Raw genomic sequence first — 52,999 nt, 5'->3', positions numbered from 1 at the left:
GTCACTCTCTTCGAGCCGATTGCGCAGCGCCGCGGAGCAACGGAAAGTCTCCATGTGGTGACTGGCGGCAAGACACGCCAGCAATCCGTGCTGGCCGGTCTCGAAGCGCTGGAAGCTGAAGGCGTGACGCATGTCATGATCCATGATGCCGTGCGCCCCTTCATCAACGCCGATTTACTCGACCGGGTAGCTGCAAAACTATCCGAAGGTGCAGAGGCGGTACTGCCCGCAATGCCTGTTACGGATACGTTGAAGCGCGGCGAGGCCGGGCTGGTTCGTGAGACGGTTCCGCGCGATGGCCTGTTTTCGGCCCAAACGCCGCAATCATTTGCTTTCAGCGCAATTCTGTCCGCTCATCGCGCCGCTGCCGCATCCGGCAAAAGCGATTTTACCGACGATGCGTCCATAGCCGAATGGGCGGGCCTTGCCGTTACCCTCGTTGAGGGTTCGGTCGATAACGTGAAACTGACATTGAAGCGGGATATTGCCATGGCTGACGAAAAACTCTTAGCGGCGCTGCCGGATGTTCGCACCGGAAATGGTTACGACGTCCACCAATTGGAGCCCGGCGATGGCGTAACGCTTTGCGGCATCTTCATTCCGCATGATCAAAAGCTCAAAGGCCATTCCGATGCGGATGTCGCTCTCCATGCCCTCACCGACGCGCTCCTCGCCACCTGCGGCGCTGGCGATATTGGCGACCATTTCCCGCCTTCCGATCCGCAATGGAAGGGCGCCCCTTCACGAATTTTTCTGGAGCATGCGGCCAAGGTCGTTCGGGAAAATGGCGGCACCATCATGAATGCCGATGTCTCGCTGATTGCAGAGGCTCCCCGCGTCGGCCCTCACCGGCAGGCCATGCGCGAAAATCTGTCGGATATTCTTGGCATCTCGCTTGACCGCTGTTCCGTCAAAGCCACGACCAATGAGATGATCGGCTTTGTTGGCCGCCGCGAAGGCATCGCCGCCATTGCCACGGCAACCGTCGTCTACCAACGGAGGCCGCTGTGAGCATTTTCCCCGGCGATATCGAAGAACAGGCCCGCCAGATCATCGCGGAGTTCTCGGCTAAAAACATCATGGTTTCAACCGCCGAAAGTTGCACGGGCGGGCTGATTGCCGGGGCTTTGACAGAAATCGCGGGGTCATCTGCGGTCGTGGATCGCGGTTTCGTAACCTATACGAACCAGGCCAAGATGGAGATGCTTGGTGTCAGCGAAGCGACGCTTGCAGCCTATGGTGCCGTTTCAAAGGAAACCGCGTTGCAGATGGCGCATGGCGCGCTGTTTCGCTCTCGGGCCAAAATCTCTGTCGCGGTGACGGGAATTGCAGGTCCCGGCGGCGGGTCGGATCATAAGCCGGTCGGCCTTGTGCATCTTGCAGCCAAAAGCCGGGACGGTGGATTGATCCATCGCGAAATGCGCTATGGCGATATTGGACGCGATCAGGTCCGCTTGGCGACTGTCAGAACCGCGCTTGAGATGGTGCTGGAACTGTCTCAGTCCGTATAAATCCGGTCGGCGCGCGCCTCGAAGGCTTCGGCAAACATGCGAAATGCCCTGTCGAACATGGATCCCATGACGGCGCCGAGCAACCGGCTCTTGAACTCGTAATCGATGAAGAAGTAAACCGAGCAGCCGCCATCCGGCGCAGGTTCGAAACGCCAGCGATTGTCGAGATATTTGAACGGACCGTCGAGATACTTCACATCGATGGCATGCTCTTCCGGCTTCAGAAGAACCTGTGTCGTGAAGGTTTCGCGAATGGCCTTGTAGCCCACCGTCATATCCGCCACGAGCAGCGATTTTCCATCCCGCTCCTTCCTGGAGCGAACGGTCAACCCTTCGCAGAGCGGCAGGAATTCAGGGTATTTCTCCACATCGGCGACGAGGGCGTACATCCGGTCAGGAGAGTGTTTGACAAGGCGGCGTGTTTCGAAGTGCGGCATGAGCCGGAATTAATGCGCAGCACCCAGAAGATCAAGGAGGCGACCGGCTTCCTCTCGCGATTTTACCTGAAATATCGGAACCTCCGGACCATAGAGATCGAAGTTCCGAATGAAAATCGGTGTTTGACGCTGCTCGAATGTCCAGACGTAGGTCAGGAACTCCATATTGGGAAAGGGCTCGCGGCAACCATCCGCCATATCGGCGCGCACCCTGCCGTAGTTCCGCGCAACCCGGCGGGCGATACCCGTCAGACACGTCCACCGTGGCAGGCGCATCCAGATAACGATATCCGTTCGCGGCAAACGCACATTAAAGGTGGAAGGATTGCTGCCATCCAGCACCCAGCGGTCGCCCACGATAATATCGTTTATGATGCGGTGCTGCTCTTCCTTTTCCCGCTGGTTCCAATTGGGCAACCAACGCACATCCCGGTCTATGGAGAAATAGTCCGCGCCCAGATGCGTGGCAATCCTCCGCGAGATGGTCGTCTTCCCCGCCCCGGAGGAGCCGACGACCATTACGCGAGATGCTTTATCAATCAGTTGCGCCGCCTCTGCGGCATCCTCAATGAAATTCGGCATGCCTTGCCCCCTGCTCTATCGCTCGGTCCGCCCCGCTGTGATGGACTCAAGATGTGCCACGAATCGATCCGTATCCCTGTAGCTTCTCAGAATGATGACCGGCATGTCTTCTCTTGCGGCTTCCAGATGCATTTGAATTTCGGGTGATTCCCGCGTTTCGAAGTGCCAGATGTAGGAAAGAAATTTGGCATCGATCTTTTCCGGGCATCCTTCCGCCATTTCCGGACGCACCTGGCCGCGATAGCGCAGCCATCTTTTCAGCACGCTCCAAAGCGAGACCCAGCGCGGAAATCGCAGCCAGATTACGGCATCCGTTCGCGGCAACCGCACGGGCAACGTGCCGGGGCTGTTGCCGTCGATGATCCAGCAATCCTGATCCACAAAGGCAGTCATCCGGTCGATGACTTCCTCTCGTGGCCGCAACTTCCAGCCGGGCAGCCAGAAGATATCCCGATCGCAGGAAATATGCGGCATTCCAAGTCGGCGGGAGATGATGTCGCTTAGCGTGCTCTTGCCGTTACCAGCGCAGCCAATCACAACAATGCGGGAAGCCTGTCGAATAATCGTTGCAGCATGTTGCGTCTCTTTAACAATGATCATCCTCTACACCCTTGCATAGCTGTTCCTAGAAAATCGCTATTGCAACCCTACTGGGCTGATTGCTATTTATTTGGCATAATGATTGCAGCCATGAGATGCAACCGAGCCGATTCCCACCCTTCGGCGCGGTTTCGTGTCTGGCGCGTTTCCCACAAAACAGGGCCGTGAGAGCCCAACCGAGAGCCACGATGGACGACTTTGCCAACATCATCAACCTGCTCGAATCCGCCAAGCAGCTCGCATCCATGAACAGCATGCCGGTGCTTGCATACCTCATAGATGTCGCCAAGTGCGAGGCGCGCGAGAACAAGCCGGTGCTTCGCAAGCGCAAGCGCGGCGAATCGACCATCAAGCAGGATGCGGAAGCTTGAAGCAACCGCCTGTTTCCGCAGCCGGACTTCCATGTTAGAAAGTGGCCCTCGCGGCCACTTTTGCTTTTGGAGGAGGGAAAACATGCGCCTGGCATCCGCCGACCTTCGCTCCTACTCTGCCGAGAAGCCGCCGGAGCGGCACGGCTTCGTACAGATCGTGTTGCCGCTTTCCGGGCATCTCGAAATCGATGTTCGTGGCTTGCAGGAAAATCTCTCCCCCGCCAAAGGCGTGCTGATCCAAGGCAATACCCCACATAGCCAGCGGGCTTCAGGCAACAATCATTCGCTTATCGTTGATCTGGACGAGGAACTCGTGCCAGAGCGAACGCTTGAGACATTCGCCTCCTCGCCCTACATCGACCTTTCCCGGCATTCCATTTCTCTTGCCCACCACATGCGGTTCTCTTTGACGAATGGTGACGGCGATCCTGAGACAGTGCGCCTCTGGGCGGAGCTTCTGGTCGGCAGTTTCACTGACAAAAAGCCGGATATGGCATCTCGCCTTCTTACACTGAAGCGAATGATCGAGATCGATCCATTTCAGCCATGGACGGTGGAGCATATGGCTCAACAAACGGAAATCAGCACGAGCCGCCTTCACGCACTGTTTCGTGATTACTTCGACGCCACCCCACACTTCTGGCTGGCCGATGCGCGGATGAAGAAGATTTGCGCTTTGCTGTCGGATTCCGCCTTGCCGATTGCGGAAATCGCCCAACGCGCCGGTTTCTCCGACCAGACGGCCCTCACCCGCGCCATGAAAAAGTCACTCGGCACCACCCCTGCCGCCTATCGCCGCAACCGATTTTCCTGACGGACGAGAGTTTATGTCAAGACAGCCCTGATCCGCCGTGGCAAACCCGGTCACGAAGCGAGGGCATGACATGAACAAGACGGGTTTGGGCGTATTTTACGGAATGCTGGCGGGTGCGCTGTGGGGCGGCATCTTTCTGGCACCGAAGCTTATCCCGGCTGGCTTCACGCCGCTGCAACTCTCATCCGCGCGCTATCTGACCTATGGCGTGATAGCGCTGATCCTGATTGGCCCTAAAATGCGGCGCATATCCGCGCATTTCGGCAGAGCGGAATGGGGTGCCCTGATCTGGCTGAGCCTCATCGGCAACCTGATCTACTACGTCTTCATTTCGACGGCGGTACAAATGAGCGGCGTCGCCTTTACCTCCATCATCATCGGGTTCCTGCCGGTGGCAGTAACGATCATCGGAAGCCGCGACCATGGCGCGGTTTCCCTGAAGCGCCTATGGCCCTCATTGCTTTTCGGCGCCATCGGCATTGTCGGCATTTCGTGGCAATCCCTGACAGAAAGCGGCGCTTCGCTTGATACCTCGAAACTGATCGGGCTTGCCGCAGCCATCGGTGCGCTGGCTTCATGGACGGCCTTCGCGGTTGGCAATGCACGGTGGCTCACAAAACTGCACCATGTCAGCGCCGACGAATGGAACCTCATGACCGGCGTCGTCACCGGCGGCCTCGCGCTCATCCTCGCCATCCCCGCTTTCGCTTTGGGCGGCAGCTCCCACGCACAGTCCGACTGGCTCCAGTTCACACTGGTCGCCATGGCCCTCGGCTTCTCAGCCTCCATCCTCGGCAACGCCTTCTGGAACCGCATGAGCAGGCTTCTGCCACTGACGATGGTCGGACAGATGATCCTGTTCGAAACGCTTTTCGCCCTGCTCTATGGGTTCTTGTGGGAACAACGCGGTCCAACGGTGATCGAGAGCGTGGCGATCGTTTCCGTGGTCGTGAGCGTGCTTCTGTGCATGCAGGCGCATCGGCCTGAGAAAGTGCATGGTTGATACGCTTGCCACAAAGCGGTGCAGCAAATTTGTATCGCCGGGCGTCAATTTTGATTGACACATACCCTCTCAAAATAGAGGGGTCTTGATCTCATTTTCTTTCGTCGGCTTGAATATCGCCGGGAGATCGCAAGCCACTCCGAGCGGAATAAAATGTTTCATATTGGCCGTGATTACGGTCAGGTCATAAGCCTTCGCTGTAGCAGCAATGATCACATCCCCTAAGCCGGGATGTCGACCCTTTGCAATAGCAGCATCTTCCAGCGCTCCCGCGATCCGGGCCACAATTGGATCAACATCCAATATGCGATCATCAAAGGACTCCACGATGAAATCAAGCCACGCGTTCAGGCGCTTCGCTCGTTCGGTCCCTCCGCGACGGTGAAGGCTTCGCGTGCCCTTTTCAATTTCGGCAATGGTCATAGTTGAAAGGTAAAGTTTATCACCTTCTCCCTGTTCATGGAACCAAGCTTTCACATCGTCCGACGGCTTTTCCTTTTGGTCTGGCGAGAACAAGGAAATAATATTGGTGTCGATCAGCAGACCATTACTCAAAATCGATTTCTCTCATTTTCGAGGGGTTTCGATCAAGGTCCGCCGGGCCGGGATACGACATTAGAAAATCGCCAAAGTTCGGCCTAGGTTTCTTTAAAGCTCTTTTCGCAGCCTCTCCGGCCTCGATGCTGACGAGCATCGCTGCCGGCTTTCCATGACGGGTAATTGTAACGAATCCGCCATTGGCCGCTTCATCGACCAGACTGGCAAAACCCGATTTTGCATCTGCGACGCTCATCGTTGACATGTTTACCTCCACTCAAATATGATCACATATGGACATTCTAGAGATTGAAGGGGAGGAAATCAAGAACAGGCTACGCCGATCAATTTTTACTTCGCTTACTCCGCAGCAGCCAGCAGCTTCTTCTCGCGGTTGGCGCGCAGGCGTTCGAAGTCATCGCCAGCGTGATGGGACGAGCGGGTTAGCGGGCTGGAGGAGACCATGAGGAAGCCCTTGGTGTAGGCGATGGTCTCGTAGGACTTGAACTCTTCCGGCGTGACAAATGCTTCGACCTTGTGGTGCTTGCGGGTCGGCTGGAGGTATTGGCCGATGGTCAGGAAGTCCACGTCGGCGCTGCGCAGGTCGTCCATCAGCTGCAGCACTTCGTTGCGCTCTTCACCGAGGCCGACCATGATGCCGGACTTGGTGAACATGGTGGGGTCCAGTTCTTTCACGCGCTGAAGCAGGCGGACGGAGTGGAAGTAACGCGCGCCCGGACGGACGGTGAGGTAATTGCCGGGGACGGTTTCCATGTTGTGGTTGAAGACGTCGGGCTTGGCCGCCACAACGCGTTCCAGCGCGCCGGGCTTCTTGAGGAAGTCGGGCGTCAGGATTTCGATGGTCGTGTTGGGCGATGCTGCGCGGATGGCCCATATCACCTTTTCGAAATGCTCGGCCCCGCCATCTTCCAGATCGTCACGGTCCACGGACGTAATGACGACGTGGCTGAGGCCCATCTGCTTGACAGCCTTGGCGACGTTTTCAGGCTCGGCCATATCCAGAGGATTTGGCTTGCCGGTGGAGACGTTGCAGAAGGCACAGGCGCGGGTGCAGATTTCGCCCATGATCATGAAGGTCGCGTGCTTCTTTTCCCAGCACTCGCCGATATTCGGACAGCCAGCCTCTTCGCACACTGTCACCAGCTTGTGACTGCGCACCAGTTCACGCGTCTCGTGGTACCCCTTGGAGGTGGGCGCCTTTACGCGGATCCATTCCGGCTTGCGCGCAACTTCCGTATCCGGCTTGTGAGCCTTCTCCGGGTGGCGGATGCGCTTTTCATCCGGTTGGGACATCCTGTCGAGAATAGTGACCATAAGAGACCTGCTTCTACCGCTTTTGCGCGGCTTTAACGCCTGACGAGCTTGGCGAGGAATAACAGAAGGCTCGCGCCCAAGAAAGATGTGACGAAGTAGCCGAGGCGGCTATCTTCCACGAAAACATGGAAGGACTTCAAAACAGCAATCGCCACGACCGACCCGACAATGCCGAGAATGATGTTCATGAAAATGCCGAAGCGCATATCCATGAGCTTGCCCGCAAGCCAACCGGCCAAGCCGCCGATGATGATTGCGGCTATCCAGCCTACACTTTCCATCCTTAAACCCTTCCGTCAACCCGGCTTTTCAGGCGATCAGCCTTGCAATAAGCGTTACGATGATGGCACCCACCGTGGCATGAATGATCTGTACCACCAGCGCATTTTCGATACCGGGCGAGATGCCGAATGCGTTGAAAAGATAACCACCGACAAATGCGCCGATCACGCCGCTCAACAGGCACCCGATCAAGCCACCGCCGCCAACGACGAGGCTGGCGAGAAAACCGGCGACGAGGCCGATCAGAAGAAAAACTACCCAGGCTTCCGTTGCAATCGACATGGCTTAACTCCTTGGAATGTCGCTCCCTTAGAGCGTTTCCTTGTTAAATGGCAACAGTTCTGTTGGTTCAAACGGGTCACCTGCTTGTGCGGGCGGCGCGTGCCGTAGCCATAGCCATAGCATACGGCCAAGCCGTCCGTGCAAGCAGGTGGCCCGTTTCAACCAACCCGTAGGGCCGGGCATCTTTCCGCCAGGCTCAAAGGCGATTGGCTCGTCCGTACCTATGGGTATGCCCTTCGCCAATCGCCTTTGCCCTGTCGAAAACCTGCTCCGGCAGAACGTTTCCATTTAACAAGGAAACGCTCTAAAGATAGGGAGCGACCAAGGCATTTATCAAGCGTTGAGCGCGCGACCGTAAGCGTCGAGCACGCTTTCCTTCATCATTTCAGACAGTGTCGGATGCGGGAAGATGGTGTGCATCAATTCTTCTTCCGTGGTCTCGAGGTTCATCGCTACGACGAAACCCTGGATCAGTTCAGTGACTTCCGCACCCACCATGTGAGCACCGATCAATTCGCCCGTCTTCTTGTCGAAGATGGTCTTGACCATGCCCTGATCTTCACCCAGCGCAATCGCCTTGCCGTTGGCCGCGAAGGAGTAACGGCCAACGCGGATTTCGCGGCCCTGCTCCTTTGCCTTGGCTTCCGTCAGACCGACGGAGGCGACCTGCGGGTTGCAATAGGTGCAGCCCGGAATCTTGTTCTTGTCCATCGGGTGAACACCCGGAACACCGGCGATCTTTTCGATGCAGATAACGCCTTCATGCTCGGCCTTGTGGGCCAGCATTGGCGGGCCGGCAACGTCGCCGATGGCGTAAACGCCCGGCACGTTCGTCTTGCCGTGACCGTCAATGACGACGCAGCCGCGATCCGTCTTCACGCCCAGCGCTTCCAGACCGAGGTTTTCGATGTTGCCCTGCACGCCGACAGCCGAGATCAGACGATCCGCGGTGATCTGCTGAACCTTGCCATCCTTGGTCTCGACATGGGCGGTGATGGAATTCGCACCCTTGCCCACCTTCGAAACCTTGGCTTCGGTGATGATCTTCAGGCCGCGCTTTTCAAGCTGTTTGCGGGCGAATGCGGAAATCTCGGCATCTTCCACCGGCATGACATTCGCCATCAGTTCGACCACGGTCACATCGACGCCCATGGAGCGATAGAAGGAGGCAAACTCGATGCCGATGGCACCGGAACCCATGACGACGATGGACTTCGGCATGAAATCCGGCTTCATGGCTTCGAAATAAGTCCAGATCAACTTGCCATCCGGCTCAATGCCGGGCAGCGCGCGTGGACGTGCGCCAGTGGCAACGATGATGTGCTTGGCCGTGTAAGTACCCTCACCCAGCACGCCCTTCGGAACCGGGTTCTGCGGCTGTACGATGGGCTTGGACGTCTTGCCGACGACGATTTCGTTCGGCTTGGTGAGCTTGGCTTCGCCCCAGATCACATCGATCTTGTTTTTCTTCATCAGGAAGCCGACGCCGCCATTGAGGCGGGCGGAAACGCCACGCGAACGGGCCACGACTTCCTTCACATCGGCGCTGATAGTGCCTTCCAGCTTCAGGCCGTAATTCTTGGAATGGTTGGCATTATCGAGAACTTCAGCCGAGCGCAGCAGCGCCTTGGTGGGAATGCAGCCCCAGTTGAGGCAGATGCCGCCCAGATGCTCGCGCTCCACGATGGCCGTCTTCAGACCCAGCTGTGCTGCGCGGATTGCCGTAACGTAGCCGCCCGGACCCGAGCCGATGATGATGACGTCATAAGATTGAGCCATTCTATTTCCTGCCTTTATCTTTTTGACGGCGACTTCGCGCCGCTCCGTCAATCGAATCTAAAATTCAAATTCCAAGCAGCATGCGCACCACGGGCTCCAGCCCGCGACCAATTGCACGCGTATTTTCTGCATCCAGATGAATGCCGTCCAGCGGGGAGGCCTTGGCCACCGATCCCGCATCGAAAAAGCCGCACTCCATCTCATCGGCAAGATCACGGTAAACGGATGCCAGCATCGCGGATTCATCTATGGCACCGCGAAAAACGGCTGCTGCAACCGGGTTCGCCGTCTCACATAACATTGGCGGCGCTACGATCAGAATATCCGGCGCGTCCCAATCCTGAACCTGCCAGATGTGATATCGGATCAGCTTTACCAGGCGCTCGATCCCGCGCATTGCCATGACCGCAGAACCGTGAATAGACGGCTTCATGTCGTTTGTACCGAGCATGATGATGACGAGATCAAGCGGCGCATGGCTGTGTAGAATTGTCGGCAAAAGCCGCGCACCATTACGGTCGCAGTCTCCGGTATGATCGTCATACGCCGTGGTACGACCGCCGAGGCCTTCATGAATAATGTGAACTTCGGAGCCGAGCGCCTTTTGCAAGACGCTCGGCCATAAGTCCTCATGGCGATGCCGGCCGCCATTTTCCACGTCAGAACCCCATGTCAGGGAATCTCCAAAGCAGAGAACCGACTTCACCATGTTATACTCCGATCAAACCAGCATGCTCATCGGGCTTTCGATGTAGCGCTTGAAGGCGGAAGCGAGTTCCGCACCGAGCGCGCCATCGATGACGCGGTGGTCGAAGGCGAAGGTGGCGGTCATGACCGTACCGACTTCGATCTTGCCGCCGCGAACGACCGGCTTTTCGACGCCAGCGCCAATCGAAACGATGGACGCCTGCGGCAGGTTGACGATGGACGTGAAGGAGGAGACGCCGAACATGCCGAGGTTGGACACGGATGTCGTGCCGCCCTGGTACTCTTCCGGCTTCAGCTTCTTGTCACGCGCACGCTTGGCGAGATCCTTGACCTCGTTGGAGATGGCCGAGAGAGACTTCTCTTCCGCCTTGCGCACGATGGGCGTGATGAGGCCATCCGGGATGGAAACCGCAACGCCGACATCTGCATGCTTGTGCAGAACGCGGGCCGTGGATGTCCAGGAGGCATTCGCCATCGGAACGTCGCGCAGTGCAAGCGCCATCGCCTTGATGATGAAGTCGTTGACGGACAGCTTGAAGGCCGGAACCTCGCCCTTCTCCGTCTTCTTCACCGGCGCAGACGCATTGATCTCGGCGCGCAGCTTCAGCATCGCATCCAGTTCGCATTCCATCGAAACCGTGTAGGACGGAACGGTCTGCGTGGACTCGGTCAGGCGCGAAGCAATCGTCTTGCGCATGCCGTCATGCGGCAGAAGCTCGTAGGAGCCTTCCGCAAACAGCTTGAGCACGTTCTCGTCGGACGGACCCTTGGCAGCAGCCGGAGCCGAAGCGCCGGAGGATGCGGGAGCAGGTGCCGCAGCGGACTTTGCGCCACCGGAGCTGACAGCCTTTTCCACGTCGGACTTGACGATGCGACCATGCGGACCGGAGCCCGAAACAGCCGAAAGATCGAGACCGGCATCCTTCGCCAGACGACGTGCCAGCGGAGATGCGAAAAGACGCTCGCCGGACTTCGACACCGGAGCAGGCGTGGAAGGTGCGGCAGCCTGATCTGCAACCGGCTTCTCAGCCTTTGCAGGGGCAGCTTCAGACTTCTGTTCCTTCGGAGCTTCAGCCTTGGCTTCCTGCTTCGGCGCTTCGGCCTTAGCTGGAGCAGCGTCGCCGCCCTTGGCAGCCTCCGCAACGTCTTCGCCTTCACCGGCGAGGATTGCGATCAGGGCGTTGACCTTGACCGCTTCGGTGCCAGCAGGAACGACCAGCTTGGCAACGATACCCTCGTCAACGGCTTCCACTTCCATGGTCGCCTTGTCGGTTTCGATCTCGGCAATCACGTCGCCGGGACCAACCTTGTCGCCTTCCTTGACCAGCCACTTGGCCAGATTGCCCTCTTCCATCGTCGGAGAAAGGGCAGGCATAGTGATGTTGATAGGCATCGAAACGCCCTCCCCTTACTTGTAGCAGACGGCTTTGACAGCCTGGATGACTTCGTCGACGTTCGGCAGAGCCAGCTTTTCCAGGTTTGCAGCGTAAGGCATTGGAACATCCTTACCGGCAATCGTCAGGATCGGTGCATCGAGGTAATCGAATGCAGCGCGCTGAACCTGGTTGGAGATGAAGTCACCGACCGATGACTGCGGGAAGCCTTCTTCGACAGTGACCAGACGACCGGTCTTCTTGACGGATTCGATAACCGTTGGAAGGTCCATCGGACGGATGGTGCGCAGGTCGATCAGCTCGACATCGATACCTTCCTTTTCCAGTTCGGCAACTGCCTTGATGGCGTAGGTCATGCCAATGCCGAAGGAAACGATGGTCGCATCCTTGCCCTTGCGGTGAATGCGTGCCTTGCCGATTGGCAGCACGAAATCATCCAGCTTCGGAACTTCGAAGCTCTGACCGTACAGGATTTCGTTTTCGAGGAAGATGACCGGGTTCGGATCGCGAATGGCCGCCTTCAGAAGACCCTTGGCGTCCGCAGCCGAGTACGGCATGACGACCTTGAGGCCCGGAATATGGCTGTACCATGCGGCGTAGCACTGGGAGTGCTGCGCAGCAACGCGGGCAGCAGCGCCCGACGGACCACGGAACACCATCGGTGCACCCATCTGACCGCCAGACATGTAAAGCGTCTTGGCAGCGGAGTTGACGATCTGGTCGATGGCCTGCATGGCGAAGTTGAACGTCATGAACTCGACGATCGGCTTCAGACCCGTCATCGCAGCGCCGACGCCGATACCGGCAAAGCCGTGTTCGGTGATAGGCGTATCGATAACGCGCTTGGCGCCGAATTCCTGCAACAGGCCCTGCGTAATCTTGTACGCGCCCTGATATTCGGCAACTTCTTCGCCCATGACGAAGACGTTTTCGTCTGAGCGCATTTCTTCAGCCATGGCATCGCGAAGTGCTTCGCGAACGGTCTGGCTTACGAATTCGGTGCCTTCTGGAATATCGGGATCGGCAGCAACTTCGATCTTCGGTGCGGCTGGAACCTTTGCAGCTTCCTTGGCAGCGGAAGGCTCTTCGCTTGCTTCGCGGGTCTTGCCACCAGCAGCGTCGGAACCGGAATTGGAAGCTTCGGCCTTCGGCTCTTCTTTCTTTGCAGAAGAAGAGATGGCGTCGGCGCTTTCACCTTCCTGAAGCAGCACGGCAATGGCCGTGTTGACCTTCACGTTTTCGGTGCCGGCTTCGATCAGCAGTTTGCCGATGACGCCCTCGTCCACGGCTTCGACTTCCATCGTTGCCTTGTCCGTTTCGATTTCAGCGATCACGTCACCGGAGGTGACCGTGTCACCCTCTTTTTTCAGCCACTTGGAAAGCGTGCCTTCCTCCATGGTTGGGGAAAGGGCGGGCATAAGAATTTCTATAGGCATGGTTTCTCCCTTCCCGGATCAGAGCAGGATATCGGTGTAGAGCTCGGAAACATCCGGCTCCGGGTCGTTCTGGGCGAAATCGGCGCTATCGGCAACGACGTCACGAACGTCCTTATCGATTGCCTTCAACTCGTCCTCGCTCGCCCAACCCTGTTCGAGAAGGCGTGCCTTGACCTGTTCGATCGGATCCTGCTCGGAGCGCATCTTCTGCACTTCTTCCTTGGAACGATACTTTGCCGGGTCGGACATGGAGTGACCGCGATAACGATAGGTCAGCATTTCCAGAATGATCGGGCCCTTGCCGGAACGGCAATGTTCCAGAGCCTCATCCGCAGCAGCCTTGACCGCGCGAACATCCATGCCGTCTACCTGAACGCCGGGAATGCCGAAGCCGGAACCGCGCAGCGAATAGTTGGACTGCGCCGTTGCACGGCCGGTGGATGTGCCCATGGCGTAACGGTTGTTCTCAACGATGTAGATGATCGGCAGTTTCCAGAGAGCAGCCATGTTGAAGCTCTCGTAAACCTGGCCCTGGTTGGCCGCGCCATCACCGAAATAGGTGACGGATACATTGTCGTTGCCGCGATACTTGTTCGCGAAGGCAAGACCGGTTCCGAGCGAAACCTGCGCACCGACGATGCCGTGGCCGCCGTAGAAATGCTTTTCCTTGGAGAACATGTGCATCGAGCCGCCCTTCCCCTTGGAAAGACCACCGCGACGACCGGTCAACTCGGCCATGACGCCGCGTGCGCTCATGCCAGCAGCCAGCATGTGGCCGTGGTCACGGTAAGCGGTGATGACCTGATCGCCCTCTTTCTGCGACATCTGCATGCCGACGACGACAGCTTCCTGGCCGATATAGAGGTGACAGAAACCGCCGATGAAGCCCATGCCGTAAAGCTGACCGGCTTTTTCCTCGAAGCGACGGATGAGCAGCATCTCGCGATAGGCGTGAAGCTCTTCTTCCTTGCCGAATTCCAGCGAATTCTTGCCGGTGAATTCCTTGGCAGGCGTCTTTGCCGTTGTCTTGCGGCCGGATACGGTCGCGTTTTTGCGCGGCGCCATTCATCCCTCCCTGAGTTGAATTTGAATGGTTGGAGTGGCGCGTAACATATGCAAGAAAATGCGAAGCAGCAATGCCATAAACGCATGGCACATATTCACGCTAAATAGCTGTGAATAAATCATAAATGCCAATTAACCGAAATTCGGTTAATCACATATATCCATTCATGATGACGATTTCGTCGGGCTTGGACATATTCAGCTGGTAACGGGAAATCTCATCGATCATATCCCGCTCCAGCGAGCCGTCACTCATCAATTCCACCTGCCGTTCAAGCGCGACGCGAGCCTTGACGAGCTTATCCCGCTCCGCCGTTCTCGCAATACGCTGGCGCTCCAGCCGTTCCGTGGCCTCAAGCCCGAAATCGCCATGGACGGAATGGTAACCGAAATAAGAGAGAAACGCGACCGTAATCGCAGGAACAACGAGACGGCCAAACCGCCTATTCTTATGATGCTTCGTCCACATACTCTCGAACAGCCTTCAAACGCGCTACTGAGAATCACAATAGTGCCATTTGCTTAACCATCCGTTGACCTTGTTTTGGTGGTTCGAAGAGATGCTGGTTGCTGGCGAGCGAACACAGGCTCACCCTACTGACCCACGGGCGCACCTGACGCTCCATCCAGCACAGGACGGGGAGAAGCAATCGACACTTGCGACGATTTAAATGTTTCGGGAGCCACTCTCACCGGCAGAGGATCAGAAGGTAAGCATCTTAGCGCCTCGTCGCTTGACCAATGGCTAGGTCGACTTACCGCCTCGCCTTCAGCAGCCGCTTCCATATCGTGCCGCCGAAAAATTTATTGAAGACGACAAAATAACCGACGATCAACGCGAAACACAAAAGCGCAGGAAGACCATTCAGTTCGAAGCCGCTTTCGGTGCGTCCTCCGAAGAGCGCGGCAACGAGAAAGCCGAAGACCCAGAATGCGGTGAAAAAATCGAGAATGGCTGCCAGCACGATGCGCCATGTGGCGGGTTGCTTGGGCTGCGTTACCTGATCCGTCATATTCTGTCCTCGCAATATCTGAAATCAAAATGAGGGCGGCAGCCTGGCCGCCCTTTGACTGTCAATATTCAATACCGGACATGGAAGCGCTCTATTCGATCCAGCAATTCTGGAGAGGCTTCCTGCCGTCCGATCAGAACGGAATGTCGTCGTCCAGATCATTGGAAAAGTTGCCGGAAGACTGGCCGCCGCGAGAAGAGGAGCCGCCGCGCGAGGACTGCTGGTCGTAGCCGCCGCCGTAGTTTCCACCACCGCTGCCACCACCATATCCGCCGCCGCTGCCATAATCGCCGCCGCCCATGTCTCCGCCACGGCTTCCGCCGCCGCCCTCACCGCGACCATCGAGCATGGTCAGCGTCGAGTTGAAGCCCTGAAGAACGACTTCCGTCGAATAACGGTCATTGCCGTTTTGGTCCTGCCACTTGCGGGTCTGAAGCGCGCCTTCGATATAGAGCTTGGCGCCCTTCTTGACGTATTGTTCCACGACCTTGCAGAGGCCTTCGTTGAAAACGACGACCGTATGCCACTCGGTCTTTTCCTTGCGCTCGCCGGAATTGCGGTCGCGCCAGCTTTCGGAGGTCGCAATACGCAGGTTCGCAATCGGGCGTCCATCCTGCGTGCGGCGAATTTCCGGATCAGCGCCTACGTTTCCGATTAGAATAACCTTGTTTACGCTGCCAGCCATATTTATCTTCCTGTCTGCCGAACGTCATGAACGGCATTTTTCCTGTTCAAAAGTCCCGCGCACCATAGACCATCGTCTGCCGCAATGGGCAGCGAATGGAACGACAATCCACAAGGAATGTTCTTGCCCACGTACACGGTTGCATTATGTTCCTTTTTTGTTCTATTAAGGCATAGCCAGTGAGTCAAGTAGATCGAAAAGCAGCATTGAAATGCAATTCGCCTCGACACGCCGTTCGTGGTGATTACATAAGAACCGACGCTTCCCAACACGCAAAGTCCCGAGCCTTGTCATGAGTGAATTGAAGACGATTTCCATCCGTGGTGCCCGTGAGCACAATCTCAAGGGCATCGACCTTGATTTGCCACGCAACAAGCTGATCGTCATGACCGGGCTTTCTGGCTCCGGAAAATCCTCGCTCGCCTTCGATACGATCTATGCGGAAGGCCAGCGGCGTTATGTCGAAAGTCTTTCGGCCTATGCCCGCCAGTTTCTGGAAATGATGCAGAAACCGGATGTGGACCAGATCGAGGGCCTGTCGCCCGCCATTTCCATCGAGCAAAAGACCACGTCCAAGAACCCACGTTCCACCGTGGGCACCGTGACGGAAATCTATGACTATATGCGCCTGCTCTTTGCGCGCGTCGGCGTTCCCTATTCGCCCGCCACGGGCCTTCCGATCGAAAGCCAGACGGTCAGCCAGATGGTGGATCGCATCCTCGCTATCGAGGAAGGCACGCGTCTTTATATTCTGGCGCCCATGGTTCGCGGGCGCAAAGGCGAGTACAAAAAGGAACTCGCCGAACTGATGAAGAAAGGCTTCCAGCGTGTGAAGGTGGATGGGCAGTTTTACGAAATTGCCGACGTTCCCGCGCTCGACAAGAAGTACAAACACGATATCGACGTGGTGGTGGACCGCGCCGTCGTGCGCCCGGATATGGCCGCGCGTCTGGCAGACAGTCTCGAGACCTGCCTGAAACTGGCGGATGGTCTGGCGGTTGCCGAATTTGCCGACAAGCCGCTTCCGGCGGAAGAAACCGCAGCGGGCGGTTCTGCCAACAAATCTTTAAACGAAACGCATGAGCGCGTGCTGTTTTCGGAAAAATTCGCCTGCCCCGTCTCCGGCTTCACCATTCCGGAAATCGAGCCACGGCTGTTTTCCTTCAACAATCCCTTCGGTGCCTGCCCCACCTGTGATGGTCTTGGCTCGCAGCAAAAAGTGGATGAGGCGCTGATCGTGCCGGAGCCCGCGCGCACGTTGCGCGATGGCGCAATCGCGCCTTGGGCCAAATCCTCGTCGCCCTATTACAATCAGACGCTGGAAGCGCTGGGGAAAGCCTTCGGTTTCAAGCTTTCCAGCCGTTGGAATGAACTGACCGAAGCCGCCAAAAAGGCGATTTTGAAGGGCACGGACGAGAAGATCGAATTCCAGTATCAGGACGGTGCACGCTCCTACAAGACGGTCAAGAATTTCGAGGGTATCGTTCCCAATCTCGAGCGCCGCTGGAAGGAAACGGATAGCGCATGGGCGCGCGAAGAGATCGAACGCTATATGTCGGCTGCCCCCTGCCCGGCCTGCGCCGGTTTTCGCCTGAAGCCGGAAGCACTGGCAGTCAAGATCAATAAACTGCATATCGGCGAAGTCACCCAAATGTCGATCAAGGTGGCGCGGGACTGGTTCGAAGTCCTGCCGGAACATCTGAATGGGAAGCAGAACGAGATTGCCGTGCGGATTCTCAAGGAGATCCGCGAGCGCTTGCGCTTTCTCAACGATGTTGGACTGGATTACCTCAGCCTCTCGCGCAATTCCGGCACGCTTTCGGGCGGCGAAAGCCAGCGTATTCGTCTGGCATCGCAGATCGGCTCCGGCCTCACCGGCGTTCTCTATGTCCTCGATGAGCCATCTATCGGCCTGCATCAGCGCGACAATGCGCGGCTGTTGGACACGCTGAAGCACCTGCGCGATATCGGCAACACCGTCATCGTCGTAGAGCATGACGAAGACGCTATCCTGACGGCGGATTACGTGGTCGATATCGGCCCCGCAGCGGGCATCCATGGCGGCCAGGTGATTGCCGAAGGCACACCGCAGGAGGTCATGGCCAATCCTAAGTCGCTGACGGGCAAATATCTGTCCGGCGAAATGGGCGTGCCAGTTCCAGCGGAACGGCGCAAGCCCAAGAAGGGCAAGGAAATCAAGGTCGTCGGCGCTCGCGGCAACAATCTGAAGAACGTGACGGCAGCTGTGCCGCTTGGCGTGTTCACGGCGGTTACGGGTGTTTCCGGCGGCGGTAAATCCACCTTCCTGATCGAGACACTTTATAAATCCGCTGCGCGTCGCGTCATGGGCGCGCGTGAAATTCCGGCTGAGCATGATCGTATCGATGGCTTCGAATTCATCGATAAGGTCATCGATATCGACCAGTCGCCCATTGGCCGCACGCCGCGCTCCAACCCTGCGACCTATACCGGCGCATTCACGCCGATTCGTGACTGGTTTGCCGGTCTGCCAGAGGCAAAAGCGCGTGGTTATGCGCCGGGCCGTTTCTCCTTCAATGTGAAGGGTGGTCGGTGTGAGGCCTGCCAGGGCGATGGCGTCATCAAAATCGAGATGCACTTCCTGCCGGATGTCTACGTGACCTGCGACGTCTGCCACGGCAAGCGCTACAATCGCGAGACACTGGATGTCACCTTCAAGAGCAAGTCGATTGCCGATGTGCTGGATATGACGGTTGAGGAGGGCGTGGAATTCTTCTCCGCCGTTCCAGCCGTGCGTGACAAGCTGCAATCGCTGTTCGATGTCGGCCTCGGCTATATCAAGGTCGGTCAGCAGGCCAACACGCTGTCCGGTGGTGAGGCGCAACGCGTCAAGCTCGCGAAGGAGCTTTCCAAGCGCTCGACCGGGCGCACGCTCTATATCCTCGATGAACCGACGACCGGTCTGCATTTCCACGATGTGAAGAAGCTGCTGGAAATGCTGCATGAACTGGTCAATCAGGGCAACTCGGTAGTGGTGATCGAGCACAATCTCGAAGTCATCAAGACGGCGGACTGGATCATCGATATCGGCCCTGAAGGTGGCACGGGCGGCGGTGAAATCGTCGCGGCGGGAACGCCAGAACAGATCGTCAAGGAGAAGCGCTCCTATACAGGCCAGTTCCTCAAGGAACTGCTGGAGCGGCATCCCGAGAAGAAAATACAGGCGGCGGAGTAATTGATTTGGAAGGATCAATACATGAGACCGCAGTAACTTTGCTTCATCGGTCGTTCAATGGAGCTCACCGTGTCGGCTTCAAGAAAGCGATTCAACAGCTTCAATGGGATCACGAGGGGTGGGCCGAGTTTGATGAACAGCCGACTTGGAATGACTTCCTAAAAAACGGCGAAGTTTGGAAGGAAGGAATTTTACCCGATTTGTGGCTAATAGATCACGAGACGATGTCGGTGGTCTGCATCGAAGTTGAGAACGGGAACGCTATAAGCGATCGTAAATTCCAATCGTACAGGAATCTTTGGTGGCACCTAGATGAGTTTTATTGGGAGTTACACTTATTAGTCTCAGATCGTTGGTGCAATTTAACACCTGTTCCAGTTCATCGTTTTACGTCGATGGGCACGGTAGACTTGAAAAATCATCGCTTAGCGAATGTTATTGCCGCAGAGCGCAACAAAAATGAAATAATGTTCAAGCTGAGCAAAATTTATTGCAATTCCGACTTATCCGAACGTGAGATACAACGCGCGCAATGGATGGCAAAGAACCCTAGCTTTACTTTAGCAAAGTTTAGGGAACAAAGCCAAGAGCCGTCAAATAGCTTATTACCATAACAGAAACAAAATGAGGACATGATGAGCAAATCGGGAACGATCCGCGCAGGTATCGGCGGCTGGACCTTCGAGCCTTGGGAAGGCACGTTCTATCCCGAGAAGCTTGCCAAGAAGCGCCAGCTTGAATTTGCGGGATCGAAGCTGAAAGCTATCGAAGTGAACGGCACCTATTATGGCAGCCAGAAGCCCGAGACCTTCGCCAAATGGGCGTCCGAAGTGCCCGAGGGCTTCATCTTCTCACTGAAAGCCAGCCGTTTCGTCACCAATCGCAAGGTGCTGGCCGAGGCTGGCGAATCGATGACAAAGTTTTTGACGCAGGGCTTGACTGAGCTTGGCGATCATCTGGGCCCTATTCTGTGGCAATTTGCGCCGACGAAAAAGTTCGAGCCGGACGATTTCGCTGCTTTTCTCGCATTGCTGCCGGAAAAGCAGGATGGGCTGAAATTACAGCACGTTGTCGAGGTTCGGCATGACAGTTTTCAGGTGCCGGAATTCATCAAGCTGCTGGATAAGCATAATGTCGCGGTCGTCTGCGCTGACCACCACGACTACCCCATGCTGCCGGACGTGACCGCCGATTTCGTCTATTGTCGCCTGCAAAAGGGCGAAGACGATATCGAGACTTGCTACCCAAAGAAGGACGTGGAAGCCTGGAGCGAACGCCTGAAAACCTACGCAGCTGGCGGTGTGCCGGACGATCTTCCGCTGATATCGCCGGATAGAAAGACGGAAAAGCAACCTCGCGACGTCTTTTCCTTCTTCATCACCGGCGGCAAGGTGAACGCGCCGAATGGCGCGCAGCTATTGCAATCATTGGTGTAAGGCGCGTCGTGTGCGCTACTGAAGGCCGCTAAAGCATGTCGCGTATAATTGCCCTCGATTAAACGATAACGCAGATGCAATAAAATCGCATCTAAAGCGGGTCGCGGTGAATCCTATTCACTGCGACCAAGCTTTATACGGCGATATCCTTTGTAGCCCCATCAAAATCAACAGCACCAAATGCGGCTGAAATAACTTCGGTGCCTGCTCCCGGTTTCGTCGCGTCGCTCGAGAGTATCTGGCGGAAGCGGCGGGCGCCGGGGAGACCCTGGAACAGACCTACCATGTGGCGGGTCACGTGGTTCAGGCGGCCGCCTTTGGCGATGTAGTCTTCCGCATAGGCCATCATGGCATCACGGAGCGACGCCCAATCGCGTTCGGCTGGCGCTTCGCCGTAAATACGATGATCCACATCCGCGAGGATGGAGGTGTTGTGGTAGGCCGCACGGCCAAGCATCACACCATCCATGTGCTTCAGATGCTCTTCAGCCTGATCCAGATCGGTAATGCCACCATTGATACCGATGAAAAGATCGGGGTTTTCCTGCTTCATGCGGTAAGCGAGATCGTAATCGAGCGGCGGTACTTCGCGATTTTCCTTCGGAGACAGACCCTGAAGCCACGCTTTGCGGGCGTGAATCCAGACCGCATCTGCGCCAGCCTGCACCATGCGTGCAATGAAATCCGGCAGCACGGTCTCAGGCTCCTGATCATCGACGCCGATGCGGCATTTGACCGTCACGGGCACGTTGGCAACGGCCTTCATCGCGGAAACGGAGGCAGCGACCGTTTCAGGCTCCCGCATCAGGCATGCACCGAAAGTACCCGACTGGACGCGATCCGAGGGACAACCGACATTGAGATTGAACTCGTCATAGCCGTAATCCGCAGCAATCCTGACAGCCTCGGTAAGCTTTACGGGATCGGATCCGCCCAATTGCAAAGCCACCGGATGCTCCTGCGGGTGATATTCGAGAAGCTTGTCACGCTTTCCATGAATGATGGCATCGGCCACGATCATCTCGGTATAGAGCAGCGCGTGCTGCGAAAGCTGGCGATGTAAGTACCGACAGCGGGTATCAGTCCAGTCGATCATGGGCGCCACGGCAAACACCTTGCCACGCTGATAGTGTGAAGCCGCGCCGTTGCGCTTACCCAACTCGGTCATTGCGATAATCTATCCCTGCTTTGTCAGCATGTCCTAGTTGCCAAAATCAGTGAGCTTCAAGAGGACTTTATTTTGACGACCATATAAGGCGTAATGCACGCGCAATCCAGCCGCGGCGGCGCAATTCGACTATGCGTTCTGCGGAACCCTGCTTCATCGAGCATGGTTAGCCATGAAATATCAGCAAGGAGAATGGCATGAGCGAGAAAACCGATGAAAAGTCTCTCTATTGGAGCGTTGTGGGCGCAGATAGTAACACCAATGAAGGCCTTGGACGTCTGCTCGGCGTGATCGTCGTCTTCATCCTTGTTGCCGGCGTGTTGGCCTGGGCGCTCTCTTAACGATATTCAGGCTTGGCAGAGGACAGATTGGCGAGATATTGGGCTGGAAATTCCTTCGGAATTGCGGGACAAGACAACTTCCAAACAGGAGTGCATCATGTCCGCAACAGTCATCCCCGTCCCCCAGCCCGTCCTTTTGCCCGTCGAAGGCATGAATGAAACTTTTCCGGTGCGACGGGTCTATTGCGTGGGTCGGAATTATGCGGACCATGCGATTGAAATGGGGCACGATCCTTCCCGTGAGCCTCCCTTCTTCTTCCAGAAGAACCCGGATAATCTTCTCGCTTCGGGCAAGGATTTTCCCTATCCGCCGCTATCCTCCAATGTCCATTTCGAAGTGGAATGCGTGGTTGCGCTGAAAAGCGGCGGCTCTAACATTCCCGTCGAGAGCGCGCTGGAGCACGTCTGGGGATACGGTGTCGGCATCGATATGACCCGGCGCGATATGCAGGATGCGCTGAAGAAAATGGGCCGGTCATGGGAAAGCGCCAAGGCGTTCGAAGCTTCCGCCCCCGTCTCGGCACTCGTCCCGGCATCGAAGATCGGACATCCGGCCAAAGGTTCGGTCTGGCTTGAGGTCAATGGCGAGCGCAAGCAATCCGGCGATCTCGATCAGATGATCTGGAAGACCGCCGAAATCATCGCGGAGCTTTCCAAGCTCTTCACGCTGGCCGCAGGCGATGTGATCATGACTGGCACGCCCGCGGGCGTTGGCCCGGTCGTTCCGGGTGACACGATGGTTTGCGGCGTGGATGGCGTCGGCACGTTGACGGTGAAGGTGGTCTAAGACCACCGCTTTCGGGAGGAGCACATGCCGATTTACCGCCTTGGCGAGAGGGTGCCGAACACGCCCTCACCGGATCGATACTGGGTTGCCCCGGATGCGAATGTCATCGGCTCGGTCACGCTCGGCGAAGATGTCGGCATCTGGTTCGGCGCGACGCTTCGCGGCGATAATGAGCCGATCACCGTCGGTCGCGGTACAAATATTCAGGAAGGCGTGATGGTTCACAGCGATCCCGGTTTCCCCGCAGACATCGGAGAAGACTGCACCATCGGCCACCATGCAATCATCCATGGCTGCACGATTGGTGATAATTCGCTGATCGGCATGGGTGCCACGATCCTCAATGGCGCGAAGATCGGGCGAAACTGTCTGGTTGGCGCCAATGCGCTGGTGACTGAAGGCAAGGAATTTCCCGACAACTCCCTGATCGTCGGCTCCCCTGCCCGCGCCATCCGAACGCTGGATGGTGAGGCCGTTAAAGGTCTAACGAAATCGGCGGAAAAATATGTCGGTAACTGGAAGCGCTTTGCGGAAGAGTTGAAGCCGGTTTGAAGGCTCAGCCGTCGAACAGGTCTGAATAATCCAAAGCACCATGCAAAACATGGATGATCACAACCCGCTCAGCTTCTACGCGATAGAAAATGAGATAGTTGCCATGCACACGTCGGCGAATGCCATGGGCCTCATAACGTGGCACTAGTGAGAAGGCTTTTGGTGCGTCCGCGATTGAGAGGCATTTTTCTTCAAGCTCATCGATAAATGAAATGGCCCGGATCGGGCTCTCTTGCGCGATGAAGTCGCCAATTTTTAAGAGATCATCCCGGGCCTTGGCCGTGAAGTGGACATCCATCGAGCTTACTTCGAAGAACCGGCTTTGTAGCGGGACCTGAGTTCAGTAAAAACGTCCTTCGCAGGATACGTCCTGCCATCTTCCGCATCGGCAACACCCCGCATGATAGATGCGTCAAGAGCCGCCAGACGCGCTTCGCGTTCCTGAACGAGACGCACGCCCTCGCGCAGAACCTCGCTTTTGGAACCATAGCGACCGTTTTCAACGAGTTGCTGGATGTAGCTTTCGAGCTGCTTACCAAGATCGGCGCTGATCATGAACCACTCCTTCGAACCAATAGGTCGAGGATATTGGATTTATCAACTATTATCAACGCAAGGAATTACGCCGCGCAGGCCTCACAGAGGCCGCGGATTTCAATCGTTGTCTTTTCGGCCTTGAACTTCTGGCCCTTCACCCAATCGCCCAGCCGGTGGTCGATTTCGTGGTCGTGGAATTCTGTCACCTGACCGCAAGCGTTGCAGATTGCGAAAGCTACCGTGCCGTGGTGGTGGGTGCAGCAATCGGCGCTGGTGTGGGAGCAGGCGACGAAAGCATTCAGGCTTTCGAGGCGGTGCACGAGGCCGAATTCGATTAGCTTTTCCAGCGCGCGATAAACCTGCAAGGGCGCGCGAAAGCCCGCGTCGCGCAGCTTATCCAGAATGACATAGGCGCTCAGCGGCGCTTGCGAGCGTGAAAGCGCGTCATATACAAGCGATTGGTTGCGGGTAAGCGTTTTGGCGTTCATCAGCGGACTCCCTGCTCTGCCCTACGCGACCGACCCGGCATAGGCAAGAGACTCAAGACAAAAAGCAACACGGCGGCAACGACGATGGACGGGCCGGATGGCGTGTCATATTGCAGCGATCCCATCAGTCCACCGATTACGGCGAGCGCACCGATGAGCGAGGCAAGAACCGCCATGATTTCCGGCGTTGCCGAAAAGCGTCGTGCGGTTGCTGCCGGAATGATCAGCAGCGACGTGATCAACATGATGCCGACGATCTTCATGGCAATGGCAATGACGAGCGCCATCAAAAGCATGAAAAGCAGTTTGGAACGTTCAGGCCGCAGCCCCTCTGCTTCCGCAAGTTCGGCATTGACGGTGGAGGCAAGCAGCGGCTTCCACAGATAAACGATGGCAAAGAGCACCAGCGCCCCGCCACCCCATACCAGTTGGATATCCGTAACCGAAACCGCAAGGATATCGCCGAAAAGGAAAGCAACGAGATCGATACGCACCCACGTCATGAAGGCGACGATGACGAGGCCGAAGGCCAATGCGGAGTGCGACAGGATACCCAGAAGAGCATCGGCAGAAAGCGCTTGTCGACGCTGGAGAAACAGCAGGAGAAGCGAAACCGCGACGGCCACTATGAAGACGCTGACGATGAGGTTTAGCTGAAGCAACAGCGAAAGCGCGACGCCCAAAAGCGCGGAATGCGCCATGGTATCACCGAAATAGGCCATGCGTCGCCACACCACGAAGCAGCCCAGCGGCCCGGCGGTCAAGGCCACGCCGACGCCTGCAAATAACGCTCGGATGAAGAAATCGTCAAACATGTTTCACTCCGGGCGCATGGTGCTTGTCATCTTCGCCGTGATGATGGCCGCAGCCGCAGGCATCGTCATGCTCCTCGTGGTGATGGCCATGATGATGATCATGCTCATGGTGGTGACCGTCCTCCGGGTGGCAGTGATCGGTGACCGAGCCATCGGCATGCATGACGCGACCATCCGGCAGGTGCGTGTGATCGTGATTGTGACTGTAAACTGCCAGCCCACGCGCAGCAGCGCCGCCGAAGAGCCGCATATATTCCGGGCTTTGGCTCACGGCCTGCGGTGTGCCCCGGCAGCAGACATGGCCGTTCAGGCAGATGACGGTATCGGTCTCGGCCATCACCACATGCAAATCGTGGGAAATGAGCAAAACTCCGCAGCCGGTGGAGTTGCGGATATTCTTGATGAGATCGTAAAGCGCAATCTCGCCGGAAAAATCCACGCCCTGAACGGGTTCATCCAGAACCAGCAAATCCGGCTTGCGGGCAATGGCGCGGGCCAGAAGCGCACGCTGAAATTCTCCGCCGGAAAGATGCTGCACTTCCGCTTTCGCCAGATGCGCAATCCCGGTGGCGTTCAGCGCGGCATCGATTTCTCTGGCCGGTAGTGGACCGGTCAGCGTCATTAGGCGCCGCACGGTCAGGGGCATGGTCCAATCCACTGCGAGTTTCTGCGGCACATAGCCCACTTTCAGGCCGGCAAGGCGCGTCACATGGCCCTCATCCGGCTTCATCACCCCAATCGCCATTTTGGCGCTTGTGGATTTGCCTGAACCGTTGGGGCCGATCAGCGTGACGATCTCACCGCGACGCACGGAAAACTCCACGCCACGCACGAGCCAACGCCCGCCGCGCCTTACACCTGCACTGGAAAGCGAGACGAGATTTCCATCGTCCCGGCCGGGGGAATGAAGCATGGGATTTTCCGATTACCGCTGTTGCACATGGCTATCGCATACGTTATAGCGTTACGCAACTTATGTAATAACATTACATTTCAATACAAGTGGAGCATACCGCATGAAATCCATCGCCACCCTTCTTCTTGCCTCTGCCGCCATGATCGCGTCTTCGAACGCCATGGCCGCGCCAAATGTCGTGGTTTCGATCAAGCCGATCCACTCGCTGGTCGCTGCCATTATGGAAGGTGTCGCAGAGCCGCAGCTGATCGTGGATGGTGGCGCCTCCCCACATACTTACAATCTAAAGCCTTCCAACGCCAAGGCGATTGAAGGTGCAGACGTGGTGTTCTGGGTTGGTGACGGTCTGGAAAAATTCCTTGAAAAGCCGCTGGAATCGCTGGCGGGAAAAGCGACCGTGGTTGAACTGGACGACGCACCCGGTCTGGAGAAGCTGAAATTCCGCGAAGGCGGCCCGTTCGAAGCGCATGATCATGGTGAGCATGAGGGGCATGAGCATGGTGAAGAGGCCGGTCACGATCACGCCCATGAAGGTGAGCACAGCCATGACCATTCGCATGATCACGCTCATGAGGATGGCCACGATCACGACGAAGGCGAATATGACATGCATCTTTGGCTGGACCCGATGAATGCAAAGGCGATGGCGACGGAAATCGAAAAGACGCTGATGACGGCCGATCCTGCCAACGCCAAGGCCTATCAGGAGAACACCAGGAAGCTGGTCGATAATCTCGATGCCTTGGACAAGGAACTGGCCGAGACCATTGCGCCGGTAGAGGACAAGCCTTTCATCGTCTTTCACGATGCCTATCAATATTTCGAGCATCGCTATGGCGTCAAAACGGCTGGATCGATCACCGTCAGCCCGGAGAACATGCCGGGTGCGGACCGCATCAAGCAGATTCACGCCAAGGTGAAAGAACTGAACGCGACCTGCGTTTTTGCCGAGCCGCAGTTCGAGCCGAAGCTGGTCAATGTCGTCATTGAGGGCACGAACGCCAAATCCGCAACGCTGGACCCGGAAGCCGCGACGCTGGAGGCAGGCCCGGATCTCTACTTCAAGCTGATGCGCGGCATTGCCGGTTCGCTGAAAAACTGCCTCTCCTGAAATTCATCCTCCCAATGGAAGGGCGGCTCGTTGCCGCCTTTCTTTTTCACCATCGATGTAATGTTATAACAAATGAGGCTTATGATGAGCAAGAAACTGCCGGTTACGGTTCTCTCCGGCTTCCTGGGCGCAGGAAAGACGACGCTTCTCAATCATATTCTCGGCAATCGCGAGGGGCTTCGCGTTGCCGTAATCGTCAATGATATGAGCGAGGTGAATATCGACGCGGCGCTGGTGCGGGATGGAGGAGCAAATCTCTCGCGCACGCAGGAGCAATTGGTGGAGATGACCAATGGCTGCATCTGTTGCACGCTGCGCGACGATCTGCTGAACGAGGTGCGGCAACTGGCAGCGCAGGATCGCTTCGATTACCTGCTGATCGAATCCACCGGCATTGCCGAACCCCTACCTGTCGCCGCCACTTTCGACTTTCGCGATGAAGACGGCCAGAGCCTTTCGGATGTCGCGAAACTGGATACGATGGTCACGGTGGTCGATTGCGCCAATCTGCTCAAGGACTATGGGTCGGCAGATTTTCTGGCGGACCGCGGTGAAACGGCGGGTGACGGCGATGAACGCACCTTGGTCGATCTGCTGGTCGAACAGATCGAATTTGCCGATGTCGTGATCCTCAACAAGGTTTCGACTGCGAGCGAGGCGGAACGGGATGCCGCGCGCAAAATCATCATCGGTCTTAACCCCGATGCGCGTCTGATAGAGGCGGATTACGGTCGGGTTGAGTTGAAGAACGTTCTGGGCACTGGGCTCTTCGATTTCGCCAAGGCGGAAACGCATCCGTTGTGGTTCAAGGAGTTACACGGCTTTAAGGGGCACATCCCGGAAACGGAGGAATATGGCATCCGCTCCTTCGTCTATCGCGCCAAGCAGCCTTTTGATCCGGCCCGCTTCCATGCCTTCATCAACCGAGACTGGCCGGGTGTTATTCGCGCAAAAGGTTTCTTCTGGCTGGCAACACGCCCGAACCATGTCGGCGAGATCAGCCAAGCGGGCGCGCTGGTGAAAACGGGCAAGATGGGCCTCTGGTGGTCATCTGTGCCAAAGACACGCTGGCCAGACGATCCCGGCTTCGAGCGCATGCTGGCACCCTATATGGACAAAACATGGGGAGACCGCCGCCAGGAAATCGTCTTCATTGGTGCAGATCCGATGAGCGAGGCGCAGCTCCGCAGGGAGCTAGATGCCTGCCTGGTGAAAGCCAGCGCGTTTACACCAGACGAGTGGCAACAGCTGAACGATCCCTTCCCCGACTGGAACAGGCAGGCCGCCTGACCTGAAAGAAAATCACTTATGGTGACGGGACGCGATCAGAAGCGCGTCTCCTCCTCACGCCAGCAAGCCCGCGCCGAACTGTGCATCGTGCAGGCGGCTGTATGGGCCTTTTGCTGCAAGCAGTTGGTTGTGGTTGCCGGTTTCCACGATGCCGCTTTCGTCAACCACGACGATGCGGGAGGCGTCGCGGATGGTGGCCAGGCGGTGGGCGATGATGAGGGTTGTGCGGCCTTCGGCCAGTTCGCTGAGCGACTGCTGGATAGCGCGTTCGGTTTCCGTGTCCAGCGCCGAGGTCGCCTCATCGAGAATGAGGATCGGCGGGTTTTTCAGGAACATGCGGGCAATCGCGAGACGCTGTTTCTGGCCGCCGGAGAGTTTCACACCGCGTTCGCCGATAACCGTATCCATGCCTTCAGGCATCGCTTCGATGACCTTGTCCAGCCGGGCGCGGCGTGCTGCATCCCAGATATCGGCATCATTTGCACCCAAACGACCATATTCGATGTTTTCACGCACGGTGCCGCCGAAGAGGAAGACATCCTGCTGGACGATGCCGATCTGGCTGCGGAGGGACGCCAGCGTCATCTTGCGGATATCGATTCCATCGATGCTGATCGCGCCGCCGGTCACTTCGTAGAAGCGCGGCAAGAGTGAGCAGAGTGTTGTCTTTCCCGCGCCCGAAGGTCCGACGAAGGCGACGGTTTCCCCTGCCCGTATGCTGAGATCGATATTGCTGAAGACCTGTTTGCCATCGCTATAACCGAAGCTGACCGCATCATAGGCGATGTCACCCCGAAGCGACGGAGCTTCGATGGCGTCGGCACTATCTGCAATATCCGGTGCGGTATCGATCAGCTCGGTGAAACGGCGAAAACCGGCAATGCCCTTTGGATAGGTTTCGATGACGGAATTGATCTTCTCGATAGGGCGGAAGAACACGGTGACGAGCAGCAGGAAGCTGACGAACCCGCCATTCGTGAGATCGCCATGCAGCACCAGCCAGGCTCCGCAGATCATGATGATCATCTGCGTCAGGCGCATGCTCATATAGCTCAGCGATGTACTGGCCGTCATGATCTTGTAGGCATCGAGCTTGGTGCGGCGATAGCGCTGATTGTCCTTTTCGAACAGGGCGCGCTCGTGATCTTCATTGGCGAAAGCCTGCACGACACGCATGCCGCCGACATTTTCCTCGATGCGGGCATTGAAGGCACCGACGCGGCCATAAAGCGCTCGGAAATTATTGGTCATCCGCGTGCCATAACGGCTCGTCACCCAGGCGGTCAGCGGCACGATGGCCGCTGTGATCAGCGCCAAGGGCACATTGACGGAAAGCATCAGCGCAAACGCGCCGATGAAGGTCATGATCGCGATGAACAGGTCTTCAGGGCCGTGGTGGGCAACCTCACCGATTTCCTCCAGATCCTTCGTCAGGCGACCGACGAGATGGCCGGTTTTCTGATTATCGAAGAAGCGGAAGGATAGCTTCTGAAGGTGATCGAAGGCCAGTCGGCGCATATCGGTTTCGATGTTGATGCCGAGCATGTGCCCCCAATAGGTGACCGTCGCCATCAGGCCGGTATTGAGAACATAAATGACCAGCAAACCGACCGATGCGAGAATGATGATCGGCCAATCGGAGGCTGGCAGAAGCACATCGACAAACAGCTTCACCGCCATCGGGAACCCGAGTTCCAGCAGACCCGAAAGCACGGCGCAGGAGAAATCGAGAACGAAAAGGCCCCGATAAGGGCGATAATAGGCGAAGAAGCGGCGCAGCATGGCAATCTATCCAGAACGGCATTTGAGGCCGTAGCGGTTGTAAAAGTGGCTTCCCACTCTCACATTTGTGTAAGAAGTCCAAGACATGTTGCGTTATTTTTACCAAAATCGTCCAATATGTTCCGTAAAGAACATAAAAGCGAAATGCCGGTGGAATAAGTTGCACCCAGTCTCTCATCTATGACAGTGTGAAACGCCGTTCGGGGAATGCGAAAGAGAAATGCTGTGAGTACTGCCGACAATCATAATAAAGGTGGCGAACCCCGGTGGCTCGGTCCAGCCTCGCCCGCCAGAATGGCGCTTGTGCCGTCCATATCAGCGGCCCGCTGGCTTCTGGTTCTGATTGTCGCGGCTGGCATCTACTTCTTTTACGGCTTCCTCGTTCCGGTTCTTGCGGCTCTCGTCATCGGTTTCGCCAGCTGGCCCGTCTATCGGGAATTGCTGCGCAGGGTCGGCGGCAACACCACGGTCGGCGCGACCATTGCCTTGCTGCTGATCATCACGTTCCTCATTGTTCCCATCGTCATTGCAGCGTCCTACACGGCGAGTGAAATTCGCGAATGGTTCGGTTGGGCGGTTGAGGTCAACAAGACCGGCGCTCCGGTGCCGGAATGGATTGCAGCGCTTCCGGGCGTGGGCGTCTGGCTAAGCGAGCAATGGGCGCGATACATCGGCACTCCCGGTGCTATCGGCGAACTTATCCAGCTGGTGAGCGGCGCCAATATCGGCAATATCTATCGCGCAATCGTCGCGGCGGGCAATGGCGCCTTCCACCTTGTCCTTACGCTGCTTTTCATGCTGATCGCGCTGTTTTTCGTTTATCGGAACGGTGTGGGCTTTGCCCGTCAGGTCGATCTCATCGGGGAGCGTATCCTGCCGACGAGATGGGAGCGTATTTCCCGCGTCGTTCCAGCCACCATCAGCTCCACCGTCACAGGCATGACGCTGATCGCGATTGGCGAGGGCATCATTCTCGGTATTGCTTACTGGATTGCCGGCGTCCCCTCCCCGGTCACGCTCGGCGTTTTGACAGGCGTCATGGCGCTTATACCGGGTGGCGCGCCGCTCTCCTTCACGCTGGTTTCCATCTATCTGGTTGCCAGCGGCTCTCCCGCGGCGGGCATTGGGCTGTTCGTGTGGGGCTCGGTCGAACTCTTTATCGTGGATAAGACAATCCGCCCCCGCCTTGTGGGTGGGCCGATCAAGCTTCCGTTCCTGCCCACCTTCTTCGGCCTCGTCGGCGGCGTGAAAACCATGGGCTTCCTGGGTCTTTTCATCGGGCCTGTGCTGATGGCGCTTCTGGTGGCCGTGTGGCGCGAATGGGTGCGCGAGGCTGAGATTTCCACGGCGGAGCCGGTGGTGATCGACGAGGCGGTGGAGGAAGATTTGGAGGAACACCCTCCGATACGGAAAACCGCCAGCTCGGCCTGAGGCGGCGCACCGATTTTAACGGTGCCGCCTCGTAAACCTGCGTGTCAGAGCTTCAATTCCATGAAGATGCTGAGCGGATCGAGCTTATAGCTTCCGAATGGCTCGATCTCGATAAATCCCGCCTTGCGATACAGTCCGATGGCTTCCGGTTGACTGATGCCAGTCTCAAGCCGAATGGCATGAAGACCGAGTTCGTTTGCCCGGTCCACAAGAGATTCCATCATCCGCTTGCCGATTCTAAGACCGCGAGCCTCGGGGTCCACGAACATGCGCTTTATCTCAGCCGTGCCGTCACCCGCCTCCACCAGTGCGCAACAACCAACGATCCTGCCTTCACTGCGCGCCACGAAGAAGGAAACGGTTTCTTTTTCGAGCGTCGAAAGATCGACCAGATGATTGCTTTCGGCAGGATAGAGCGAGGCGGCGTAGGCATCCGACATTTCCAGAAGCCGGACAATCTCTGGCTGGCGAGGAGGCTCAAGGTTTATTTCGACTGACATGCTGTTCCCAATATTTTTCATGCGCGCGACTTTCGTCGCAATAAGACTGCAATCCTGATAGATCACACTGGTTTGTAAGCCATTCTTTTTGCCAGAGGCAACAGCGCCACATGAGAACCGCACTCGTTTTAATGACCATTCTGGGCTGCGACGACAGCGCCACCGATTGCCGACATATCGCCACGCTGCAACAGCGCTGGACGAGCATCGAGCTTTGCGATGCCGAATCGGAAAAGCAGCTTGGAAACTACGCGAACGCTTCCTACCCGGTCGTCGTCGCGGTCTGCCAGACACCGGACGCGCCCGCTGACAAGCCAGCGATTGCCAACGCTGCCCCCACTGATACCCAGCCTCCCGCGCGGCAAACAGAGGCGCAGGAGGAGGAAACGCTGACGCAGCGCGCGATTACGCGCGTGCGGAGAATCCTGCCCTCCACGGAAGGTGTCAAAGAGGTTCTCGGCAAGCCTGTCCGCATGGTGGAAGACAGCTATTCGTGGATCGCGCGCCGCTTCACCAAATAGGTCAGGCGGCTTCCGCCACGAGATCGTGTGCAAAAGAGCGAGCGCGCTGGCGCTGGTCGCCGATATGCAGTTTTTCGATCATCGAGAGCAGTTCATGAAGGTTGGCGTCCGCATCCACCTTCGAGAACTTCTGGATGAGCCTGGCTGATACCTCATGGACTGCGCCGCCATAGGGCATTTCCGCGGCATCGCGCCAGAGCAGGGTTGCCTCGAGAAAGACTTCCAGCACCGTACCGAAAAGGCCGGTGGACTGGTAAAGCGCCTTCATCGCATGGTGCCTGCCCGTTGCGAGAATGGAGCGAACGCGCCGCTCTTCAAGCCCGGAAAGATTGGAGATGGCTTCTGCAAAGAAGTCCAGCTTGCCGGAGCATAGGACGTGGATCAGGAAAGCGGGCGTAAGCTCTCCTTTCTTGCGCAGATGTTCCACCAGAAACGGAATATCCGAGCCCGATACTTCGCCTGCGATCAACGCAATAGCTGCATCGGAGGCGTCGCGGACGATACGTTCGGCACGGGCGGCAGTAATGACATGGCAGACCATGGCTGCCGATGCGAGCGCTTTGCCGACATGCAGAACGAGAGCGTGGCGAACGTCGGCAGGAAGGTCATCCCTGTCCAGAAGCAGATTGCGAATGCTCGAATCTTCCCAGAAGCGATCCGAGACGCGACGCAGCGTGAATGGCGTGATGTGCGCGCAATGATTTTCCAGCAGGATGGCGACTTCGCACTCGCTTCCGATTTCTGCAAGCGCTGCACAGGCCCCCGGCGCAAGCTCAGGCCGCGCGCCGATCAAGGCCCGCGTCACGGAAGAACCGCGACCGATAAGATCGACCAGATCGCTCTCACGCAGCACCGGAGAATTCAGGATGACCGGGCAGGCAATTTCCGGCTGGTCTTCCGCAAGCGCCATCAGGATCGCGCGCGGCGCATCATGCGCAGACGCAAGCGCTTCTGCCAGAGCCTGACGTACTTTGGGGGATGGATCATCCAGAAGATAGGTCATGGCCATATAGGCGCTCGCCTGCTTCTCCTTCGGCAAAGTTGCCTCCAGATAAGCTTGAGCCAACGCCTTTGCGGCTTTTGCCCTATCACCCGACCGCGCCTTATCCGTCCAACGGAGAAATGCTTCTACGATCACCCCTGCACCCCAAGAAATTTTCTGCGCCCCATGGCGGCGGTGGCGTCTCATCGCGTGAGTCGTCACCAACTGCCTTGGGTACAAACTAGGGGCAAAAGGTTTACGATCAGTTTACCATTTTCATTAACCGATCAGCAGTATCTGCATCACGCCTTGGGGCGGGCAAGCTGAAAAACGTCAGAACCGCCATCGGCATAGTCCATATAACCCATGCGCGCGACGGGCCGCGCAAGCGACATATCGATACGCCCATCGCGGATGATGTCTTCGGCAATATGGATGCCCATGACCTGCCCGAACACCACCCATGAATCCGCGGGTTTGCCATCGATATCGGTGGGCTGGATGATCTGCGTGACGCGGCATTCCAATGCGGCCAGCGCCTCGGAAACATAAGGCGCATCAATCACCTGTCCGTCTCGCGCCGTTAGTCCCGCCAGCTCGAACTCATTGACGGCATAATCCACAGGCGCGGAGGATGAATTCATCTGATCGACCAGATGGCGACTGACGAGGCTTGCGGTGAAGACGCCCGTCTCACGCACGTTACGCAGGCTGTCCTTCTGCCCGCTGGAACAGAACATGACCAGCTTCGGCTTGTCCGATACGGCATTGAAAAAGGAGTAAGGCGAAAGATTGAGCGTGCCATCGTTCCCCTTCGATCCAATCCAGCCGATAGGCCGCGGCGCAACGATGGCCTTGAACGGATCGTGCGGCATGCCGTGCTGGTTCATATCCGTCGTATAGAACATCAGGCTTCACCAACCCAGGTCACCACATCCGCCAGTTCGGGGCGCGGGCGCTCTACCGGCGGGAACGTCGTGGAGCCGATATAGATGAAACCGGCCACCTTCTCGCCCGACTTGATGCCAAGCTCCGGCCCGAAGGATTCGTCATAGGAAACCCACTCCGTCAGCCAGTTGGCGGCGTAACCATTGGCATTGGCAGCCATCAGCATATTGAGGCAAACCGCCCCTGCCGACATCAGCTGTTCCCATTCCGGAATTTTCACATGGGGTGCAGCAGTGCTGACAACGGCAACGATGACGGGCGCGCGGGTAAAGCGCGTGCGTTCGACGTTCTGAAAATCCGCACTCAATTCAGGATTTTTCTGGAGAGCATGCTTCAGCGCCGCTTCGCCAAGGCGCTTGCGCTCTTCACCGCGATAGACGATGAAGCGCCATGGAGCAAGCTTTCCATGATCGGGCACGCGAACGGTCAGCCGCAAAATCTCTTCGAGCTCAGCCTTATCCGGGCCCGGCTCGGCAAGCTGGATTGCCGGTGTCGAGCGGCGGGTGTTGAGATAGTCGATGAGCTTGATATCAGTTTTCATGTTCTAACCGTTCCATTCGCGTGCAAAGGTCTTGAAATAGCCATGCGGTTCGGATTGAAGTGGTCCCAGAAAATCAAGAAGTCAATCCGGTTGAGAGAAATGACGTCCATCAAATTCGCGGCTGGTCTTTGCGCGGCGCTTCTCTCTGTTGCCGCAACGCACGACGTCGCGTTCTCGCAGGATGCCTTCAAGGAATTCAAGCAGCTTGGCGGCACACCCAAGATGCCGAAGCTGAACGCCTTTTCCGCGCCATCCAATCCCGCAACGGAAACCACCACGTCTCGCGACATCCTTCTGGAAGCCAAGCTGACGAATGAGGGTGCGCCGATGATGGAGGGCCTTTCCTGGCGCGTCTTCAGCCCCATTCCCGGTGCCGATGGCAAGCTGCCAATGTTGGCAAGCTCCGAAGGTGGATCTGCCGAATTTCACCTCGCCCCCGGCGATTATTTCGTCAATGTCGCTTTCGGCCGCGCTGGCGTTACCAAGAAACTCAGCATCCCGGAAAGCGGCAAGATCGACAAGCAGGTGTTGATTCTGGATGCCGGTGGCTTCGTGCTGAACGCGGTGGCGGGCAGCGACAAGCATATTTCAGCCAATCAGCTAAAATTCTCCATCTACTCATCCGACGCCTCCGAGAGTGGCGAGCGCAAGCTCGTCATGTCCGACGTCAAACCAAATACCATCGTGCGCCTCAACGCCGGTACGTATCACGTCGTGTCAGAATATGGTGGCGTAAACGCGGTAGTGCGCGCGGATATTCAGGTGGAAGCAGGCAAGCTTACCGAGGCGACGCTTCAGCACCATGCCGCACAGGTCACGCTCAAACTCGTGTCGGAACATGGCGGCGAAGCGATTGCCGACACGGCCTGGTCCGTCCTGACCGGCGCAGGCGACGTGGTGAACGAAAGCGTCAGCGCCTTCTCCACAATGGTCCTTGCAGACGGCGAATATACCGCAATCGCCCGCAACAAGGACAAGGTCTACCAGCGCAACTTCAAGGTCGCCTCCGGGCAGGATACGGATGTCGAAGTGCTGATGAAGGACCAGGCACCGGAAGATGCGACTGGGGATTTTGAGTAAGGCCACCAACTTCCCATCTTTTAACATTTGAGAGGCCTTGATTTCAAGACCTTGAGACCGAGGTGCAGCGGCATTGGACGTTTACTACTCGCCCTCAGAGAAAGCACATCAACTCTCGGATCTTATCGTAAAAATCAACGATCTAATTCTCGTGATGGAGACAACAGAGCCGTACCGGAAGCATCTTCCTGCACTGTTGGCAGCACGCTGCGCCGCAGAAAAGCTAATGGAAAATCCGCTTTCGCAAACAGCGTTGAATGCACTTGCCGACAGCCTGCCAAAACTCATTCCACCCAAATTCGATCCGCCTTTGGAGCAAAATGAAAAAGGTGAGTGGCATTTAGCCGGATGGTATCAACGGTTCATCGAGAAATACGAACCATTTTCTGTCGCAGCGCAGACGATCAGAGAAATCGGCTATATAAAGTAACGGCGCCCTTAGGCGCCGTCGTATCATTGTTTAAGCAGCCTTCGCGGCTTTCGCAGCGCGTTTGCGCTTCACGTCCGGCGGTGTCGCTTCGTCCACCAGATTGGCCAGTGCCTCATCCAGCGTGTAGGAGGTCTGGGCCTGAGAGCCGAGGCGGCGGATGTTGACTGTGCGTTCTTCCGCTTCCTTTTTACCGCAGACCACGATGACCGGAACCTTCGTGACCGAGTGCTCACGGATCTTGTAGTTGATCTTTTCGTTGCGGAAGTCGGTTTCCACGGAAAGACCAGCCTCGCGCAGCGCCTCGGCTACTTCGCGACCATAGTCGTCGGCATCCGACGTAATCGTGGCGACGACGACCTGAAGCGGGGCGAACCAGAGCGGCATGTGACCGGCGAAGTTCTCGATGAGAATGCCGAGGAAGCGTTCCATCGAGCCGCAAATGGCGCGGTGGATCATCACTGGCTGGCGCTTTTCCGAGGCCTGATCGATATAGAAGGCACCGAAGCGTTCCGGCAGGTTGAAGTCTACCTGCGTTGTGCCGCACTGCCATTCGCGACCGATGGCATCCTTCAGCGTATATTCGAACTTAGGACCATAGAAAGCACCCTCGCCCGGCAGAATGTCGGTCTTGATGCGACCTTCCGACTGTGCCTCGATGGACTTCAGAACGTCGGTCATGACGCTTTCAGCACGATCCCAGACCTCGTCTGAGCCAACGCGCTTTTCAGGACGCGTGGATAGCTTGACCACGATTTCCTCGAAGCCGAAGTCCTTGTAGACCGACAGGATCAGCTCGTTGATGCGCAGGCACTCCGCCGCCATCTGCTCTTCGGTGCAGAACACATGCGCATCGTCCTGCGTGAAGCCGCGAACACGCATGAGGCCGTGGAGTGCGCCGGATGCTTCATAGCGATGCACGTTGCCGAACTCCGCAAGGCGAACAGGCAGCTCTCGGTAAGACTTCAACCCGTGCTTGAAGATTTGAACGTGGCCGGGGCAGTTCATTGGCTTCAGGGCAAAGACACGGTTATCCGCTTCCTCGTCCTTTGGGTGGGTAAAGGCGTAGGCCGATTTCACGGCAAACATGTTTTCCTGGTACCAGCCCCAGTGACCGGAGGTTTCCCACAGCGAAGCATCCAGCACCTGAGGCGCATTGACTTCCTGATAGGTGCCTTCCAGCTGGCGGCGCATATAGGCCGTCAGGGTCTGGAACATGCGCCAGCCCTTGCCGTGCCAGAAAACCACGCCCGGGCCTTCTTCCTGAAAATGGAACAGGTCCATTTCGCGGCCAAGGCGGCGGTGATCGCGCTTCTCAGCTTCGGCCAGAATGTGGAGATACTGATCCAGCTCTTCCTGCGTGGCCCATGCGGTGCCGTAGATGCGTGTCAGCATCGGGTTGTTGCTGTCGCCACGCCAATAGGCACCGGCAACCTTCATCAGCTTGAAGGCCGTTCCGATCTGCCCGGTATTGGCCATATGCGGGCCACGGCAAAGGTCGAACCAGTCGCCCTGATAATAGATTTTGAGGTCCTGCCCCTCGGGGATCGCATCGACCAGTTCGACCTTGTAGTTCTCGCCCTTGGCGGCAAAGACTTGCTTAGCCTTTTCGCGCGACCAGATTTCGCGCGTGAATGGCTTCGCGCGACCGATGATCTCCTTCATCTTCTTTTCGATCTTAGGCAGATCTTCCGGTGTGAAGGGCTCGTTCTTGGCAAAGTCGTAATAGAAGCCGTTTTCGATGACCGGGCCGATGGTAACCTGCGTACCGGGCCACAATTCCTGCACGGCTTCAGCCATGACGTGCGCGGCATCGTGGCGGATGAGTTCCAGCGCCCTCTTGTCGTCACGGGTCACGATCTCGATCTTGCCATCGATGATGGTATCGGAAAGGTCGCGCAGATCGCCGTCGAGCGCGATGGCTACGGCCTTCTTGGCAAGCGATTTCGAAATGGATTCGGCGACATCACGTCCGGTCGTACCTGTCGGATACTGACGAACGGAGCCATCGGGAAATGTAAGGGAAACGGCTTCTGACACTTTAATTCTCCTGTCCAGTCCCGCCAACGAATGCGGGTGGGGATTCGAGCCAGCCAAAGGGGCTGGCAATGCAGCGCGTGGATACTGAAATTTGCCAAGTCAGTAAAGCCTATTCGACTTCACCCTTGAAACCCCAAAAATACATCGCCTCCGGCGACACCGATTTGAGAAAGGCCAGCAACGCTCGTTCATCGATATGGGAGCGCAGAGCTGCCACCACATCCTGAATGGCCGTATTCGGAGAAAGATTGTGATTGTGCCTTAGCGCCATCACCTCGGCTTGCATCTGTTCCATTGTGCCAAAATCAGCAACGGGCTCGTTGATGTTCCAGTCTTTTACGAAAAGCGCACGCAGTCCGACATTCAACAGACCGGCAAATGCAAGCCCCTGCTCGGCTGTCAAACGTCGTCTGAAGACACGAAGAACAGCCTCGAGCGTCGTGAATGCTCGGTGTGTGGTGCTCACCATAGCTTTATCGCGAACATCGACAAGCACAGCTTCGAAATCTCGAGAAGCCTGGGTAAATTCTTGAGGTACGGTCATCGATAAATCACATGTTTTGTTTATTGATGGTCCAAAATTTCCAGACCTGCCAGAACCGGATTGCGCTCAGGTCCTGCGGCACCGGATCAAGCCCGCTCGTTCCACCCGGCCCGCATCTTGCGACCCGAAACAGTGTCATCCATCCGCCAGACCATAAACCATGCCGCGCAACTGCCTCGTATCCATACTCGGAGCAGGTGGGGATATGGCGGCATGAGTTGCCGATGAAGCCCGAAAGCGTCAATTGATAGAACCTGATCAATCCAATGCCGAGCAGACGGCCCGGCGTCTTGCGAAAGGGTCCGCTCCAGTTGCGAGACCGGGAAACACGCTGCGCCGGTCCGTGATTACATCCGGTTTGACCGCACATCTTTCAACTCGCCGCGGATAGTGGTGATTTCGCCTCGAGCTGGTCGAGACAGTCGCAGACTGCTTCAAAAGTCAGCATGGTGGAGGCATGGCGGGCCTTGTAATCCTTGACGGGTTTCAGCACCCGCATGGCCTCGAACCGTCCATCCGGCCCCTCACCGCCATTCGTCAGCATGTCGATCATGTCCTGCCGCGCCTTGCGGATTTCAGCGGTGCTGGCACCGACGACATTGTGCGCCATGATGGAGGACGAAGCCTGCCCCAGCGCGCAGGCTCGCACCTCGTGGGAAAAGGCCGACACGATGTCGTCTTCCAGTTTGATATAAACCTTGACCTTGGAGCCGCAGAGTTTGGAGTGCTTCTGCGCGCTCGCATCCGCATCCGGCATGGCGCCGGCAAGCGGAATGTTACCGGCAAATTCCAGAATGCGATTGTTGTAGATGTCGTCCATTTTCAATGATCCAAACAGAAAGCGCGGGCATGAGGTCGCAACTGCTTACAATTTTTAAACGATGTGTCGTTGACGAGAAAGCTTTTCTGCCCTGCCCGAACATAATATGTTATTCCATATGGCGGACATCAAGTTTGCATGAATTTTAACCGCGGCGGGAATGAAACGATGTCCAGTGTCTTGCCAAAAAGCGGAAAAACAACCAGATAGCTGCAACGGAGCGTGAAATCGCGCTTCTCGGGATTTAATTCAGGTGTGGCCTTGAACCACATCGGGAGATGAAAAAATGGATGCAATCGTGAAGAATTTCCCCGGCGCAGGCGCAATCGACGATGCGGTCGATTCTCGCCCAACGCAGGCCGAAGCCGAAGAAGCCGTGCGCGTTCTTCTGCGCTGGGCCGGCGACGACCCGACCCGTGAGGGTCTTCTCGACACGCCAAAGCGTGTGGCAAAATCATATCGCGAGCTGTTTTCCGGCTACGATCTCGAGGCGACGAGCGTGCTCGGCACCTTCTTCGAGGAAGTTGGCGGATATGACGACATCATCCTCGTGCGGGATATTCCGTTCTATTCTCACTGCGAACACCACATGGTGCCGATCATCGGCAAGGCACATGTTGCCTATCTGCCAAGCGGTCGCGTTCTCGGCCTGTCCAAGATCGCACGCGTGGTGGAAATCTTCGGTCGCCGCCTGCAGACGCAGGAAACCATGACGGCGCAGATCGCATCCGCCATTAACGACACGCTCAAGCCGCGCGGCGTGGCTGTCATGATCGATGCCGAGCATATGTGCATGTCCATGCGAGGTGTGCAGAAGCAGGGTTCCACGACCCTGACGACAAGCTTCACCGGCACGTTCAAGTCCGAGCCTGCCGAACAGGCACGCTTCATGTCCATGGTGCGCAACCGCTAACGCGGTCTGCGCCCTCTCCCTCAGAGGTATCGATGTCCGCGACATTTCCAGCAGCGCCTTCGGACAAACAGGCGCTGGAGGCCGCTGGCCTCTTCTCTCCGAAATTCGACAGCAATGGATTGGTAACGGCAGTCGTTACCGATGCGAAGGACCGCCAGCTTCTGATGGTGGCGCATATGAACGCCGAAGCTCTCAAGCTTACTCTGGAAACGGGCGTCGCGCATTATTACAGCCGCTCCCGCGACAAAATCTGGAAAAAGGGCGAAACCTCCGGCAATCTCCAGACCGTGCGCGAATTTCGCACCGACTGCGATCAGGATGCCGTATGGCTAAAGGTCTCCGTCGCGGGCCATGACGCCACATGCCATACGGGGCGCCGCTCCTGCTTTTATCGCACCGTGACATTGGAGAACGGCGACGCCGTTACCACGATCACGGATGATGAGCGGCATTTCGATCCAGCCACCACCTATGGTTCAAATTCCCCGTCCTGATCACGACAATCTTTCCCATTTCTTTGCCTTTTGCTACGACTATGTGACAGAGCCGGGAGGAAATTTGCGGCTCGTTGCAGATTGGACCAGGAGTGCTTTGAATGCTTGGGTGGGGAATAAACCGCGATAATCCATCGACTGTCACCACTTTGGATAATCTGGAACAGAGTGTTCTGGCGCCCAAGCCAACGCTTCCGCCCAATCGTATCGCGCTTGCTCTGGGCGGCGGTGCGGCGCGCGGGTGGGCGCATATCGGCGTTTTGCGCGCACTGGATGAAGCGGGCGTCAAGATCGGCATGATTGCCGGAACCTCCATCGGCGCGCTCGTCGGCGGCTGTTATCTTGCTGGCAAGCTGGATGAACTGGAAGAGTTCGCCCGCTCCCTGACCATGCGGCGCATTGCCGGACTTTTGGACCTGACCATCGGCGGCGGCGGGTTGTTCGGCGGCATGCGGCTGACCAAGCGCATGCAGGAGCATCTCGAAGGTCTGAACATCGAGGATCTCGAGCATCCTTTCATCGCTGTCGCCACCGAACTGCGCACCGGCCATGAGGTCTGGATCCATCAGGGTGACCTGATCACCGCGCTGCGCTCCTCATACGCCTTGCCCGGCATCTTCGAGCCGGTTCGGTGCAATGGCAGGACACTGATCGATGGCGCGCTGGTCAACCCCGTTCCCGTTTCCGTCTGCCGCGCTTACGAGCAGGCGCTGGTGGTGGCGGTGAACCTCAACTATGATATTTTCGGGCGCTCTGCCGTGGTGAAGCATGCCGCAGGTCCAGCCACCAACCAGCCACTGGTCAAGACGCCGACAGACATACAGTCGAAGATGGGCTTGCCGGGCGTGATGGTTCAGTCGTTCAACATCATTCAGGACAGAATTTCACGCGCGCGCTTGGCGGGCGATCCGCCGGATCTGACGCTGCACCCGCGCATCAGCCAGATCGGGCTTTCGGAATTTCACCGTGCGGCGGAATCCATCGATCAGGGCTATGAAGAAACCCGCTCGCGAATTCCTGAATTGAAGCGGATGCAGCAGGTTTTTCAGCCGTGACGAAAAAAGAGAGCGAGGCTTTGCCCGCTCTCTTGGGAAAGCTCAGCCCGCGATATAAGCCTTGATATGCTCGGCTTCCGCTTCGATTTCACCGATGCGGGATTTCACCACGTCACCGATCGAGATGATCCCGGCCAGACGACCGTTAGCCTCCACAGGCAAATGACGGAACCTGCCGCCGGTCATGATCTCCATGAGATCATCGGTGGTCGATTCCTCGCTACAGCGGGTCACGTTCTTCGTCATCACATCGGAAACGGTTGTCTTCAAGGCAGCGGCAGCTTTGGCCGCGACGGCGCGTACCAGATCGCGCTCGGTGAAGATGCCGAGGACCGCGCCTTTATGATCGGTAACGACGACTGCACCGATACGGTGTTCGTAAAGCGTGACTGCGGCATCGGCGAGCGTCATATCGGGATCGACGGTTACGACTTCCCTGCCCTTCAGATCGAGAATCTCTTTAACAAAGACCGGCATTTCTTACCTCCTCTTCGATGGCCGATATCTGCCGCGACCAGTCTCCTCCCCGGCCTCGGCAAATCATGATGCCAATTATGTGCGCCCGACTCGGGCGGAAAGCAACAGCATTTCCAGTCGGTGAAAACTTCAATCGATTGAGTATGTTCCGACTATTCGGAGACCTTGCGATCAAACAAACCGAAAAGAAGGAAGCCGAAGAAGAAGCCGAAAATATGGGCGTCCCAAGCCACTTCGCCCGCCATATCACCGAAGAGTGGCACGCCGAATGCAATCAGGAAATTGCCTGCCAGCCACATGATGGTGAAGATCAAAACGGTGCGGTTGCTGAGCGCCTGAAAAATGCTCTGCCGAGGCAGCAGGTGACCATAGGCCGGGTGGTAGCGCTGCCCTCTAGGCGGAAAGGCAAAGCGGCAGGCTGCGCCCATCAGCGCCGAAACAACGCCAGAAGCGCCAATCAAAACGGTGACGCTGCCCCAGTGGAGAGCAGTGTGCCCGAAGGCGGAAACAGCCGCAGAAATGATCCAGAAGATCGCAAAGCGCGCAGTGCCGATGCGGCGCGCAACAGGTGCGCCGAAAGCCATCAGCCAAAGCCCGTTGAACAGAATATGCTCGATGCCACCATGCAGGAAAGAATAGGTAACCGGCGTCCAGAGCCACTCATAGCCCTGTTCCGCCAACGAAACGACGTAGCGTGCCGGGATGAAACCGAAGGTGAAAAGAAACCAGCCATATGTCTCATCGGAGAACAGATAGGTCGAGGCCAAGTGGATGGCGATCATGAAACCCAGGACGCCGACAAGCACGGATGGCAGATTGAAAACGGGCTCCCTTTGGGTCGGCTGCTCTTCGCGCGGCTCTTCCGTTTCAGGCAATTCGCCGCCTTCATGATGCGTCATGGAGCTTCCCGTTCCTTAGCTTGAGTCTCGTCTTTGACAGATATAGGAAGGGTTGCTGAAATAAAAGCAGCTCCTCTGGCACGAAAATCGCATTACCTCCCTTACCCTGCAACATGACGTGCAGAGCTGTTTCAAAACAATACGTTTTGATGCGGCGGAGAGAGCATCATGAAGAACGCTACGAGCCTGGAGCTCTATCATTACTGGAACAATCTGCGCGGATCGCGAGCCGCACCATTGCGCAATCACGTCGATCCGATGGCGATCAGGAGCATTCTGCCTGATCTTTTCACGCTGAAAAACGAAAGCTCAGGCAGCGAGCCGGTTTTTAGCCTCACCGGAACACGTCTCTATAATCTGTTTCAGCGCGAGTTGCGCGGAATGGCATTCGCTTCCCTTTGGGAAACTGATGCAGCCGCTTTTGCGACTAGGATTGTGTTTGGCGTTCAAGAACATGGCTTGCCCGTGGTCTTCGATATAGCCGGGGGATATACGGATAACCTCCCTGATATATCGCTCGAAATGCTCCTGCTGCCGCTGGATGAGGATGCTGGAGGGCGCCGCCGTATTCTCGGCTGTCTCGGCAGCGAGCCTGCAATCAGTGACTTTTCCCGCCCTCTGGATCATCTGAAACTGCTGAGGAGCAGGCTGCTGGAAGTCACGCCACAGGTTTATCCAGGAGCATCGAATGATGTATCAATCGATCTATTCTCGCGCTTGCGTGGATAAAGGAGATTTAGCTGGATTATTGGTGTAGTACAAAACCGTCTGTTAACCCGGACATTGTAAACAGCGTCTATCGTTGCTTCTTATAACATAGCGCAGATCCATGTTCGCATCACGTTCAGTCAACACCTTTGCCGCACATAAGCCAGCCGAGACCGTGGAATCGGCAGGCAGCGTAAGTGTGGGCCTGTCCGGTCGCCTGATGTTGCCGAGCGAAGACGAGTTCGATTGCACTGCAACCGAGATGACTGCCGAAACGGCAAAGTTCACCTGCTTTGCGCGCCCAAGCCGCGGCGAGCGTATCATTGCCTATCTGCAGCATATCGGTCGCCTTGAGGGCAAGGTTGCGACGCTGACGCCGGATGGCTTCACGATTTCCATCGCCGCGACAGAACGTAAACGGGAAAAGCTTGCCGCCCAACTGGCCTGGATTGCCAAGCGCCAGGCACTCGGCTTGCCGGAAGACCGACGCCACGACCGTCTATCGCCGCGCAACCCGAAAGCCGAGCTGATGTTGAACGACGGGAACCTCGTTCCCTGCCGCATCATCGACCTTTCGCTTTCCGGCGCCGCTATTGAAATCGACATTCGCCCGGAAATGGGCAGCAATGTCCGCCTCGGCAATATGGCAGGCCGCATAGTCCGCCATTTCATGGAAGGCGTCGCTATCGAGTTCGACAGCGTTCAGTCCAAGGACGCTTTGATAGAATTCCTCTGAGACGAGTTCATTCGGCTTTTCGATAACCGGCGGCGCCCAGCGTTCGCCGGTTTTTTGTTGTCATTTTCCGTTTTCGAACGTCGATAATCCGGTCGTATCGGCGGATACTTGCCTGTGCCAAAGCGGGAAAATCAAGAAATTTCAGAAAAATCGCAGGAAATTTTGGTTGAAAACGAGATTTTTTCGACAATTTTGGAGCGAAAACAGCCTGTTTATAGCGGTTTTTCTGCTGATTTGGCAGCGTAAACATGCTCAACAAGAGGTTTACGTGGGCGATATTACCCCAAAATCGCATTCCAGCATTAACCTTCAGATTTGCAGAGGCCTTCAAAACCAGCATTTTCAGACTACCACACACGGGCAACACTCTAACGCGATTGATAAGATTTTACTCAAATTCAATTCAAATAAGCATCAAATAAGCCTTTGATTTTGCTAAATTAAGCTTCGAATTTGAGCGCGGTTTTTTGCGTGCGGTCAAAACGTCGCTGGCATTGTCTTCTCACAACGGGGAGACAAGAAATGAAAAACTACAGCCGTTTTGGATTTATCGTCGCAGCTCTTATCGCAGGTGCATTCGCCTCACAGGCAGAAGCATCGCCAGCAGCTGCAATGCGCATCATCGGCAAGGCAAACCCGCCGATTGGCCATTACGAGTTCTGCCAGACTTATCAGAGCGAATGCCAGCCTACGTCAGCGGATATGGGGCCACTGAAGCTGACGGAAGAAACCTGGAAGACGATGCTGGACGTGAACTACACGGTCAACACCACCATCACGCCGATGACGGATATGGAGCTTTATGGCGTTGAAGAACGCTGGGCCTACCCCACCACCGCTGGCGACTGCGAAGACTTCGTGCTGCTGAAGCGCAAGATGCTGATGGGCAAGGGCATTGCGGCCTCCAACCTGCTGATCACCGTCGTTCTTCAGCCGAATGGCTCCGGTCACGCCGTTCTGACCGTTCGCACGGATCGTGGCGATTTCATTCTCGACAATCTGCGCAACAAGGTCATGGACTGGTCTGAAACGGAATATACCTACCTGAAGCGTCAGGATTCCAACAATCCGGGCCGCTGGGTCAAGGTACAGGATGGCCGCAACGTCAGCGCGGTTGCCGGCATTAAGAACTGATCGCCTAGCGCATCGGCACAAAAATCGGAATCGATTTTTGTAAAGCACGATGCGTAGGTTCAAAGAGTTAGAGCGTCCTTTGTGCGTCCTCAAGGACGCACGGCGCTCTAAGACGGCCTCCCCGCCGTCCACCGCGATATCTGGCCCGGCCACCCTACCCCGTCTCAAGGCCGAGCCATTAGAGCCGGTTCCGTTGCCCCCGGAACCGGCTTTTCTTTTGCTTGAATTCAGAGCAGTCCCAGTTCCGCCAGTTCGCGGCGAAGGTCCGATGGCATATCGTCGGAAAGACCGGCGCCTCCGAGATCGCGGGGAGCTTCCTCGTCTTTCAGATAACGCCAGCCCTGAAATGGACGTTTCGGCGCGGGAGAGGTTTCGATGACCTCCGGTCCAAGCACCAGATCGCAACGCGTGATGCCGTCCCCGCCGGTGAAGGAGCGGATATCGAGAAGCTTCTGACGCGCCTGAACCTGCCCTTTGATCACCCAATAGAGCGAACCGCCTTCCAGCAGTTCCTCCATGCGTTTGGGGATCATGCGCGTGGTATGGACGCTGTGCGGCTCCAGACCCGCCGCAATGGCGGTGAGTGAACGCTGCGAAACCCAATCCCGCAGATCCTCGATAGAATCCGCGCCGACGCAAAGCTTGATGAGATGTAGAGCCATATCGCTATCAATGCCGTTTTGACAGGCGCGTCAAGCGCCCGTCATTGCGGTTATATGCCAAGTAGTCAGCATTCCACCACATTCACCGCAAGGCCACCCGTGGAGGTTTCCTTGTATTTTTCGCTCATATCGTTGCCGGTCTGGCGCATGGTTTCGATGCAGGCATCCAGCGGCACGAAATGCTGGCCATCGCCCTTCAACGCGAGCGAGGCCGCTGTGACCGCTTTGACTGCGCCGAGCGCATTGCGCTCGATGCAGGGCACCTGCACCAGACCCGCGACCGGATCGCAGGTCATGCCGAGGTGGTGTTCCAGCGCAATTTCCGCAGCATTTTCAATCTGCGCCGGAGAACCGCCCATGACAGCCGCCAGCCCTGCCGCGGCCATTGCAGCAGCGGAGCCGACTTCGCCCTGACAGCCGACTTCCGCGCCGGAGATCGAGGCATTGTGCTTGATGATGCCGCCGATGGCGGCTGCCGTCAGAAGGAAATCGCGGATGTCGTCGACCGATGCATCCTCATGGAAATGGCGGAAATAGCGCACGGTGGCAGGCACCACACCGGCAGCGCCATTTGTCGGCGCGGTGACGACGCGGCCACCCGCCGCATTCTCCTCATTGACGGCCATGGCGTAGACGCTCAGCCAGTCATTGGCGAGCACCGGGTTCAGCCGGTTGCTGCGCCACTCGGCGTTCAGCTTGTCATGAATGGAGCGCGCGCGACGACGGACCTTGAGACCGCCGGGCATGATGCCCTCGCCTTTCAGGCCGCGTTCGATGCAGCCGTTCATCGCCTCCCAGATTTGGTCGAGACGATCATTCAGCGCATCGCGACCCATCACTGTTTCTTCGTTGGCGCGTTTCATCTGGGCGATGGTGCGACCGGAGCGTTCCGCCATCTCCAGCATCTCCTTGGCGGAGGCGAAGGGATAAGGCACTTTCGGTCCGTTATCGATTGTCTTGCCGCGCTGGCGCATCGCCTCCAACTCGGTATCCGTCACCACGAAACCGCCGCCCACCGAGTAGTAGATGCGCTTCAGCAGCATTCGGCCCTGATTATCGAAGGCAGAGAATGTCATGCCGTTGGCATGGCCGGGCAACGGGTTTTTCTTGTCGAAGATCAGGTCTTCAGCCGGGCGGAAGACATAAGACGGATGGCCGGGTGGCGTGACCAGACCGGAGCGTTCCACCTTTTCAATGATGCCGTCCATCGCATCGGGATCCACCTGATCAGGCTTCTCGCCGGTCAGGCCCAGAACGACGGCGCGCCCGGAACCGTGACCGATGCCGGTAAAGGCGAGAGATCCGTGAAGGCTGACCCTGATGGCGGAAACGGAAGCGCCCGAAGGGCGTGGCCATTCATCCGAGAGGATGAGATCGAGAAAGCGGCTCGCAGCCGACATCGGTCCCATCGTGTGCGAACTGGATGGTCCGATGCCGATTTTGAAAACGTCGAAGACCGAAAGAAACATATGCCTGCTCTGTCCTATGTATAGACTTATTCGGCTCAGTCTATCTGAACCTCGCGGGCGCAGCCACATCAAAAAACGGGCAAAACTATAGTGGCCGCGACATGGGGCCATGCAAGGCGCCCAAAACGAAAGAAGCACGGCTCTTGGGAGAGACCGTGCTGCTTTGCATGAAATTCATTAAAAAGAGAGATTATTACGGCGTGCCAAAAATATAGGTCAATGCGAGAAAAGCGGCAAAGCCTGCAAGTGCGCGTATCGTTACACCCCAGCAGGATTTCTGAGCGGTTTCTTCCATGATTACTCCAGCGTGTTCACTCTCCGGGCGGCTCTTTCGGCGCGTCCCGTTGGCGCAATCATTTATTAAAAATGTATGACGAACGCAAATGCAAAAAGAGGCTAAAGCAAGGCGATTCTTGCGATCTGCTATACGCCCAGTGCATAGGTGCAATATAAAACAATAGCTTACCGAACCGTTCCGATACACTCGCTGAGCACCGCATGTCTCAATTTCGACCAAAGTGTAAATGCGCTAAGAATTTGTGAACCATTCTGGTCCGATTGACTGTGGATATCTCCTTGATCGTCAGGCTTTACAGGCATTCCGGGCGGCGCCGCTTGAAAACCCTCGGCGGCTGGATTACCCGGACAGCACAACTCAATCGAGGCGGGGAATCATGCAGGCCACACCATCCACCTTTCCGGACCGTGAGACGGTCGCATCCAGAATTGCCACGCTCAATCCTGACGATCAGGCCTGGCTCAAGCTTCTGCTGGAAAACGCGCTTCAGGATGAAAATCTGTTCGAAGGACTGCATCTGTTTCTGGACCAGCAGACGCAATCCAGCTTCCTTAACTCCCTGAAGCTGGAAAAATGCGGCCAGTGGTTTGGCGATAACGCGCCGTCGCGCCTGCAAATCCGTTTGCACGAAGTTGCGAAAAGTAGCCAGCATCCCGCTTACGCCGCCTTCAAGGCCGGCGTTGCAAAATCCGGTGGGCTTGAGAAGGCTTATCCGAAGTCGCCACTATAAATCGGGCACACGGTCCACGACGGCGATGATCGGTCCCATGGGGAACAGGTCGTCCCGTCGCCCCATGGCGGGGATATCGGCGCTGGAAATAGTTCCGTCCAGATAGAGTGCATTCGGCGAATGAAGCGCGTCGCGGAAAAGCGTAGCGAAATCGTAGAAGCGGACCGGGTTTTCGGATATCGCGAAATGCACGACACCATCCGGTGACACGCCTACCCCGTTTCTGCGCTTGAAGCTGTCGCTATCGGCCAGAAAGCGCGGATGCAGTTTTCCATCGACGACCAGCATCGGCCCGGACTGCGTCGCGAACTCCGGCTTCTTGTTGGCATTCAGATAGGCGCTGGTTTCCAAAACGCCCGCTCCACCCTTTTCGATGAAGAAGACGCCATTTGGCTGCATGTGAAAATTGCCCCAGCCGCCACTCGTACTGATCGACGTCGTTTCGTTACCATTCTCGATGTAAAGACCGACCGCCGAAAGATCGCGGTGATACATGCCGCCATTCATGGCGAAGACAATGAACTGGTGCTGACGCCACAAAGCCGATGAAAGCGCGGAGAAGGAGACGTAGGGTTCCCCGGTCATATAGTCGCGATGATAAAGCCTGATCTCGCTTTTATGCGGGTCGAAACTGCAAACCGTGTAGTTGCCACCCTGATGTTCCAACTGCTGACAGTAGGAGGGCAGCTCCGCTCCACTTGCGGTCGTAGTAAACAGCAGCGACAGAAAATATCCTACAAACTTCCGCATCTTCCCTCTTGGCGCATTCCCAGAATCATCGTTTCATTAGTGAGAAGCGATAAGCATTCAGGCAGACCAGAATAAGGCCCAGAGCGTTTCAGGCGGAATTTGCGCCTGATTTGAGGCCTCCGCGTTTACATAACAAACAACAAACAAAAAATCCGCGCCATGATGAAGCGGGTGTCGAACACGGGCGATGATAAGGCTCGAACACACCTCAGGGGTTCAGAGAATGCCAATCATTACGTTTGCAAACACCAAGGGCGGCGCCGGTAAAACCACGGCTGCCGTCATCGTCGCCAGCGAGCTGGCGCGCATGGGCCATAGGGTCACGCTGCTGGATGCCGATCCGCAGCAATGGGCGTCGCGCTGGCACGGCCTCGCAAAAGCGCAGAAAAACCTGTCCGTCATCTCAGACGTGACGGACGAAACCCTCGACGGTCAGATCAAGGATTTGAAGAAGCGCGGCGGCTATATTCTGATCGACCTTCCCGGCGGGCGTTCGCCGCTTCTGGCGAAAGCCATCGGCTTTGCCAGCCACGTCTTCGTGCCCGTGCAGGGCTGCGCCATGGATGCTGTCGGCGGCGCTCAGGTTCTGGGTCTTCTCAAGGATCTGGCGGATAGTTGCGATATCCACATTCCACACTCGGTCATCCTCACCCGCATCAGCCCCATCATCACCACCCGCTCCATGCAGGCGGTGAAGACGCTTCTGGCCGAGAAGATGGTGCGCGTGCTGGATACGCCGCTGATCGAACGCGCTGCCTATCGAGACATGTTCGTAACCGGCGGTTCTCCGCAGACAATGGACCCGGAACGCGTCAGCAATCTGGATAAGGCGCGCGAGAACGCGGAAGCATTGGCTCTGGAAGTTCTCAAACTCGTCCCGACAAAGGCTGCGGCGGCAAAGGCACCGAAGGCTGCAAAGCCGCTCAAGAAAGCCGCATAAGAAACACGCAAACAAAAAAGCCGACGATCGCTCGTCGGCTTTTGATATTCTGAGGCTTCCCGGATTAACGACGCGCGGCGCGATCTACGCTTCGGCCTGCATCCTGGGTGGCGTTTACGGCGTTTGCCGTATCGCGGCCCACACCGCGAATGGTGTTGCCGCAAGAACTCAGGCTAACAACCGTTACCAGAACTGCTGCGATGGTTGCGAAAACGCGTGTCGTCATGCTGGATACTCCCCTTAAGTCTGCGAGCGCAGACACGATCCGATATTACAACCGCACAACGCAAGAAATTGAGCCTGGTTCCACGTCGTCTCAAAAAAACGTGAGCAGTTGAACCCGGCTCAGCATTTTTAGGCAGCGACCGGCTGGGCAACATCGCGGAAAGCATTGCGTATGCTGTCTGCGACAGCCTGCACGGGACGCGACGGTTTCTCGCTGGTGATGAGGCGAATATCGAAGCAGCCAAGCTCCGGCAGACCTTCCTTTTCACCAAGGATCACCATGTCGTTCTGCACGTAGGAACGCGGCAGCGGAGCAATGGCGAGATCGGCCTCGATAGCGGCTCTCTGGGCCATGGTATGACCGCTGAGATAAGCGACGCGATAGCTTCGGTTCTTCTTCTCGAGAGAGTTGATGGCTTCCGAGCGCCAGATGCAGCCATCCTCCCAGATCGAGATCGGCAGCGGATCGCGCAAATGTGCCGTGCCGCATTTTGCGCCAGCCCAGACCAGCCGCTCGCGCATCAACACCTCGCCCGTGTCCCGCAGCGGATGCGCAGAACAGTTGACGAGAGCGAGATCGAGCCGCTGCTCATCCATACGCTTATAGAGTTGAGAACTGGAATCGATGGTCACATCCACCATGATTGCCGGAAACGCCTCGGCAAAGCGCTTCAGAATACCCGGCAGAAGCCCACGCTCGCCGATGTCCTCCGGCGCGCCAAGGCGCACGACGCCTGAAAGCTCCGGCATGACGAAGCGGGAAACGGCTTCGTTGGAAAGCGCAATCATCCGCCTTGCATAGGTGAGAAGCGTTTCGCCATGAGCGGTGAGCGTCACGGAACGCGCATCCCTGAGAAAGAGCGTCGTCTTCAATTGCTCTTCAAGCTTCTTGATCTGCATGGAAACCGCAGATGGCGTGCGGAAGACGACTTCCGCTGCTGTCGAGAAATTACCTGTTTCCGCAATCGCGACGAAGGTCCGCAGAATATCGTTGTCGAGCAGAGGCAGAGGCTGGCGAAAGGAAACTGTCATGGCAGGTAGCCTTCAATTTTTCTGAACGATATATCGATATCATTTCGTTTGATTGAATGTCAATAACGCGGCAATCTTCTCGTCATGGAGAAAATGCATGTCTCCAACCGACCGATCGAAGCGTGATAACCCACCACAAAATGTCATAGGTGGCATAAATTACATTCGATTGATTGATGACTTACTCAGGCGCATATCAATAGCGTCTAAATATGACAGATCATAAGGAGCATTGTCATGACCATGATAACCTACCACGGCGAAAGCGGCTCATCGCTTCGCCGCCACTCATCAAGCTGGCTCTCGCGCCTCGTGGGCCTCGGAACCGATCTCTACGCTTCATGGCGTCGCAGACAGAACCTTCGTGTTCTT

General features: G+C 56.8%; 65 protein-coding genes (2 of these 65 running past the window's edge). 26 read left to right on the top strand and 39 right to left on the bottom strand.

Annotated elements, in window-relative coordinates:
- Positions 1-1,011: the 3' portion of a bifunctional 2-C-methyl-D-erythritol 4-phosphate cytidylyltransferase/2-C-methyl-D-erythritol 2,4-cyclodiphosphate synthase gene (locus CFBP5473_RS07850; protein WP_027673225.1), read on the top strand. It extends 177 nt beyond the left edge of the window; only the last 1,011 of its 1,188 coding nucleotides appear in the window; its start codon lies off the left edge, out of view; its stop codon occupies positions 1,009-1,011.
- Positions 1,008-1,511, top strand: a complete 504-nt coding sequence (locus tag CFBP5473_RS07845; protein WP_027673226.1) for a CinA family protein — start codon at positions 1,008-1,010, stop codon at positions 1,509-1,511. Before CFBP5473_RS07850 ends, CFBP5473_RS07845 begins: the two co-directional genes overlap by 4 nt.
- Here the strand turns inward: CFBP5473_RS07845 and CFBP5473_RS07840 are convergent.
- Genes CFBP5473_RS07840 through CFBP5473_RS07830 form a run of 3 tightly spaced genes read right to left on the bottom strand, consistent with a single transcriptional unit; the run spans position 1,499 to position 3,130 of the window.
- Positions 1,499-1,948 (bottom strand): type II toxin-antitoxin system RatA family toxin, encoded by a 450-nt coding sequence (locus CFBP5473_RS07840; protein ID WP_027673227.1) that lies wholly within the window; start codon positions 1,946-1,948, stop codon positions 1,499-1,501. The genes CFBP5473_RS07845 and CFBP5473_RS07840 overlap by 13 nt on opposite strands.
- A 9-nt stretch (positions 1,949-1,957) precedes the next feature.
- Complete coding sequence (locus CFBP5473_RS07835; RefSeq protein ID WP_027673228.1) at positions 1,958-2,530, bottom strand: P-loop NTPase family protein; 573 nt, start codon at positions 2,528-2,530, stop codon at positions 1,958-1,960.
- A 15-nt stretch (positions 2,531-2,545) separates the two neighbouring features.
- A complete protein-coding gene (locus tag CFBP5473_RS07830) occupies positions 2,546-3,130 on the bottom strand; it encodes a P-loop NTPase family protein (RefSeq protein ID WP_027673229.1) in 585 nt (194 codons plus the stop codon).
- Positions 3,131-3,318: 188 nt separating this feature from the next.
- Between CFBP5473_RS07830 and CFBP5473_RS07825 the strand changes: the two genes are divergently transcribed.
- From CFBP5473_RS07825 to CFBP5473_RS07815, 3 genes are all read left to right on the top strand, one after another.
- Positions 3,319-3,501 (top strand): hypothetical protein, encoded by a 183-nt coding sequence (locus tag CFBP5473_RS07825; RefSeq protein WP_027673230.1) that lies wholly within the window; start codon positions 3,319-3,321, stop codon positions 3,499-3,501.
- A gap of 82 nt (positions 3,502-3,583) precedes the next feature.
- A complete protein-coding gene (locus CFBP5473_RS07820) occupies positions 3,584-4,315 on the top strand; it encodes a helix-turn-helix transcriptional regulator (protein ID WP_027673231.1) in 732 nt (243 codons plus the stop codon).
- 70 nt (positions 4,316-4,385) lie between these two features.
- A complete protein-coding gene (locus tag CFBP5473_RS07815; protein ID WP_027673232.1) occupies positions 4,386-5,318 on the top strand; it encodes a DMT family transporter in 933 nt (310 codons plus the stop codon).
- Between the two features lie 69 nt (positions 5,319-5,387).
- Here CFBP5473_RS07815 and CFBP5473_RS07810 read toward each other — a convergent pair whose 3' ends face one another.
- From CFBP5473_RS07810 to CFBP5473_RS07745, 13 genes are all read right to left on the bottom strand, one after another.
- Positions 5,388-5,873, bottom strand: a complete 486-nt coding sequence (locus CFBP5473_RS07810) for a type II toxin-antitoxin system VapC family toxin (protein ID WP_234881738.1) — start codon at positions 5,871-5,873, stop codon at positions 5,388-5,390.
- Positions 5,866-6,120, bottom strand: coding sequence for a type II toxin-antitoxin system Phd/YefM family antitoxin (locus tag CFBP5473_RS07805; RefSeq protein WP_027673233.1), 255 nt, complete (start codon positions 6,118-6,120; stop codon positions 5,866-5,868). The genes CFBP5473_RS07810 and CFBP5473_RS07805 overlap by 8 nt, the downstream gene beginning before the upstream one ends.
- Positions 6,121-6,215: 95 nt before the next feature.
- A complete protein-coding gene (gene lipA, locus CFBP5473_RS07800; protein WP_027673234.1) occupies positions 6,216-7,190 on the bottom strand; it encodes a lipoyl synthase in 975 nt (324 codons plus the stop codon).
- 32 nt (positions 7,191-7,222) lie between these two features.
- Positions 7,223-7,471, bottom strand: a complete 249-nt coding sequence (locus CFBP5473_RS07795; RefSeq protein ID WP_027673235.1) for a GlsB/YeaQ/YmgE family stress response membrane protein — start codon at positions 7,469-7,471, stop codon at positions 7,223-7,225.
- A gap of 28 nt (positions 7,472-7,499) precedes the next feature.
- Complete coding sequence (locus CFBP5473_RS07790; protein ID WP_027673236.1) at positions 7,500-7,754, bottom strand: GlsB/YeaQ/YmgE family stress response membrane protein; 255 nt, start codon at positions 7,752-7,754, stop codon at positions 7,500-7,502.
- 333 nt (positions 7,755-8,087) lie between these two features.
- The gene (gene lpdA / locus CFBP5473_RS07780) at positions 8,088-9,533 is read right to left on the bottom strand and encodes a dihydrolipoyl dehydrogenase (RefSeq protein ID WP_027673237.1); all 1,446 of its coding nucleotides are present in this window, start codon (positions 9,531-9,533) and stop codon (positions 8,088-8,090) included.
- Between the two features lie 64 nt (positions 9,534-9,597).
- Positions 9,598-10,242, bottom strand: a complete 645-nt coding sequence (locus tag CFBP5473_RS07775) for an SGNH/GDSL hydrolase family protein (RefSeq protein WP_027673238.1) — start codon at positions 10,240-10,242, stop codon at positions 9,598-9,600.
- Between the two features lie 12 nt (positions 10,243-10,254).
- Positions 10,255-11,634, bottom strand: a complete 1,380-nt coding sequence (locus CFBP5473_RS07770; protein ID WP_027673239.1) for a pyruvate dehydrogenase complex dihydrolipoamide acetyltransferase — start codon at positions 11,632-11,634, stop codon at positions 10,255-10,257.
- A 15-nt stretch (positions 11,635-11,649) separates the two neighbouring features.
- Positions 11,650-13,071: a pyruvate dehydrogenase complex E1 component subunit beta gene (locus CFBP5473_RS07765; RefSeq protein WP_027673240.1), complete on the bottom strand. Its 1,422-nt coding sequence runs from the start codon at positions 13,069-13,071 to the stop codon at positions 11,650-11,652.
- A gap of 18 nt (positions 13,072-13,089) precedes the next feature.
- Positions 13,090-14,136 (bottom strand): pyruvate dehydrogenase (acetyl-transferring) E1 component subunit alpha, encoded by a 1,047-nt coding sequence (pdhA, locus tag CFBP5473_RS07760; protein ID WP_027673241.1) that lies wholly within the window; start codon positions 14,134-14,136, stop codon positions 13,090-13,092.
- Between the two features lie 151 nt (positions 14,137-14,287).
- Positions 14,288-14,605, bottom strand: a complete 318-nt coding sequence (locus tag CFBP5473_RS07755; RefSeq protein WP_027673242.1) for an FtsB family cell division protein — start codon at positions 14,603-14,605, stop codon at positions 14,288-14,290.
- A gap of 286 nt (positions 14,606-14,891) precedes the next feature.
- The gene (locus CFBP5473_RS07750; RefSeq protein ID WP_027673243.1) at positions 14,892-15,149 is read right to left on the bottom strand and encodes a hypothetical protein; all 258 of its coding nucleotides are present in this window, start codon (positions 15,147-15,149) and stop codon (positions 14,892-14,894) included.
- A gap of 133 nt (positions 15,150-15,282) precedes the next feature.
- On the bottom strand, positions 15,283-15,834 hold the full coding sequence (locus CFBP5473_RS07745) for a single-stranded DNA-binding protein (RefSeq protein WP_027673244.1): 552 nt from the start codon (positions 15,832-15,834) through the stop codon (positions 15,283-15,285).
- A gap of 292 nt (positions 15,835-16,126) precedes the next feature.
- Here CFBP5473_RS07745 and uvrA point away from each other — a divergent pair, with 292 nt between their 5' ends.
- From uvrA to CFBP5473_RS07730, 3 genes are read left to right on the top strand one after another with little or no spacing between them, the layout of a single operon-like run.
- A complete protein-coding gene (gene uvrA, locus CFBP5473_RS07740) occupies positions 16,127-19,048 on the top strand; it encodes an excinuclease ABC subunit UvrA (RefSeq protein ID WP_027673245.1) in 2,922 nt (973 codons plus the stop codon).
- Positions 19,049-19,053: 5 nt separating this feature from the next.
- The gene (locus tag CFBP5473_RS07735) at positions 19,054-19,662 is read left to right on the top strand and encodes a hypothetical protein (protein ID WP_136954333.1); all 609 of its coding nucleotides are present in this window, start codon (positions 19,054-19,056) and stop codon (positions 19,660-19,662) included.
- Between the two features lie 21 nt (positions 19,663-19,683).
- Complete coding sequence (locus CFBP5473_RS07730) at positions 19,684-20,484, top strand: DUF72 domain-containing protein (protein ID WP_027673247.1); 801 nt, start codon at positions 19,684-19,686, stop codon at positions 20,482-20,484.
- Positions 20,485-20,617: 133 nt separating this feature from the next.
- Here the strand turns inward: CFBP5473_RS07730 and dusA are convergent, their stop codons facing one another.
- Entirely contained in the window at positions 20,618-21,580 is a 963-nt protein-coding gene (gene dusA / locus CFBP5473_RS07725) for a tRNA dihydrouridine(20/20a) synthase DusA (RefSeq protein WP_234881803.1), read from the bottom strand.
- A 269-nt stretch (positions 21,581-21,849) separates the two neighbouring features.
- Between dusA and CFBP5473_RS25025 the strand changes: the two genes are divergently transcribed.
- The 3 genes from CFBP5473_RS25025 (at position 21,850) to CFBP5473_RS07715 (ending at position 23,332) form a co-directional block, all read left to right on the top strand.
- Positions 21,850-21,993 (top strand): hypothetical protein, encoded by a 144-nt coding sequence (locus tag CFBP5473_RS25025; protein ID WP_157835777.1) that lies wholly within the window; start codon positions 21,850-21,852, stop codon positions 21,991-21,993.
- A 97-nt stretch (positions 21,994-22,090) separates the two neighbouring features.
- Positions 22,091-22,780 (top strand): fumarylacetoacetate hydrolase family protein, encoded by a 690-nt coding sequence (locus CFBP5473_RS07720; RefSeq protein WP_027673249.1) that lies wholly within the window; start codon positions 22,091-22,093, stop codon positions 22,778-22,780.
- Positions 22,781-22,804: 24 nt separating this feature from the next.
- Positions 22,805-23,332, top strand: coding sequence for a gamma carbonic anhydrase family protein (locus CFBP5473_RS07715; RefSeq protein WP_027673250.1), 528 nt, complete (start codon positions 22,805-22,807; stop codon positions 23,330-23,332).
- Between the two features lie 4 nt (positions 23,333-23,336).
- Here CFBP5473_RS07715 and CFBP5473_RS07710 read toward each other — a convergent pair whose 3' ends face one another.
- The 5 genes from CFBP5473_RS07710 to znuC form a co-directional block, all read right to left on the bottom strand.
- Positions 23,337-23,630 (bottom strand): type II toxin-antitoxin system RelE/ParE family toxin, encoded by a 294-nt coding sequence (locus CFBP5473_RS07710; protein WP_027673251.1) that lies wholly within the window; start codon positions 23,628-23,630, stop codon positions 23,337-23,339.
- Between the two features lie 5 nt (positions 23,631-23,635).
- Positions 23,636-23,887: a type II toxin-antitoxin system ParD family antitoxin gene (locus CFBP5473_RS07705; protein WP_027673252.1), complete on the bottom strand. Its 252-nt coding sequence runs from the start codon at positions 23,885-23,887 to the stop codon at positions 23,636-23,638.
- 65 nt (positions 23,888-23,952) lie between these two features.
- Entirely contained in the window at positions 23,953-24,357 is a 405-nt protein-coding gene (locus tag CFBP5473_RS07700) for a Fur family transcriptional regulator (RefSeq protein WP_027673253.1), read from the bottom strand.
- Positions 24,357-25,172 (bottom strand): zinc ABC transporter permease subunit ZnuB, encoded by an 816-nt coding sequence (gene znuB, locus CFBP5473_RS07695; protein WP_027673254.1) that lies wholly within the window; start codon positions 25,170-25,172, stop codon positions 24,357-24,359. The genes CFBP5473_RS07700 and znuB overlap by 1 nt, the downstream gene beginning before the upstream one ends.
- Complete coding sequence (gene znuC / locus CFBP5473_RS07690) at positions 25,165-26,085, bottom strand: zinc ABC transporter ATP-binding protein ZnuC (protein ID WP_027673255.1); 921 nt, start codon at positions 26,083-26,085, stop codon at positions 25,165-25,167. The genes znuB and znuC overlap by 8 nt, the downstream gene beginning before the upstream one ends.
- A gap of 103 nt (positions 26,086-26,188) precedes the next feature.
- Between znuC and znuA the strand changes: the two genes are divergently transcribed.
- Positions 26,189-27,199, top strand: coding sequence for a zinc ABC transporter substrate-binding protein ZnuA (znuA, locus tag CFBP5473_RS07685; protein WP_027673256.1), 1,011 nt, complete (start codon positions 26,189-26,191; stop codon positions 27,197-27,199).
- An 84-nt stretch (positions 27,200-27,283) separates the two neighbouring features.
- Positions 27,284-28,489, top strand: coding sequence for a zinc metallochaperone GTPase ZigA (zigA, locus tag CFBP5473_RS07680; RefSeq protein ID WP_027673257.1), 1,206 nt, complete (start codon positions 27,284-27,286; stop codon positions 28,487-28,489).
- A gap of 54 nt (positions 28,490-28,543) precedes the next feature.
- On the opposite strand, the gene CFBP5473_RS07675 is transcribed toward zigA, so the two are convergent.
- A complete protein-coding gene (locus tag CFBP5473_RS07675; protein ID WP_027673258.1) occupies positions 28,544-30,271 on the bottom strand; it encodes an ABC transporter ATP-binding protein in 1,728 nt (575 codons plus the stop codon).
- 225 nt (positions 30,272-30,496) lie between these two features.
- Here CFBP5473_RS07675 and CFBP5473_RS07670 point away from each other — a divergent pair, with 225 nt between their 5' ends.
- Positions 30,497-31,702 carry an AI-2E family transporter gene (locus tag CFBP5473_RS07670; RefSeq protein WP_084631394.1) on the top strand — a complete coding sequence of 402 codons (1,206 nt, stop codon included), beginning with the start codon at positions 30,497-30,499 and terminating at the stop codon, positions 31,700-31,702.
- A 44-nt stretch (positions 31,703-31,746) separates the two neighbouring features.
- On the opposite strand, the gene CFBP5473_RS07665 is transcribed toward CFBP5473_RS07670, so the two are convergent.
- The gene (locus CFBP5473_RS07665) at positions 31,747-32,202 is read right to left on the bottom strand and encodes a GNAT family N-acetyltransferase (protein ID WP_027673259.1); all 456 of its coding nucleotides are present in this window, start codon (positions 32,200-32,202) and stop codon (positions 31,747-31,749) included.
- A gap of 110 nt (positions 32,203-32,312) precedes the next feature.
- Between CFBP5473_RS07665 and CFBP5473_RS07660 the strand changes: the two genes are divergently transcribed.
- Positions 32,313-32,723: a hypothetical protein gene (locus CFBP5473_RS07660; protein ID WP_027673260.1), complete on the top strand. Its 411-nt coding sequence runs from the start codon at positions 32,313-32,315 to the stop codon at positions 32,721-32,723.
- A gap of 1 nt (position 32,724) precedes the next feature.
- Here CFBP5473_RS07660 and CFBP5473_RS07655 read toward each other — a convergent pair whose 3' ends face one another.
- The 3 genes from CFBP5473_RS07655 to CFBP5473_RS07645 form a co-directional block, all read right to left on the bottom strand.
- Entirely contained in the window at positions 32,725-33,912 is a 1,188-nt protein-coding gene (locus CFBP5473_RS07655) for a DUF2336 domain-containing protein (protein WP_051441106.1), read from the bottom strand.
- A 95-nt stretch (positions 33,913-34,007) separates the two neighbouring features.
- Positions 34,008-34,613 carry a flavin reductase family protein gene (locus CFBP5473_RS07650; RefSeq protein ID WP_027673262.1) on the bottom strand — a complete coding sequence of 202 codons (606 nt, stop codon included), beginning with the start codon at positions 34,611-34,613 and terminating at the stop codon, positions 34,008-34,010.
- Complete coding sequence (locus CFBP5473_RS07645; RefSeq protein WP_027673263.1) at positions 34,613-35,194, bottom strand: nitroreductase family protein; 582 nt, start codon at positions 35,192-35,194, stop codon at positions 34,613-34,615. Before CFBP5473_RS07645 ends, CFBP5473_RS07650 begins: the two co-directional genes overlap by 1 nt.
- Before the next feature lie 99 nt (positions 35,195-35,293).
- Between CFBP5473_RS07645 and CFBP5473_RS07640 the strand changes: the two genes are divergently transcribed.
- Positions 35,294-36,274 (top strand): hypothetical protein, encoded by a 981-nt coding sequence (locus CFBP5473_RS07640; protein ID WP_027673264.1) that lies wholly within the window; start codon positions 35,294-35,296, stop codon positions 36,272-36,274.
- Between the two features lie 73 nt (positions 36,275-36,347).
- A complete protein-coding gene (locus tag CFBP5473_RS07635; RefSeq protein WP_136954332.1) occupies positions 36,348-36,704 on the top strand; it encodes a hypothetical protein in 357 nt (118 codons plus the stop codon).
- A 30-nt stretch (positions 36,705-36,734) separates the two neighbouring features.
- Here CFBP5473_RS07635 and thrS read toward each other — a convergent pair whose 3' ends face one another.
- The 4 genes from thrS to CFBP5473_RS07615 all read right to left on the bottom strand — a co-directional run bounded on the left by thrS (position 36,735) and on the right by CFBP5473_RS07615 (position 40,105).
- The gene (thrS, locus tag CFBP5473_RS07630; protein ID WP_027673266.1) at positions 36,735-38,741 is read right to left on the bottom strand and encodes a threonine--tRNA ligase; all 2,007 of its coding nucleotides are present in this window, start codon (positions 38,739-38,741) and stop codon (positions 36,735-36,737) included.
- A 109-nt stretch (positions 38,742-38,850) separates the two neighbouring features.
- On the bottom strand, positions 38,851-39,285 hold the full coding sequence (locus CFBP5473_RS07625; RefSeq protein ID WP_027673267.1) for a DUF2267 domain-containing protein: 435 nt from the start codon (positions 39,283-39,285) through the stop codon (positions 38,851-38,853).
- Positions 39,286-39,292: 7 nt separating this feature from the next.
- Positions 39,293-39,655, bottom strand: coding sequence for a membrane protein insertion efficiency factor YidD (yidD, locus tag CFBP5473_RS07620; RefSeq protein WP_084631369.1), 363 nt, complete (start codon positions 39,653-39,655; stop codon positions 39,293-39,295).
- 3 nt (positions 39,656-39,658) lie between these two features.
- The gene (locus CFBP5473_RS07615) at positions 39,659-40,105 is read right to left on the bottom strand and encodes an iron-sulfur cluster assembly scaffold protein (RefSeq protein ID WP_027673268.1); all 447 of its coding nucleotides are present in this window, start codon (positions 40,103-40,105) and stop codon (positions 39,659-39,661) included.
- A gap of 286 nt (positions 40,106-40,391) precedes the next feature.
- Here CFBP5473_RS07615 and folE point away from each other — a divergent pair, with 286 nt between their 5' ends.
- The 3 genes from folE (at position 40,392) to CFBP5473_RS07600 (ending at position 42,567) form a co-directional block, all read left to right on the top strand.
- Complete coding sequence (folE, locus tag CFBP5473_RS07610; RefSeq protein WP_027673269.1) at positions 40,392-41,018, top strand: GTP cyclohydrolase I FolE; 627 nt, start codon at positions 40,392-40,394, stop codon at positions 41,016-41,018.
- Between the two features lie 32 nt (positions 41,019-41,050).
- Positions 41,051-41,512, top strand: coding sequence for a phosphoribosyl-AMP cyclohydrolase (gene hisI / locus CFBP5473_RS07605; RefSeq protein WP_027673270.1), 462 nt, complete (start codon positions 41,051-41,053; stop codon positions 41,510-41,512).
- A 101-nt stretch (positions 41,513-41,613) separates the two neighbouring features.
- Entirely contained in the window at positions 41,614-42,567 is a 954-nt protein-coding gene (locus tag CFBP5473_RS07600) for a patatin-like phospholipase family protein (protein ID WP_027673271.1), read from the top strand.
- Between the two features lie 42 nt (positions 42,568-42,609).
- On the opposite strand, the gene CFBP5473_RS07595 is transcribed toward CFBP5473_RS07600, so the two are convergent.
- A complete protein-coding gene (locus CFBP5473_RS07595; RefSeq protein WP_027673272.1) occupies positions 42,610-43,044 on the bottom strand; it encodes a CBS domain-containing protein in 435 nt (144 codons plus the stop codon).
- Positions 43,045-43,196: 152 nt separating this feature from the next.
- The gene (locus CFBP5473_RS07590) at positions 43,197-43,943 is read right to left on the bottom strand and encodes a rhomboid family intramembrane serine protease (protein ID WP_027673273.1); all 747 of its coding nucleotides are present in this window, start codon (positions 43,941-43,943) and stop codon (positions 43,197-43,199) included.
- A gap of 168 nt (positions 43,944-44,111) precedes the next feature.
- Here CFBP5473_RS07590 and CFBP5473_RS07585 point away from each other — a divergent pair, with 168 nt between their 5' ends.
- Both CFBP5473_RS07585 and CFBP5473_RS07580 read left to right on the top strand, forming a co-directional pair.
- The gene (locus CFBP5473_RS07585; RefSeq protein ID WP_051441107.1) at positions 44,112-44,672 is read left to right on the top strand and encodes a PAS domain-containing protein; all 561 of its coding nucleotides are present in this window, start codon (positions 44,112-44,114) and stop codon (positions 44,670-44,672) included.
- 100 nt (positions 44,673-44,772) lie between these two features.
- Positions 44,773-45,387, top strand: a complete 615-nt coding sequence (locus CFBP5473_RS07580; protein WP_027673274.1) for a PilZ domain-containing protein — start codon at positions 44,773-44,775, stop codon at positions 45,385-45,387.
- A 7-nt stretch (positions 45,388-45,394) separates the two neighbouring features.
- Here CFBP5473_RS07580 and CFBP5473_RS07575 read toward each other — a convergent pair whose 3' ends face one another.
- The gene (locus tag CFBP5473_RS07575) at positions 45,395-45,727 is read right to left on the bottom strand and encodes a hypothetical protein (RefSeq protein WP_136954331.1); all 333 of its coding nucleotides are present in this window, start codon (positions 45,725-45,727) and stop codon (positions 45,395-45,397) included.
- Between the two features lie 182 nt (positions 45,728-45,909).
- Here CFBP5473_RS07575 and CFBP5473_RS07570 point away from each other — a divergent pair, with 182 nt between their 5' ends.
- Positions 45,910-46,521 carry a transglutaminase-like cysteine peptidase gene (locus CFBP5473_RS07570; protein WP_027673276.1) on the top strand — a complete coding sequence of 204 codons (612 nt, stop codon included), beginning with the start codon at positions 45,910-45,912 and terminating at the stop codon, positions 46,519-46,521.
- A gap of 227 nt (positions 46,522-46,748) precedes the next feature.
- Here CFBP5473_RS07570 and CFBP5473_RS07565 read toward each other — a convergent pair whose 3' ends face one another.
- Positions 46,749-47,183 (bottom strand): DUF1489 family protein, encoded by a 435-nt coding sequence (locus CFBP5473_RS07565; RefSeq protein ID WP_027673277.1) that lies wholly within the window; start codon positions 47,181-47,183, stop codon positions 46,749-46,751.
- 65 nt (positions 47,184-47,248) lie between these two features.
- On the bottom strand, positions 47,249-48,652 hold the full coding sequence (locus CFBP5473_RS07560) for an L-serine ammonia-lyase (protein ID WP_027673278.1): 1,404 nt from the start codon (positions 48,650-48,652) through the stop codon (positions 47,249-47,251).
- 674 nt (positions 48,653-49,326) lie between these two features.
- On the opposite strand from CFBP5473_RS07560, the gene CFBP5473_RS07555 reads away from it, so the two are divergent.
- Positions 49,327-49,680 carry a hypothetical protein gene (locus CFBP5473_RS07555; protein WP_027673279.1) on the top strand — a complete coding sequence of 118 codons (354 nt, stop codon included), beginning with the start codon at positions 49,327-49,329 and terminating at the stop codon, positions 49,678-49,680.
- Here CFBP5473_RS07555 and CFBP5473_RS07550 read toward each other — a convergent pair.
- Positions 49,675-50,430 (bottom strand): phosphodiester glycosidase family protein, encoded by a 756-nt coding sequence (locus tag CFBP5473_RS07550; RefSeq protein WP_027673280.1) that lies wholly within the window; start codon positions 50,428-50,430, stop codon positions 49,675-49,677. The two genes, CFBP5473_RS07555 and CFBP5473_RS07550, sit on opposite strands and share 6 nt — an antisense overlap.
- A gap of 223 nt (positions 50,431-50,653) precedes the next feature.
- Here CFBP5473_RS07550 and CFBP5473_RS07545 point away from each other — a divergent pair, with 223 nt between their 5' ends.
- Positions 50,654-51,370, top strand: a complete 717-nt coding sequence (locus CFBP5473_RS07545; RefSeq protein WP_027673281.1) for a ParA family protein — start codon at positions 50,654-50,656, stop codon at positions 51,368-51,370.
- 64 nt (positions 51,371-51,434) lie between these two features.
- Here the strand turns inward: CFBP5473_RS07545 and CFBP5473_RS07540 are convergent, their stop codons facing one another.
- The gene (locus CFBP5473_RS07540) at positions 51,435-51,596 is read right to left on the bottom strand and encodes an entericidin domain-containing protein (protein WP_027673282.1); all 162 of its coding nucleotides are present in this window, start codon (positions 51,594-51,596) and stop codon (positions 51,435-51,437) included.
- A gap of 128 nt (positions 51,597-51,724) precedes the next feature.
- The gene (locus CFBP5473_RS07535) at positions 51,725-52,627 is read right to left on the bottom strand and encodes a LysR family transcriptional regulator (RefSeq protein ID WP_027673283.1); all 903 of its coding nucleotides are present in this window, start codon (positions 52,625-52,627) and stop codon (positions 51,725-51,727) included.
- A gap of 237 nt (positions 52,628-52,864) precedes the next feature.
- Between CFBP5473_RS07535 and CFBP5473_RS07530 the strand changes: the two genes are divergently transcribed.
- Positions 52,865-52,999, top strand: partial view of a hypothetical protein gene (locus CFBP5473_RS07530; protein WP_027673284.1) — the 5' portion only. The gene runs 81 nt beyond the window's last position; only the first 135 of its 216 coding nucleotides appear in the window; the start codon lies at positions 52,865-52,867; the stop codon falls past the right edge of the window.

The organism is Agrobacterium larrymoorei, from assembly GCF_005145045.1.
In the GTDB taxonomy this organism is placed as follows: Bacteria; Pseudomonadota; Alphaproteobacteria; order Rhizobiales; family Rhizobiaceae; genus Agrobacterium; species Agrobacterium larrymoorei.
Note: the sequence above shows the minus strand (reverse complement) of the source record. Positions and strands in the feature narration are given on the sequence as shown.

What these genes read in the sequence shown, in the direction of transcription:
- CFBP5473_RS07840 (WP_027673227.1), bottom strand. Translation starts at nt 1,948, where the DNA reads ATGCCGCACTTCGAAACACGCCGCCTTGTCAAACACTCTCCTGACCGG.
- CFBP5473_RS07835 (WP_027673228.1), bottom strand. Translation starts at nt 2,530, where the DNA reads ATGCCGAATTTCATTGAGGATGCCGCAGAGGCGGCGCAACTGATTGAT.
- CFBP5473_RS07830 (WP_027673229.1), bottom strand. Translation starts at nt 3,130, where the DNA reads ATGATCATTGTTAAAGAGACGCAACATGCTGCAACGATTATTCGACAG.
- CFBP5473_RS07825 (WP_027673230.1), top strand. Translation starts at nt 3,319, where the DNA reads ATGGACGACTTTGCCAACATCATCAACCTGCTCGAATCCGCCAAGCAG.
- CFBP5473_RS07820 (WP_027673231.1), top strand. Translation starts at nt 3,584, where the DNA reads ATGCGCCTGGCATCCGCCGACCTTCGCTCCTACTCTGCCGAGAAGCCG.
- CFBP5473_RS07815 (WP_027673232.1), top strand. Translation starts at nt 4,386, where the DNA reads ATGAACAAGACGGGTTTGGGCGTATTTTACGGAATGCTGGCGGGTGCG.
- CFBP5473_RS07805 (WP_027673233.1), bottom strand. Translation starts at nt 6,120, where the DNA reads ATGTCAACGATGAGCGTCGCAGATGCAAAATCGGGTTTTGCCAGTCTG.
- lipA (WP_027673234.1), bottom strand. Translation starts at nt 7,190, where the DNA reads ATGGTCACTATTCTCGACAGGATGTCCCAACCGGATGAAAAGCGCATC.
- CFBP5473_RS07795 (WP_027673235.1), bottom strand. Translation starts at nt 7,471, where the DNA reads ATGGAAAGTGTAGGCTGGATAGCCGCAATCATCATCGGCGGCTTGGCC.
- CFBP5473_RS07790 (WP_027673236.1), bottom strand. Translation starts at nt 7,754, where the DNA reads ATGTCGATTGCAACGGAAGCCTGGGTAGTTTTTCTTCTGATCGGCCTC.
- lpdA (WP_027673237.1), bottom strand. Translation starts at nt 9,533, where the DNA reads ATGGCTCAATCTTATGACGTCATCATCATCGGCTCGGGTCCGGGCGGC.
- CFBP5473_RS07775 (WP_027673238.1), bottom strand. Translation starts at nt 10,242, where the DNA reads ATGGTGAAGTCGGTTCTCTGCTTTGGAGATTCCCTGACATGGGGTTCT.
- CFBP5473_RS07770 (WP_027673239.1), bottom strand. Translation starts at nt 11,634, where the DNA reads ATGCCTATCAACATCACTATGCCTGCCCTTTCTCCGACGATGGAAGAG.
- CFBP5473_RS07765 (WP_027673240.1), bottom strand. Translation starts at nt 13,071, where the DNA reads ATGCCTATAGAAATTCTTATGCCCGCCCTTTCCCCAACCATGGAGGAA.
- pdhA (WP_027673241.1), bottom strand. Translation starts at nt 14,136, where the DNA reads ATGGCGCCGCGCAAAAACGCGACCGTATCCGGCCGCAAGACAACGGCA.
- CFBP5473_RS07755 (WP_027673242.1), bottom strand. Translation starts at nt 14,605, where the DNA reads ATGTGGACGAAGCATCATAAGAATAGGCGGTTTGGCCGTCTCGTTGTT.
- CFBP5473_RS07750 (WP_027673243.1), bottom strand. Translation starts at nt 15,149, where the DNA reads ATGACGGATCAGGTAACGCAGCCCAAGCAACCCGCCACATGGCGCATC.
- CFBP5473_RS07745 (WP_027673244.1), bottom strand. Translation starts at nt 15,834, where the DNA reads ATGGCTGGCAGCGTAAACAAGGTTATTCTAATCGGAAACGTAGGCGCT.
- uvrA (WP_027673245.1), top strand. Translation starts at nt 16,127, where the DNA reads ATGAGTGAATTGAAGACGATTTCCATCCGTGGTGCCCGTGAGCACAAT.
- CFBP5473_RS07730 (WP_027673247.1), top strand. Translation starts at nt 19,684, where the DNA reads ATGAGCAAATCGGGAACGATCCGCGCAGGTATCGGCGGCTGGACCTTC.
- dusA (WP_234881803.1), bottom strand. Translation starts at nt 21,580, where the DNA reads ATGATCGACTGGACTGATACCCGCTGTCGGTACTTACATCGCCAGCTT.
- CFBP5473_RS25025 (WP_157835777.1), top strand. Translation starts at nt 21,850, where the DNA reads ATGAGCGAGAAAACCGATGAAAAGTCTCTCTATTGGAGCGTTGTGGGC.
- CFBP5473_RS07720 (WP_027673249.1), top strand. Translation starts at nt 22,091, where the DNA reads ATGTCCGCAACAGTCATCCCCGTCCCCCAGCCCGTCCTTTTGCCCGTC.
- CFBP5473_RS07715 (WP_027673250.1), top strand. Translation starts at nt 22,805, where the DNA reads ATGCCGATTTACCGCCTTGGCGAGAGGGTGCCGAACACGCCCTCACCG.
- CFBP5473_RS07710 (WP_027673251.1), bottom strand. Translation starts at nt 23,630, where the DNA reads ATGGATGTCCACTTCACGGCCAAGGCCCGGGATGATCTCTTAAAAATT.
- CFBP5473_RS07705 (WP_027673252.1), bottom strand. Translation starts at nt 23,887, where the DNA reads ATGATCAGCGCCGATCTTGGTAAGCAGCTCGAAAGCTACATCCAGCAA.
- CFBP5473_RS07700 (WP_027673253.1), bottom strand. Translation starts at nt 24,357, where the DNA reads ATGAACGCCAAAACGCTTACCCGCAACCAATCGCTTGTATATGACGCG.
- znuB (WP_027673254.1), bottom strand. Translation starts at nt 25,172, where the DNA reads ATGTTTGACGATTTCTTCATCCGAGCGTTATTTGCAGGCGTCGGCGTG.
- znuC (WP_027673255.1), bottom strand. Translation starts at nt 26,085, where the DNA reads ATGCTTCATTCCCCCGGCCGGGACGATGGAAATCTCGTCTCGCTTTCC.
- znuA (WP_027673256.1), top strand. Translation starts at nt 26,189, where the DNA reads ATGAAATCCATCGCCACCCTTCTTCTTGCCTCTGCCGCCATGATCGCG.
- zigA (WP_027673257.1), top strand. Translation starts at nt 27,284, where the DNA reads ATGAGCAAGAAACTGCCGGTTACGGTTCTCTCCGGCTTCCTGGGCGCA.
- CFBP5473_RS07675 (WP_027673258.1), bottom strand. Translation starts at nt 30,271, where the DNA reads ATGCTGCGCCGCTTCTTCGCCTATTATCGCCCTTATCGGGGCCTTTTC.
- CFBP5473_RS07665 (WP_027673259.1), bottom strand. Translation starts at nt 32,202, where the DNA reads ATGTCAGTCGAAATAAACCTTGAGCCTCCTCGCCAGCCAGAGATTGTC.
- CFBP5473_RS07660 (WP_027673260.1), top strand. Translation starts at nt 32,313, where the DNA reads ATGAGAACCGCACTCGTTTTAATGACCATTCTGGGCTGCGACGACAGC.
- CFBP5473_RS07655 (WP_051441106.1), bottom strand. Translation starts at nt 33,912, where the DNA reads ATGAGACGCCACCGCCGCCATGGGGCGCAGAAAATTTCTTGGGGTGCA.
- CFBP5473_RS07650 (WP_027673262.1), bottom strand. Translation starts at nt 34,613, where the DNA reads ATGTTCTATACGACGGATATGAACCAGCACGGCATGCCGCACGATCCG.
- CFBP5473_RS07645 (WP_027673263.1), bottom strand. Translation starts at nt 35,194, where the DNA reads ATGAAAACTGATATCAAGCTCATCGACTATCTCAACACCCGCCGCTCG.
- CFBP5473_RS07640 (WP_027673264.1), top strand. Translation starts at nt 35,294, where the DNA reads ATGACGTCCATCAAATTCGCGGCTGGTCTTTGCGCGGCGCTTCTCTCT.
- CFBP5473_RS07625 (WP_027673267.1), bottom strand. Translation starts at nt 39,285, where the DNA reads ATGACCGTACCTCAAGAATTTACCCAGGCTTCTCGAGATTTCGAAGCT.
- yidD (WP_084631369.1), bottom strand. Translation starts at nt 39,655, where the DNA reads ATGTGCGGTCAAACCGGATGTAATCACGGACCGGCGCAGCGTGTTTCC.
- CFBP5473_RS07615 (WP_027673268.1), bottom strand. Translation starts at nt 40,105, where the DNA reads ATGGACGACATCTACAACAATCGCATTCTGGAATTTGCCGGTAACATT.
- folE (WP_027673269.1), top strand. Translation starts at nt 40,392, where the DNA reads ATGGATGCAATCGTGAAGAATTTCCCCGGCGCAGGCGCAATCGACGAT.
- hisI (WP_027673270.1), top strand. Translation starts at nt 41,051, where the DNA reads ATGTCCGCGACATTTCCAGCAGCGCCTTCGGACAAACAGGCGCTGGAG.
- CFBP5473_RS07600 (WP_027673271.1), top strand. Translation starts at nt 41,614, where the DNA reads ATGCTTGGGTGGGGAATAAACCGCGATAATCCATCGACTGTCACCACT.
- CFBP5473_RS07595 (WP_027673272.1), bottom strand. Translation starts at nt 43,044, where the DNA reads ATGCCGGTCTTTGTTAAAGAGATTCTCGATCTGAAGGGCAGGGAAGTC.
- CFBP5473_RS07590 (WP_027673273.1), bottom strand. Translation starts at nt 43,943, where the DNA reads ATGACGCATCATGAAGGCGGCGAATTGCCTGAAACGGAAGAGCCGCGC.
- CFBP5473_RS07585 (WP_051441107.1), top strand. Translation starts at nt 44,112, where the DNA reads ATGAAGAACGCTACGAGCCTGGAGCTCTATCATTACTGGAACAATCTG.
- CFBP5473_RS07580 (WP_027673274.1), top strand. Translation starts at nt 44,773, where the DNA reads ATGTTCGCATCACGTTCAGTCAACACCTTTGCCGCACATAAGCCAGCC.
- CFBP5473_RS07575 (WP_136954331.1), bottom strand. Translation starts at nt 45,727, where the DNA reads ATGCTGGTTTTGAAGGCCTCTGCAAATCTGAAGGTTAATGCTGGAATG.
- CFBP5473_RS07570 (WP_027673276.1), top strand. Translation starts at nt 45,910, where the DNA reads ATGAAAAACTACAGCCGTTTTGGATTTATCGTCGCAGCTCTTATCGCA.
- CFBP5473_RS07565 (WP_027673277.1), bottom strand. Translation starts at nt 47,183, where the DNA reads ATGGCTCTACATCTCATCAAGCTTTGCGTCGGCGCGGATTCTATCGAG.
- CFBP5473_RS07560 (WP_027673278.1), bottom strand. Translation starts at nt 48,652, where the DNA reads ATGTTTCTTTCGGTCTTCGACGTTTTCAAAATCGGCATCGGACCATCC.
- CFBP5473_RS07555 (WP_027673279.1), top strand. Translation starts at nt 49,327, where the DNA reads ATGCAGGCCACACCATCCACCTTTCCGGACCGTGAGACGGTCGCATCC.
- CFBP5473_RS07550 (WP_027673280.1), bottom strand. Translation starts at nt 50,430, where the DNA reads ATGCGGAAGTTTGTAGGATATTTTCTGTCGCTGCTGTTTACTACGACC.
- CFBP5473_RS07545 (WP_027673281.1), top strand. Translation starts at nt 50,654, where the DNA reads ATGCCAATCATTACGTTTGCAAACACCAAGGGCGGCGCCGGTAAAACC.
- CFBP5473_RS07540 (WP_027673282.1), bottom strand. Translation starts at nt 51,596, where the DNA reads ATGACGACACGCGTTTTCGCAACCATCGCAGCAGTTCTGGTAACGGTT.
- CFBP5473_RS07535 (WP_027673283.1), bottom strand. Translation starts at nt 52,627, where the DNA reads ATGACAGTTTCCTTTCGCCAGCCTCTGCCTCTGCTCGACAACGATATT.